This is a genomic window from Paenibacillus guangzhouensis (genome assembly GCF_009363075.1).
In the GTDB taxonomy this organism is placed as follows: Bacteria; Bacillota; Bacilli; order Paenibacillales; family Paenibacillaceae; genus Paenibacillus_K; species Paenibacillus_K guangzhouensis.
Genome location: NZ_CP045293.1, coordinates 4,950,172 through 5,007,842 on the forward strand (window position 1 = coordinate 4,950,172; position 57,671 = coordinate 5,007,842).

Below are 57,671 nucleotides of genomic sequence, written 5' to 3' on the forward strand. Positions count from 1 at the left end.
ACCGAAGTCGTCGGCAACTGCGGACTAGCGCCGGCCCCCTTCTTCCCGGAGACCGCAAGTCTGCTGCAGACCTACGTCGAGCCCATCCTGGGGAAGACGAAATGGAACTGGCCTTGGAAGACGGTCGAGCAATACATGGAGACACTCGCGAAGTCGAGTCCATCTGAAAATATCGCGACCTACGTAGCCCATGGCGCCCTCCGTATTGCTGTGATGGGTTTCGCGAACCGCCCTGCAACGCGTGAAGAGCTGGACCGAATGAAGCAGCTGCTGGAGGAAGGTCTCCGCGCTGGAGCCATCGGATTATCGATCGGATTGCTCTATGCGCCTGGCAGCTATACCTCTCGCGAAGAAATTGCCGAGTTATGCAGCGTCCTGCCTAAATATAATGGACTGTTTTCAACACATATCCGCGGCGAAGGCAATAATCTGCTTCCTTCCATTGAAGAAGTGATCTGGATTGCGGAGAAGACTGGCGTATCACTGCACATTAGCCATTTGAAAGCAGCAGGCCGTGCCAACTGGGGCAAAATTCTCGAAGCGCTTGAACTCATCGAAGCAGCACGCGGCCGCGGCATGGATGTCACCGTCGATGTGTATCCATATAACGCTGGGTCGACCATGCTAACGACCGTATTGCCGCCATGGGTGCTCGAAGGCGGGATCGAACGAACGCTGGAAGCTTTCCGTGACCCGTCGATTCGGCGTCGCGTACGCGAGGAATTAGGCAGCGAGCAGAAGGATTGGGATAACCTCGTCTATTCAACAGGTTGGCATAGCGTCTATCTTTCGGCGGTGCATACTGAAGCGAACCGTCCGCTGGAAGGCAAGCACATCGAGGAAATTAGTGAGCTTCGCGGACAACATCCGGTCGATTGCGTGATGGATTTGCTGCTGGAGGAAGGCGGACAAATCTCGATCGTCTACTTCCATATGTCCGATAGCGATGTGAAAGAAGTTATTCGCTATGATAAATCGCTGATCGCTTCCGACAGTCTGACCTGTGAGACAGGCAAGCCGCATCCGCGATTGTATGGCTCCTTCCCACGGATCTTCGCTAAGTATGTACGCGAAGAGAAGACATTAACGCTCGAGCAGGCGGTCCGCAAAATGACCTCCTTCCCGGTCCAACGCTTCAAACTGGGCAAGCGCGGTCTCATCGTTCCAGGTTATATCGCGGATCTTGTCGTCTTCGACCCGGCGACCATTACCGACACTGCAACCTACCAGGACCCTCGTCAATATCCGACGGGCATCTCGGAGGTTATCGTTCGCGGTGAGCCGACGCTCTCGCATGGACGTCATACAAGAGCTCGTGAAGGTGCGTTTATACCGGCTCAGCACTGCTGCCATCATTAATTCGTTGTTACACCTTTTTCAATATGAACCACATTATTAGGAGGAACTGAACATGTCCAAAATCGAACAACGTCTGCAAGAACTCGGCATTACCTTACCTGAGGTTGGTGAACCGAAATTCGCTTACCTGCCTTGTAATCAAACCGGCAACCTCGTCTATACGTCAGGCCATGACTGCCGCATCAACGGTGTGTTGATGTATGAAGGGAAGCTCGGCAGCGACCTCACGATCGAGCAAGGACAAGAAGCAGCACGTCAAGTGATCATTAACTGCCTCGCTGCATTGCGTGCGCACTTAGGCGACCTCGACCGTGTCGTGAAGGTTGTCAAAATGCTGGCATTCGTCAATAGCGCACCTGGTTTTGCCGATCAGCCCTATGTCATCAACGGCGCATCGAACCTGCTTATTGATGTGTTCGGCGAGAGCGGCCGTCACGCACGTTCCGCGATTGGCACGAGTGATCTGCCTTTCCATACGCCAGTGGAGATTGAGATCATTGTCGAAGTTCGTGATTAATCAAATCATACGATCGAACGCAAAAGACCCTCTGACAGCCGTCAGAGGGTCCCTTCATGATTACGTTAAGCTAACCAACTTGTTTTAATCATCGCAACATCTGCAATCAAGAATACGATAAGACTTACCGTCGTGAATGCAATTGCGAATTTATTCTTCACACGTTCGCTCAATAGACGTACAAGAGCCACTACGAGGATAAGCGTTGCGACAACCATGATGATATCGAACCACTCGAATTTCTTCGCAGCTTCTGCAGCTTCAGCTAACAACATGCCGGGACCCCCTTGAAAATTCTCACAATTTACCTATCTTCATCTATGTTAGCGCCCAGTGCCAACATATGCAAGCAAAAAACACCAACTTTAACAAACTTGTCACCTATTATATCCCATTTTGCAATGAAACTAATCACATTCACCACCATGAATTTATTATTTCATTTATAACAATTCCTTATAGGTGGAATCGATAATCGTTAATTTACGCCAAACTGGAAATATGTTACGATATTCTATATTTCATACTGTTTTAATCGGAATTAGATTCAGGGGGGCTCCAGATGGCATATGAACCGGTGTGGACGGCGGATCCGTCAAAGTTAAATAAGCTCGAATTTGTCAAACTCGAGAAGGATGGTCTTGATGTCATTCGTACGATCATCGAGAAATACGCATTAGAAGGTTATGACTCCATTACACCAGAGGACATGGACCGTTTCAAATGGGCGGGTGTCTACCAGCAGAAACCGAAGAATGGATTCTTCATGATGCGTATTCGAATTAATGGCGGCATCCTTACGACAGGACAAGCTCGCGCGATTGCCGAGATCGGTCAATTGTACGGACGCGGCTTGATTGATGTAACGACACGTCAAGCGATCCAATACCACTGGCTCACGGTTGAATCCTTGCCGGATATTTTCAGACGCCTGGAAGAAGTCGGACTGTACTCCTACGAAGCTTGTGGCGATTGCCCGCGTACAATTGTCGGTAACCCGCTTGCTGGGATTGACCGTGACGAACTCATGGATACGGTAGGTCTCGTCGAAGAGATCAATGATTACTTCTTAATGAACCGCGATTTCTCGAACCTGCCTCGTAAATATAAAATGTCGATTTCAAGCAATACTTATAATAACGCACACGGTGAAATCAACGACTTAGCCTTCGTACCTGCTACAAAAGTGATCGACGGCGAAGAAGTCATCGGATTCCACGTGTTGGTCGGTGGCGGATTATCCGCGAAACCACATCTCGCTCAGAAACTGGATATTTTCGTTCGTCCTGAGGAAGCACTGAAGGTTGCGATCGGCGTAACGACAATTTTCCGGGATTACGGATATCGCGAGAAGCGCCATCATGCACGTCTGAAGTTCCTCGTCGCAGACTGGGGCCCAGAGAAATTCAAGGAGAAGCTCATTGAGCTTGTCGGCGAATTGCCAACCCGTGGCGATGATAAGCTGGTTGGATGGCAAGCTGCTTACTATGACGGCGTTCATCCACAGAAGCAAGCTGGCCTCAACTATATCGGTCTGAACGTCCCTGTAGGGCGCTTGAACTCCGATGAATTGATTCAACTGGCTGACGTGGCAGATCAATTCGGTGAAGGCAAGCTGCGCACGACGATGTCGCAGAACATCTTGATCAGCGGTGTGCCGGACGACAAGGTCGAAGAAGCGCTTCAAGCACAAGTATTGCAACGGCTGACACCGTTCCCTGAACACTTTATGAGCCGTACGGTATCGTGCACAGGCAACGAGTTCTGCAACCTGGCTGTTGTTGAGACAAAAGAGCGTGCGCGTAACGTTGCCAAGTATTTGGATGAGCATGTAGAGCTTGATGAGAAGATCCGCATCCACTTCATCGGATGCCCGAATGCTTGCGGACAGAAACATATTGCAGATATCGGCCTCCAAGGCGCGTTAGTAAAAACGCCTGACGGCATGATCGATGCATTTGATATTGCGGTTGGCGGCACGCTTGATCCCCACGCGCCGAAGTTCAATCAAGTGCTGAAAGGCCGCGTGAAAGGCGATGATGTCGGCTCCGTTCTTCAACGGCTCATCTTGTTCTACAAAGAGAACCGTGAAGCCGAGGAGACTTTCCATCAGTACGTGAACCGCGTTGGTGTTCCAGCATTCCAAGAGAAACTTACCGAAATTTTAGCATCTGAAATTTTAGCATCTTAATCATGATCGAACACGGACCCCTTCCACCTCGGATGGGGTCTTTTTTCGTTGAATCGCATGGAGGCGAAGTTATCAGTTTGATTAAAATCAACAAAAAGAGCCGTGCCCCCATAGGACACGGCTCTTGCCATTTCATATTACACTGATGCTGTCTCCAGCTGCTGCTCTGTACGAACGCGGTCGCGTTCTAGAATCGGCTTCAGGTATTTACCGGTATACGAGATCTCTGTCTGAACCACTTGTTCTGGCGTACCCGTGGCAATGATCGTACCGCCGCCGCTTCCGCCTTCTGGCCCAAGGTCGATCAAGTAATCCGCTGTCTTAATGACATCGAGATTGTGCTCGATGACCAGAACCGTCTCGCCAGAATCGACTAGACGATGAAGGACCTTCAATAAGCGATCGATATCATGGACATGCAGACCTGTCGTCGGCTCATCTAGGATATACATCATTTTGCCCGTGCTACGGCGGTAGAGTTCTGCTGCGAGCTTCACGCGCTGCGCCTCCCCACCAGACAACGTTGTTGCCGGTTGACCTAGATTGACGTAGCCCAAGCCGACATCAAGCAATGTCTGCAGCTTACGGTGAATCTTCGGAATGTTTTTGAAGAATTCCACAGAATCTTCGACCGTCATTTGCAGGACATCTGCAATGCTGCTGCCTTTATATTTCACTTCGAGTGTCTCACGGTTGTAGCGCTTGCCTTTGCAGACTTCACAAGGGACGTAGACATCCGGCAAGAAGTGCATCTCTATCTTGATGATTCCATCGCCGCGGCAAGCCTCGCAGCGTCCGCCCTTCACGTTGAAGCTGAAGCGGCCTTTCTTGTAGCCGCGAATCTTCGCTTCATTCGTCGATGCAAAGACATCGCGAATATCATCGAATACGCCCGTATACGTCGCTGGATTCGAACGCGGCGTCCGACCGATTGGCGATTGGTCAATATCGATGACACGCTCGATCTGCTCGATCCCCTTCATCTCTTTGTACTGCCCTGGGCGCACTTTCGCACGGTTCAGATCGCGAGCCAGTGTCTTGTAGAGAATCTCATTGACGAGCGTCGATTTTCCGGAGCCAGACACCCCGGTTACCGCCGTGAATACCCCGAGAGGAATCTTCACGTTAACGTTCTTCAGGTTGTTCTCCTTCGCCCCTTTGATCTCCAGCCAGCGCCCGTCGTTCTTGCGACGCTCGAGCGGTACCGGAATGAACTTGCGGCCGCTCAAGTATTGACCCGTTAGCGAGTTCTCATCTTCCATAATCTGTGCCGGTGTACCTTCAGACACCACCACACCGCCATGAATACCTGCACCCGGTCCCATATCGATGATATAGTCCGCCGCCAGCATCGTATCCTCGTCATGTTCGACAACGATAAGTGTGTTTCCGAGATCACGCATATGTTCGAGCGCTTTGATCAATCGATCGTTGTCCCGTTGGTGCAAGCCGATACTTGGCTCGTCCAGAATGTAGAGAACCCCCATGAGGCTCGAGCCGATCTGTGTCGCTAGACGAATCCGCTGCGCCTCACCGCCGGACAACGTTCCCGCCGCACGGCTCATGGTGAGGTACTGCAGCCCCACATTCACGAGGAAGCCGAGTCTCGCATTGATCTCTTTCAAGATCAACTGCGCAATCTTCTGTTCTTTCTCCGTCAAGGTAAGTCCGTTGAAGAATTGTTCGGCATCACCAATGGATAGCGCCGTCACGTATGCCATGTTCTTATCGTTGATCGTAACCGCGAGACTCTCTTTCTTCAAGCGGTCCCCTTTACAAGTTCCGCAAGGCTTCGCGCTCATGTACGCTTCAATATACTCACGGATCCCTTCAGATCCAGTGTCACGATAACGGCGCTCAAGATTGTGAACAATCCCTTCGAATGGGACAAAAGCTTCCTTCTTATGCCCAAAGTCATTCTCGTATTTGAATCGAACCTTCTCTTTGCCGGTTCCGTACAATAGCTTCGCAATTTGTTCCTTCTCCAGCGTCGATACCGGAACGTCCGTCTGAATGCCATAGTGCTCACAGACCGACTTCAGGAATTGCGGATAATAGTTCGACGTACTGCCTGCCCATGCCTCAAAAGCTCCGTCTTCAATCGTTAACTCCGGATTAGTGACGAGCAAGTCTGGATCGACGATCATTTTAAGCCCGAGTCCATCACAATCCGGGCAAGCCCCGAACGGACTGTTGAAGGAGAACATCCGCGGTGCCAGCTCATCCATGCTGAATCCACAAACCGGACAAGCTAAATTCGAGCTGAACATTAACTCTTCTTGGTCGATGATATCAACAAGCAACTGCCCATTCGATAACTTCAGTGCGGTCTCAATCGAATCCGCCAACCGCGTCTGAATATCTTCTTTGATTACAATCCGGTCGACGACAACTTCGATATTGTGCTTCTTGTTCTTCTCTAGTTCAATGGTCTCGCTCAAGTCACGAATCTCACCGTTCACGCGAACCCGCACGAACCCTTGCTTCTGCACATCCGCTAATAGCTTCGTATGCTCGCCTTTGCGTCCCGATACGATTGGCGCCAGAATCTGCAGCTTCGTCCGCTCAGGATATTGCATAATCCGGTCTACCATCTGCTCAACGGTCTGTGAAGTAATCTCAATCCCATGCTCTGGACAATGCGGACGTCCGATTCTTGCGAACAATAGACGCAAATAATCATAGATTTCCGTTACGGTACCCACGGTCGACCGCGGGTTCCGACTTGTCGTCTTCTGGTCGATTGAGATCGCGGGCGACAATCCGTCAATCGAATCGACATCCGGCTTCTCCATCTGTCCTAAGAACTGCCGTGCATACGCGGACAAGGATTCGACATAACGCCGTTGTCCTTCCGCATAAATCGTATCGAATGCAAGCGACGATTTCCCGGATCCACTCAGGCCTGTTAAGACAACGAAGCGATCGCGCGGAATGGTCACATCAATGTTCTTCAAGTTATGCGCGCGTGCGCCCTTGATTACTATGTTTTCACTAGCCAACTTCACAACCCCCTGGCCCCTTAATCTCTAAGGGAATTTTCCCCCTGAATCCCCTGAGGGGACATATTACATACTTTCTTAACTACTTTCTTGAACCCCCTAAATCCCCCTTAGAAAGGGGGACCCCAGAGGGCTAGCCCTCTGGACACCCTCAAGTTTGTCTAGCGAGTTACTGAGACGCTCTCTAGGCTGGTCGAGGGGATATCGCTTTCGTCTTAGATTGAGGGTTAGCCCCTGCTAACCCTCAATCTAAGACACGCTTTATGTTAACGTGACTTGGATACAAATAGGTAAATCAAACCTGTATAAACCCAACCACTCGAACCACGTATTACTGTTCTACCCATCTATCTCCATCATGCCCACCTTGACAGGCTCATAGACTTATAGATTCGCTATATTCCGCTCATCTTAGTCCTGCGACTTCAATTCCATCAACGCGTCACGCAGCTCCGCGGCGCGCTCGAACTGCAAGTTCTTCGCCGCTTCCTTCATCTCGGCTTCGAGACGTTCGATCATCGACGAGCGATCTTTCTTCGACATCTTCGCGCCAGCGCCAGTGAGGTAATCGGCCTTTTGCTCCGCAACCTTCGTCGCTTCGATAACCTCGCGTACCTTCTTCTTGATCGTCTGCGGTGTAATGCCATGCTTCTCGTTGTACGCCATCTGGATCGAACGGCGGCGTTCGGTCTCCGAAATCGCCTTTTGCATCGAGTCCGTCATTTTGTCGGCATACATAAGAACGTGACCTTCCGCGTTACGCGCCGCACGGCCGATCGTCTGGATCAACGAACGCTCTGCGCGCAGGAAGCCTTCCTTATCCGCGTCCAGAATCGCGACGAGCGATACTTCCGGCAAGTCAAGACCTTCCCGCAGCAAGTTAATCCCCACCAAGACGTGGAATGTACCAAGACGCAGATCCCGAAGGATCGACATCCGCTCTAGTGTCTTAATATCGGAGTGAAGGTAACGCACCTTGATGCCGATCTCCTTGAAGTAGTCTGTCAGATCCTCTGACATCTTCTTCGTGAGTGTCGTCACGAGTACCCGCTCATCCTTCGCAATCCGGTCACGGATTTCCCCAATAAGATCATCAATCTGTCCTTTCGTTGGACGGATCTCAATCACAGGGTCGAGCAATCCCGTTGGACGAATGATCTGCTGCACCATCTCTGGACAATGCTCCAGCTCATACGGACCCGGTGTTGCCGATACGTACACGCACTGGCCTGCCTTCTGCTCGAACTCCTCGAATTGCAGCGGTCGGTTATCCAGTGCAGACGGCAAGCGGAATCCATGCTCAACCAGCACCGTCTTCCGCGCACGGTCACCATTGTACATCGCCCGAATCTGCGGCAATGTGACGTGGGACTCATCAATGACGATCAAGAAATCATCTGGGAAGTAATCCATTAACGTATAAGGCGTCGCCCCGGGCTCACGGAACGTTAATGGTCCAGAATAGTTCTCAATCCCCGAGCAGAACCCGACTTCCTGCATCATCTCAATATCGTACCGTGTACGTTGTTCAAGCCGCTGCGCTTCGAGCAGCTTCCCATTCGCGCGCAGCACCTCTAACCGTTCTTCCAGTTCACGTTCAATATTAACGAGCGCTCGCTTCATCGTCTCTTCTTGGGTGACGAAGTGAGACGCCGGGAAGATCGACACATGTTCACGTTCACCAATCAACTCACCGGTCAAGACATCGATCTCCGTAATCCGCTCAATCTCATCACCGAATAGCTCAATACGAACGGCGTGCTCCCCCTTCGAAGCCGGGAAGATCTCCACGACATCGCCGCGAACGCGGAATGTACCGCGTACGAAGTTCAGGTCATTGCGTTGATATTGAATGTCTACCAGCTTCGATAGAATCTGATTCCGCGGCTTCTCCATCCCGACGCGAAGCGACAGAACCATGCTCTTATATTCCATCGGCGATCCTAAGCCATAGATACAAGACACACTCGCGATGATGATGACATCTCGGCGCTCGAAGAGCGATGCCGTCGCGGAGTGACGCAGTTTATCAATCTCCTCATTGATACTGGAATCCTTCTCGATATACGTATCGGACGAAGGAATGTACGCCTCCGGTTGGTAATAGTCATAGTAACTGACGAAATAGGATACCGCATTATTCGGGAAAAATTCCTTGAACTCACTGCACAGCTGTGCTGCCAGCGTCTTGTTGTGTGCAATGATTAGGGTTGGCCGGTTCACTTGAGCAATCGTCTGTGCAATCGTAAATGTCTTCCCTGTGCCCGTTGCACCGAGCAGCGTCTGATATTTCTTCCCGTTATGAATCCCTTCGACCAATTCCGCAATCGCTTGCGGTTGATCCCCTTGCGGCGAAAATTCAGATTCAAGCTGGAACTTACTAGAACTTACGACAATATCACTCATTGGACACTCATCACCCACACATGTAAAATATTTACCTGCACGCCTAATGCAGCAGGTGCTAAACTATATATTCGAACTTCCCGATAAATTCATCAGGAAGATGTTGCTCTAATTTAGAGGGATAGGAATATTTGTTCCCGTTCATTATACCTTTTTCTGTTAGTTGTTGCAAATTCTAAATCCAGTTCGGGAGTGTAATGTTTCATGGATATGACCACAATCTTCGGCTTACTAGCCGGCCTAGCCGCCCTGATCAGCGGATTTCTCTTGGAAGGCGGTCAACTGGGCGGTCTGTTCAAGGCAACTGCGGCGCTTATCGTATTTGGCGGCACCTTCGCAGCCGTCGCTGTCAGCTTCCCGATGTCTCGCTTGCGAATGATTCCGAAGGCACTGCAATTCGCTTTTACGAAGCCGCAGCATGATGCATATGAAATGATGGACGAGTTCACCAAATTTGCGTCGATTACTAGGCGTCACGGTATGCTCGCGATTGAGAAACACGTCTCTGCCCATCCGGATGATTTTATGCGTGAAGGACTAATGATGGTCATGGATGGTACGGACCCTGCCCTAATAAGGCAAATTCTTGAGCTTGAGATGGATGTCGCGGAACAGCGGCATGAAGGATATGCCAAGCTATTCGAATCCGCAGGCGGCTATGCGCCGACCATGGGGATTATCGGAACGGTCATGGGGCTGATTCACGTTCTCGGCAACCTAACCGATCCGGGTACTCTCGGACCCTCCATCGCAATTGCTTTTACAGCCACGCTCTATGGGGTCGTCAGTGCGAATCTTATTTATTTACCCATTGCCACGAAGATTAACACACGCAGCGAGGATGAAATTCAACATATGGAGTTTATGATGCACGGGATTCTAGCGATTCAGGCCGGAGAACCGCCGCATGTAATTCGGAAGAAGCTGGACGCACTCCTTCTCACCGATGATCCTTCCGTGACACTGATGCAATTGAAGAAGAAGGCGGTCGAACATGAGATACAGGAATAGACGCCGCAGATCCGCCGCTCCCAAGGGTCAAGAGCGATGGCTTATAACCTATGCAGATTTGATTACGCTGCTGATGATTTTTTTCGTCATCATGTTCTCGGTTAGTAGAATCGATCCTGATAAGTATGACTCCCTGTCGCAAGATCTACATAAGACCTTCCACGATCCAAAAGGAGTTCTAGAACAAGGGAAAGGGATCACGCAACAGCCGGGCACCCGTACGGAAAATCAGCAAGACCAGCATGATGCATCCAAAACTGGTACAGCAGAGCAGATTTCGTCGCCCATGACCGAGAGGGAGCTGCAATTTCGGAAGCAGGAACAAGAACTGCAGGCGTTCAAATCCGTTATCGCATCGTATGTGCAAGACAATCAATTAGGTGATCAAATCTCAATCTCCGATACGGAGCAAGGCATTTCCATTCGATTAAGCGATCAATTCCTATTCGATCTGGGTAAGGCCGATATTAAAGAAGTATCCACGCCCATGCTCCACAAGCTCGCCAGCCTGTTCGACCAGCTCGACACCACCATCAGCATTGAAGGACATACTGATGATTTACAAATTCAACCCGGTGGCGTCTTCAAAGATAATTGGGAGCTGTCTGCCGGTCGCGCGCTTTCTGTTCTACGTTATTTCATCGATCAGGAGCATATGGATGCAGATAAGTTCCAGATTGCCGGCTACGGCGAGACTCGCCCTGTCGCACCGAACGATTCTGACAGCAACCGCCAGAAGAATCGCCGTGTCGAGATGATCGTGCTGCGCAAGATCCAACAACAATAAATAGCCCGGATAATACCAAAAGGCTGCTTCTCCGTCCTAACCTGACGGGTGAGCAGCCTTTTGGTATAATTTCTATGATCCCCGTCTCGAGTCTAGGATGAAATTCAGACGCACGTACGTTTTCACCAAATCTTACCTGCCTTACAATAGAGGTATTATTATACAGGCTGGTGAATTGAAGTGAGCAAGAAGGTCTATATTCTTCTAACGGATACGGGAACGTGGTTCTCGAAACTAATCGGGTTGTATACGAAAGCTAAGCTAAATCATGCTTCGATCGTGCTCGATGAAGAAATGAAAGAAGTGTATAGTTTTGGACGTACAAATTCTTTGAATCCTTTGAGCGGCGGATTCGTAAAAGAGAAGGTATTCGGTCATTTGGTCCGGGCCGTATCTCGTCGGACGGAATGCGAGCTCTATTGCTGTTCAGTGAGCGAAGAAGCTTACGAGCGCATATGCTCGCAGATTCGCCATATGGAGCATCATCAACACAAATATAAATATAACTTCCTCGGCCTCTTCGGCGTGGTCTTTAATATATCGATCGAGCGGAAGAACGCATTCTTCTGTTCGCAATTCGTCGCTTATATGCTGCAGAAACACGGTGTCCCAATCGTTGATAAGTGCATTTCTCAGGTGACGCCAGAAGATCTGCAGAACTGCGAGAGCTTGGAGCTTGTCTACGCCGGAGACCTCCGTCAGAAAGCCAAGAACCTGCACCTGCTGCCGATGACTTCGTAATTGATCTCGAAAGGAGCGCACATGGCAAATTGGATTGACCAAACCTATCATTATTTATCCCAGCTGGATATGAATCAAATTGAAGAACTACTAGACAAATATTCGGCGCTTGGCCCCTTGCCAGGCGTCCTGCTGCCGTTTGTAGAAGCCTTCTTGCCATTTCTCCCACTCTTTATTATCGTGGCCGGCAATGCCTCTGCTTACGGATTGGGACTAGGATTCCTGTATTCTTGGATCGGCTCAGTCCTCGGTGCACTATTCATCTTCTTGCTCGCAAGGCGATTCGGCGGACGCTTCAACGACTATCTGTCCCGCAAATATCCCAAAGCGGAACATTTCTTCAACTGGGTGGAACGAAGAGGGTTTACGCCACTATTCATTCTCTATTGCTTCCCATTCACGCCGTCCTTTTTCATCAATGTCGCCTCCGGCATGAGCCGTGTGCCGCTCGGAATTTTCTTAGCTTCCGTCGCGCTCGGCAAAGCTGTCATGATCTTCATGATATCCTTCGTCGGCCATGACTGGCAGGGCTTCATCGCGCAGCCTTGGCGGATCCTAGCCTTAGTCGTTGGACTGGCAGTTCTCTGGCTCGGCGGCAAACGCATCGAGAAACGGTTCCAAATTCACTAAGAGCCCTCTCCTTCTATTGGAGGGGCTCTTTTTTCTGGCTTAACTATGACTATGGATAAAAATCGCCGCTACGCCTGTCTACGGTACCAAGGAAGCCGGCTAAGCGGCACTTCGATCTCGAGCCTCACTGGACCCATCACGACACTCCCATCATCCCCATGCCAGGTTCCCGTTGGAAATACGACCGTCCGCGATCTCGTCCCTTTGGTGGTCACGGGTGCGGCAAGAATGTCGCTGCCAAGCATAAATTGATCCTGGACCAGCTCCAGCCCTTCTTCTGGATACGCATATGCCATCGCTCTTAGCATTGGCTCCCCACTCCACGCAGACTGCTGAGCGATCTGCCAGATCTCCTCCCCAAGCCTTGTGTGCAGCTCTGCAGCTTCGACGCAGTATGCCAAATGCTCTGCATCCAAAATACGCCAAGGCGCAGCAGAGAACTGCATCATCGGGAATAACGCCGAGCACTGCGCGTAACGTACAACGAGCTCCGCATCCAGACGATCCGACTGCGTCGTGAAGCTCATGTACTCCCCGCCGCCGATCATATCAGGACAGATGAAGGCATACCCCAGCATACCCTGTGTTATGCCGTCCGGAATGAGCGAAGCTAGTCCGCTATAGCCCCAGTCGTGCCCCTTATCCTTCAAACGCTGCACCAGTGGCTGTCCTGCTAGCTTCCAGCACGCGCGATACTCATTCAATGGGTAACGCAGCCCCACCTTCGCCCAAGCTTCGCAATGTCCATTGCGGCTTGTCCGTACAACGCTCTGGTCTGAGCTTTCATAGAATGGCAAATCCCCCGCATCCAACTTGAATCCATCAATGCCATACGTCGTCTGGAGATCATCCAGCTTCGCATGCAGCCATGCAACAGCTTCTTCATTGGTGCAATCAAGCACGGTGCTTACGCCGTTCCACCACCGCCGGAATGCGGTCTGCCCGGATTCATCCTTCAAGAGATACCCCTTCGGCTCGATTTCACGGAACGTCATCGTATCGGCGCTTACGAACGGGCACACCCATAACATCACTTTGAAACCCATATCATGCAGTTCGTCTACCATTGCACGCGGGTTCGGGAATCGACCGCTGTGGAAGGTCCATGATCCGTATGGCTCGTGCCAATTATCATCGATCATGAGAACCCCCGGAGCCATACCGTTCGAGAGCACATCCCTCGCATACTGAAGGACGCCTTCTTGCGTTGGCTCATACAAGAGCTCAATCCATAGATTATATTGCGGCGCCGTGAACAAGAGCGGCTCAGGCGACTCCCCGGACGGAGGAAAATATGTTGCTGATGCATGCCGATATGCCTCACGTACGTCCTGGAATCCTTCGTGAAGCTTCAGATCCCCGAGCTCACTTATGATCTCTAACCGCCCGTCATGGAAATGAAATCGAAACGGCTCCTCCGACCAGATATAGCGTCCTTTACTCGATAGGAGCAGCGGACAAGCTTGATTACCAAGCAGATCCTTTGATAAATCCACTGCTATCTCCGCCGTACCGTAAGGCATCTGCTGCCCATCCGATACCCGGCCTCCCCACCAATATTCCCCCTGCTGCGCTTCAATCACTAGATGATTTATTGCCATTGCCGTCCCTTCCTTCTATGCAGATTCCACATTTGACTTCATCTTATCAGCGATAGATAACAGCGACAATCTGAACATATTGCCCTATACTATAACGAGATTGATCTATTGTTATCCTAAGGAGGTCCTCGAATCGTGAATCCGTTCAATATCGGCTTTCAGACGGCAGAAGACACACCCTTCATGACACTCGATTCCTTAGGGTGCCAGGAGGTTGATTCGCCCAACTATTCCTTTCAAGGCAATGAACGGCCGGACCGCGGCCATATTATTTTTCAATATACGTTATCAGGCGAGGGGCGCGTTGAGATCGACGGGACAACCTACTGGTTGCCGGAAGGCACTGCCTTTCTCGTGCAAGTCCCCAGCTCGCACCGCTACTATTATGATTCAGCTTCCGAGCAGCCGTGGAAGTTCATTTGGCTAAATATCCGCGGCGAAGATGCCCAGCGCATGTGGGATCGCATCATCGCCCAGGAAGGGCCGGTTGTCACGTTAGACGAGCAATCTGAGCCTATACGCGCATACTGGAAGCTCTACCATCGCATCGCAACGGAGCAAATATGCGATCCTTACATACTGTCCGTGCTCGTCTATGAATGGATGCTAACCCTGCTTCGCCCCCGAATCCATGCAACCACGAGCGTACAGGACAGCCCTGTGATTCTCCAAGCAAAGCAGTATATGGACGACCGTTATGCAGAGCCTGTCACGCTGGAAGAGATCGCTGCGAACAGCCAAGTCAGCCGGCATCACCTGTGCCGTATTTTCCAGAAGAACGAGCGTTGCTCCCCCTTCGAATACTTGCGTCGTAGACGATTGGAAGCCGCGGTTGCGCTGCTGCGCCAGTCCGACCTCCCGATCCAAGAGATCGGGGTACGCTGCGGGTTCGAGAGCCCCAGCTATTTCGGCAAAGTCTTCCGCCAGCACTACAACATGACACCAACGGAATATCGCCAATCCTACAGTTAGTGCTGTCGTCTTCATGTATAAACTTCATTCAAAAAGGGCTGCCCTCCGATCACACTACGTGATAGAGAGCAGCCCTTCGGCTTATTGCATTATTTGCTTGTTACATAGAATTCGTAGTAATCCGGATCCCATTGCAAGTGACCGCCAAGCGCTTCAACAATGAATCGCAGTGGCAAGTTCGCCGCATCGTAATCATCAACCAATACCGGTTGCTTCATCGTCTTCGCTTCACCGTTGACATAAGCAGTTGTCGACCCGATCTTAAGCTCAACCGTAATGTCATTCAATGCATCGTAGACAACGATTTGTTTCGTTGCTGCATCCCATTTCACTTCTGCTTCGAATCCGTTCGCAATGTAGCTGAGCGGCACCATGCCTACGCCATCAAGCGACCACCAACCTGGGTAGTAATCATCGCTGCCATAGCTGTCTTCTTCGAAGACCGTGAAGTCGGTCTTCCCTAGGCCAAGATCGTTCTTCAAGATTCCAAAAGCTGTCGAGTTCTTATCGAAATTCGTGAGGAACCCTTTGCCAGATAGTGCATAGCTGTCGAATTTCTCAACGCCTTTCGATGTATCGATGGTATCAAGCTTCACGGCTTTATTGATGTTCCATGTCTGAGCTTGCGCACGCACGACAATCTTCTGAATCGGCATGTCTTCCACATCTGGAAGGGCAACTGTAAGCTCTAGATTCTGTTTACGCACTTGGTTATCGCCATCGATATAGAGATCCAGGCTCAACCCGGTTTCCTTGCTCAGCACTTGCTTCGCATCAGCTTCCTTCAAGAGCGCTTCAGCTTGTGCATCAAAATCCTTCAGAATTTCATCCAGTCCATTTTTCACATATTTGTATAGGACTAAGGAACCAACTTCTTTATCTTTAGCAAGGGAGGTGAAGAAATCCGCTCCGTCACCTTCTTCAGAGTAGATGCCCATTTGACTTTCAAGGATCGGATAGAACGCATCGTACAAGGCGCTCGTAATCTCGCGCAGCCCTGCATCGTCTTTGACCATATTCGTTAGCAACGTCTTCACAAGGCCAATGATTTCATCGCCTTTGATCTCAAGATGAAGCTTCTGCAGATTCAGGCTCTCACCATATACCGTCTCCGTGACGGAAGATACCGTTGCGACATTCGGTACCGGTGCTTGCTTCACGAGGTACGCTCCGATCTTCTGAACAGCCCCGCGGACCACATCTTGCGATTTCTCGATCTCTGCTACCAGCTCGCCTTCCAATTCTCCACCCGCAAGGGAGACAACAGCTGGCTTCTTCATCCCGTCAATCCACACGGTCATATTCATGTCTTCCATACCAAGCTTGAACGGTACGGCTTTACCGCTGTATGTAATATTTCCTGCGATGGACATATGTGTTGGATCTTGCGTAGCTGCACGGGTGATGTCTAACTTAACCCCATTTACAAGATCGATAATCTTCTTGTCTTCTGCTGAGATCGCGCCATCTTTGCGAGGGATTAACTCCACTGACAAGGATTGGCTGGACTCACTAGACTTCACGTTGAGGCTGTTCTCAACGACTTTGGCAATGTTCACACCGCCGATCGATTGACATCCAGCAAGCACGACCATCATCGCGACTAGCGTGACGCCTAACCACTTTTTCCACGTCTTCGCTCTCATTCTTTTTTCCCCTTCCACTATGTAACAAATATACTAATCTCTTTATTATCCCAAAGCTTACCAATACTGTACAGTGAAAAAAAACCTATATTTCTTACATTTTTCGATGAAACATGGCATTTCTATGACAAAATCAATAGAATTAAATCGCATTCCCCTCTTAGCCTGTGAGAACCTATTAATATAGCGCTTACTTCGATGTATACCCTCATTAGCCTCAAAATACATGGATTCCCACCATTTTACAAAAATCGTTGCTGAGGCGTATGATACAGCCAATTGACTATTCGCTGAATTCTCACCAAGAGAGAAGCGGGGGAACCAACCAATGAAGCTGATGCAGCTTCTTGGGGTGAATCGGCCAGTGCCGTAGGGTCATCTCTCAGACCCGAATCCGACAGCTAACCTCGTAAGCGATCCATGAGAGAGGTCTCGCATCGTAAGGCGTGCTCTCTTCGTGCTGCTCATGACCACAGCGAGCAGTATGTAAGAAGCCCACGAACAGAGGATTCCTCTATTTCGTGGGCTTCTTTTTGTCGATCATCCTATCGTGAAGGAGATGCTTCCTATGAACTTGAACACGGTACACACCGTTTCGATGACAACACAACTATCCTCGCCATTAAGAAAAATCGAAATTTTTCAGCTGCATGAGCCCGACCATACCACCACACTGGTACTCAAGTTATCCAATGGCATACGTATCGGCTGGGGAGAATATCGCATGCAGACCTCTCCACCGACTGATTTGGTAAAATGGGCTGCAACGTACCACCATCTAGCAGGAATGAACGCCCTCCAAGCGATCGATTATCTCGTCCGCTTCGGCGAATCCTGGCCTCCTGCGAAAGTTCACCTGATGGAATCGGCACTCTTAGACCTATGCAACACGATCGAACCAACACCATGTACATATCCCATTCATGATCTCACCAATATGGCAATCGCATATTACATCTTCATTCTAGAATGAACGCCGGATAACTTCATCCGCACTATGGTAAAAATCGAAGCCGGCGCTTTGCCTACATAATAGGAGGCATCTTGATCAGGGGCTAGGACGACACCCAGCTGATGGTGTTCCCCTGCAAATATCGCCCGCTGCAGAAATTTGATCTCTCCCGCGAGGTTAAGCACTTCCAGCTTGCAAAATGCAGGATTCGCACGAAGCGCTTGATGGAGCTCCTCCTTCGAGCGTACCGCAAATCCGTTCACCTTATGTACGATCTCACCCGGTTCAATTCCCAGCTCCTGTGCAGGTGTCCCTGGAATTACCGCCAAGACATGCAATCCTCGTTCGTCATGAACATAGATTGGGCTGCGCTTCGCTTCTTCCATCGTGCTGGACCAGTAAATCCATTCATGCATGGCAATGGCGAACAGAGCAACGATGAGCATGATTGGACTCCACAGTCCGGCTGCAAGGGAAAGACCTAACAGGACAACACTGTATATCATTAACCGGGATGAGCTCTGCTTCACCTTCTCTTGCGGCAATCGGGATTGCGTCCATTCGCTGAACCCGATAACAACAGGGAACGCCATGAGCATCCATCCATTCGCCCACGCCTCGCCGCCGAAGAACGGCGTCCAAGGCAGCACCGATCCGACCGTCTGCGCCGGGATCATAAGAAATAACGGAACCGGCCAATAACTCTGCATTTGATATCCGCCAACGAGCTTCCCGCGCTTACCCTCTACGAATAATGGACTTGCGAACTTCGCTCCTTGCAGACGGATTAAAATCGCTTCCGCCAAATGCAGCAGCGCAACCAAAGCGGCTAACGCCGGAATATCGAGCGTTCGCAGCGTCGTCAGTACTGATCCAGCGAATCCCGTCAACTGCCAATCCGGGAACCGGTCGACGATAAACTGCAGAATGCCGAGAACTCCTACGGCATATGCAAGACACAAGAACCGTACACGGACGAGCATGAGCAGGATAGCGACTGACCAAATCAGCAAGATCGCCTCCGCCGTCAATGTCATTCCGGTGAACGCCGACACCAAAGAAATCCCGATCCCTGCGAGTAAACCTCCGAGCAAGGTGCGAATCAATTGATCACCCAGCGCATGCATCTTCACAGAAAATAGCTTACGCTCCAACATCACCTGACGGCGATACTGGAAGACAATCAGAATAATCGCTATATATAGAAACGGCTGCAAAAACATCTGCACAATCGCCTCAACAATGTTCCACAAGATCTCCATCACCATTCCCATTCCTCAACCCCCAATTCGATGCGTTATCAATTCGAACGAACACAAAAAAAGAGAAGGCAACTTACCTATGCCTTCTCTCCCTATTCGACGCGGACTAACGGATTTCCTCCCGAAGCACCTCAACCGCTTTATTCAATTGGGTATCATACTTCGGATCTTGAAGCCGTCGCTTGATCTCTGCTTCCAGCTTCTGGGCTGTCAGATCATCCACTTTCCCCGTCTCCGGCAAGCCTGATTGCACCTGGAATGCTCGCACGGCTTGCTCAGTTGTATGGTCGAAATAGCCGTCCTTACGGCCCGGATGATAAGCAAGACCATCCAGCATAATCTGCAGATTCCTCACATCTTCATTGTTCATATCATATTTCAACTCTTGCTTCTGAGACAGACGAGAGACGAAGTAATAATCCGGTTCCTTCACTTCCACATCCGGTTTAATCCCGCTCTTATGGACCCAACTCCCTTTTGGGGTAAGCCACTTGGCGAACGTCATCTTAAGCAAGCTGCCGTCATCGAATTCTTCCTTGTACGTAACCTGCATCGTACCCTTACCGAAAGAAGGAACACCTACCAGCTTCGCGAGCTGAAGATCCTGAAGTGCTCCCGCCAGAATCTCCGATGCGCTGGCGCTGCCTTCATTAATTAACGTAATGATCGGGTACTTCTTCGTTCCTTTTCCACGGGATAACGCCTTCGTCACCTTCTCATCCCGGCGCTCCTGCTGATAGATGATCTGTCCGGATGGAATGAAGTTCTCAGCAATGTCGGTTACCACTGGGACGAAGCCGCCAGGATTGTTACGAACATCAATGATTAACCCTTTCATGCCGCTTCGCTCAAGCTTCGTAAGCTCTTCTTTGAATCGTTTGCCCGTATTCATGGAGAACTGGCGAATTTCAATTAAGCCGATACCCCGATCTAACATTTCTCCATGTACTGTCTCCAGACTAATATCTTCGCGGACAACCTCGAATTCAAGCAATGCATCCATGCCCGCACGGCGAACTTTAATCTTGGCTTTCGTTCCCTTCGGACCCCGAATGCGTTCAATGGCTTCACTTAACTTCAGCCCGTCCAGCTTCTCGCCATTAATCGAGACGAATACATCCTTCGGCAATATGCCTGCTCGTTCTGCCGGGGTCCCCTTGATCGCCGCCAGGACCGTCACCTTGTTATCTTCCATCGTCACTTCCGCACCGATGCCGGTATACGTGCCTTCCAAGCTCGATGCGAATTGCCCCGCGGATTCTTCGTTCATATATACCGAGTAAGGGTCTTTGAGTGCCTCCATCATGCCATTCACTGCGCCGTCAATTACTTTCTCCCGGTCGACATTACTATAATATTGACCTTCGATCAATTGCAGTGTTGTATTCAATTTCTTAAATTCATTGTTCGTAAACCCAGAGAACTTCGCCGTGGTCGCTTGTCGATCACCACTTGTCATAATCGGGTTCTTCACCACCGTCAACGTGATCAGACACGTTGCGAACATGGTGAGCAGAACAAATGCAATCACTGCCCGACCTGTAAATTTCACAAGAATCACCACCTTATAACCAACTCCCGAAGGAGCGGTTTCCATCTTTTCACAAGATTCTCGTGGTAGTATATGACAAGCATGCACCTTTTATTTGCAAATTTCTGGTGTGTGAACGAAAAGTCAGCCCGCAGTCTATAAATTTAAGTATCCCGTTGGATTCTTCGGTACTTCATTCACCCGTACTTCGAAATGCAAATGGTTCCCTGTCGACTGCCCCGTGCTGCCTACTTCAGCAATTTTCTGACCCTTCTTCACTTCCTGGCCTTTCTCAACCAGGATTCCACCATTGCGGATATGCCCATACAACGTCCACAAGCCGTTACCATGATTAATAATCACGCAGTTCCCGTAACCGCTAACGGTCTGCGCGACGATCACGATCCCTGCTTCCGCAGCATAAATCGACGTACCTTTCGGCGCAGCGAAATCGAGTCCCGTATGCATTTTTCCTTTTTGGCCGGTTACCGGATGCGTTCGCGGTCCGAAGCCGGATGACAGACGGAAAGTCTGAATCGGCATGCCGAGCTTGCCGCCTTTATATTTCGGTTTGAATTTTTTCTTCTTCTCTTGCAGTGCTGCTGTCTTCTTCGCAAGCTCCATGACGAACTTCTCTTGCTCTTCGCTAATTTCTTCGCCCTCTTCAATCTGCTTGCTCAGGCTTGCAATCATCACTTCTTTTTGCTTCTCTTTGCCTGCTAGGTCTTGCTTGGTGAGATCCATCTTGGAATAGAGTGCACGAACCTGCTTTAGGTCCACTTCAACTTGCTTCTTCTTCTCGATAACGAGCAACTTGTCCCGTTTGTTATCTGCCAGAATATCCTTATCCTGACCTACAACGGATTTCAACATATCGATACGGTCGAGGAAATCCGAGAAGCTCGTGGAATCGAGCAATACATCCAAATAGGAGACAAATCCATTCGTATACATCAGGCGAAGACGCGAATCGAGCAGCTGGCTGCGGCTCTGAACGCGTTCCGTCGCTTCTTCCAGCTCCACCGCTGTCTGACGAAGCTTATCTTCCGTCTGATCGATCTGCACCGACGTATCCATCATATCTTTGGTTACGTCATTGATCTGCGCCATAATTACCGTGATCTCAGAAGCTGTGCGTTCCTTCGCAACCTTTGCTTGCTTCACGTTCTTCTCCGCTTCTTGCTGCTTCTTCATTGCAGAACGCTGCTGTTGCTGTAATTTCTTAATTTCTTTATTGATTTTATCGATCTCCGATTCCGCATGCGTCTCTACCGGCGGCACCATCGTGAAGATGAGACCCATCATCATAACGATTAGCATCAGTTTCTTCTTCAAAAGACTTTCCCCTCCATGTTCTTTTCAGGTTCTTCTTCGATTATGAAACTAAGAAAGTATTAAATAGGTGTTCCCTCTAGACTTTTAGGAATTTGCGAATGGAGACAGTAGACCCCCATACCCCAATCAGAACACCTAAGCCGAGCAGCGCACCGCCGACAGACAGCCATATCTCATGCAGCGGCATCAATTTGATGAGCATTAGCCCCAGTTCCACTTGCGTAAGCTTTACCAGACGATCATAGCCTGTAAATAGAATCGCAATCGTGACTGCAGAGCCTAGAAAGCCAATGAGTGCGCCTTCGATAAAGAACGGCCAGCGGATGAAATGATTCGTTGCCCCCACCAGCTTCATAATGCCGATCTCTCTGCGGCGCGCGATGATCGTGACCTTAATCGTATTCGAAATCAAGAACATCGATGTAATTGCAAGTCCCGCCACGACAACAAGCCCGGCATTCCGGATCGTGTTCGTCACGGCGAACATCTTCTCTACCGTGCCTTCGCCGTATTTCACTTTGGAGATGACCTTCTCCGTCGTTGTCTTCTTGAGCTCTTCGATCTTCTTCGCAACAGCTGGGATCGTCGTTGGCTCCAGAACATCAACAACGAGCGTATCCGGCAGCGGATTCGTATCTTCGGTATAACCGGAGAGCAGTTCCTTGCCGTCTTCCCCTAGATTCTCACGGAAGATTTTCATCCCCTCTTCCTTCGTGACAACCTCAACCTTACTCACTTCACTCATATTGCCGATCTCGGTATGTAATTGCTCCCGCTGTTCCTTCGTCGTGTTCGGCTCTAGATACACTTGAATCTGAACCTGACTCTCGACTTGTCCTGCGAGCGCATTAATGTTCAGCGATAAGACTAGAAATACACCTAATATAAATAGAGAGATGACGATCGAGCTGATGGAAGCAAAGGACATCCAGCCATTGCGAATCACATTCTTCGCGCCTTCTCGCAAGTGTCGAAGTATCGTTCTAAATGTCATAGCCGTAATCTCCTCGCACTTGGTCACGCACAATCTGGCCGCCTTCGATCGCGATAACCCTTTTGCGAATCGTGTTGACAATCTCTTTGTTATGCGTTGCCATAATAATCGTCGTTCCGCGGAAATTAATCTCTTCCAGCAGATTCATAATGCCCCATGAAGTCTCAGGATCGAGGTTCCCTGTCGGCTCATCCGCGACGATCACGGATGGGTTGTTCACAATCGCCCTTGCGATCGAAATCCGCTGCTGCTCCCCGCCGGAGAGCTGCGCCGGAAGGCTGTTCGCTTTGCCCTTCAGGCCAACCAGATCCAACACTTCATTCACACGACGCTTGATCAGCTTGCGTGGTGCCTCAATGACTTCCATAGCGAATGCAATATTCTCGAATGCCGTCAAATTCGGCAATAATCTGAAATCTTGGAACACAACACCGATATTGCGGCGTACGTAAGGGATCTTACGTTGCTTCAGCTTACCTACATTGAACCCATTCACTGAGATTTGACCCTTTGTTGGAACTTCTTCTCTATAAATTAGCTTCATAAAAGTTGATTTACCTGCACCCGATGGTCCTACGATATAGACAAATTCATTACGGTCAATACGAACTGAAACTCCCCGAAGGGCATGTGTTCCGTCCGCATACGTCTTCCATATATCCTGCATTTCAATCACAATATCACTCCCGGAACATAGTCAGCCCCTAATATATTCGACACATTACCCAAAATTCCTTTATTCCCATGTGATTTCCAACAAGTTTCGAGCGATTCATAAATCATTCTGAATGAACATCATCTTGAAAAATAAACGCGCATATACATGAAACAAGGGTTGTTTTTTTACGATAAATTCAGAGGAGCGTTCAGGAAATGAAACGGATTCATATCGGGTTTATAGTCGTAGCATTTATTGCATTGGTTGGCGTTGGGACATGGGGATGGCTGCATAGCTATGCCTCGCAATCCACCTTGCCGAAGGGCGTCACTCTCGCCAATTGGGACATCGGTAACATGAAGATGACGGAAGTCGTGGCAGCGTACCATCAGCAAATTGAGCGGCTCAATGCCAAAAAAATATTACTTCACATCAATGCCCCAAAACCTGTCGAAAAGGTGGTCACCATGAAGCAGCTGGGTGTGACGTTCGAAGAATCGGGATTGATACAAGAAATGAAGAAACTAACGGAGGGAAATCTGTGGGACCGCGTGAAATACCGCTACACCATGCCTAAACAATGGAATCTCGTCGTCAAGTGGGATGACACCGCCTTGCTGAAGCAATTCGATGCCGCTTGGGAGAAAAAATATATGGGGGAGTCCGTGAATGCGGTCAGGATTATTAGTCCTCAAGATGAAATCAGCTATATGCCAGACCAGTCCGCCTATCGCATTGATTGGGCACGAACCAAACAAGATATCGAGAAATGGATTCCGCGCGAATTCCTCGGTGAGAAAGATGCGGAGCAGACGGCAAAAGTCGAATTCAGCCTCAAGGAAATGCCTGCCAAAATCACGCTGGATGCCCTTAAAGCAGAAGGTGTCGAACGTAAAATTATGGAGTTCAAAACAAGCTTCGCCACGAGCGCAGAAGGACGCGTATACAATGTGACGGCCGCCGCCAAGACGCTGAACAATACCATCCTCAAGCCGGGCGACGTGTTCGATTACGGCAAGATAATTGCAGCAACCGAGAAGAAATACGGATTCCGTGAAGCGCCGGTCATTTTCCAGGGCAAGCTGATTCCCGGCATCGGGGGCGGAATCTGCCAAGTATCCAGCACCTTGTATAATGCCGTCATCCGTACAGGTCTCCAGATTGTCGAGCGGCGCAACCATTCGCTGCCTGTCAGCTATTTGCCGATTGGGCAGGATGCGACATTCTCTGAAGGCAATATTAACTTCCGATTCAAGAACACAACCGGCAAAACGCTGATTATCCGCGCAGAAGCCGTCAATAAAGAACTGACCGTCAAACTCTTCGGGACGATGGATAAAAATACACGCTACGATATCAGCTCAAGTACGGTGAAAGTGCTTGAGCCGCCGATAAAATATGTCGTCGATACGAACCTGCCGGAGGGCGGTCAGGAAATTCTCTCCGAGGGCAAACAGGGCTATATTGTCGAGACCTACCAGACGCTGACGAAAAACGGGAAGGTCATCGAGAAGAAACGGATCTCCCGTGATACGTATATGCCTCAGCCGATGCTCGTCGCCGTCAATAACGGCGGAGAAGTAGCCAACCCGAAGTCCAATGAGGATACAAAAGAGATTCTGGAGGATGGCATCTCATAATCATCCAATGAGATTTGACTAGTTCTTCACCCTGTGAATCGGGTATAATGAATACCGTGTTTTCGGGCGCCTCTGCCGCATAAGCGGCTCGGTGCCGAACGGACCGGTTAGAAACGACAGCATCGTCCAGCATTGCAGGGACGAGGGTATGAAGGCAGGGTGTGCAACATGCAAGAAATCATCATAAAAGATCGTCCTTTCGGCGTGCGCGCGGAAGCGAATATACCACGCGCGCCGTGGACGGATGGAAGAACAAGCGCGGAAGCTGTCCCGGATACGGCGGCTGACGCGTTTTATTTTCGCGCGCTGGAAGAGCGGGGAATCCGGCTCAATGAATCGCAGATTCAAGCCGTTCGCCACGGGGACGGACCACTGCTAACCCTTGCGGGCGCCGGCTCTGGCAAGACCTCCGTACTCGTCAGCCGGACAGGGTATCTCATTGCCGTACGCAAGGTGGCGCCGCGCAATATTTTGCTCGTCACCTTCACGAGCAAAGCCGCGGCAGAGATGAAGTCGCGGATCGCTCGGCTTCCGCGGCTGACGCCGCGTGCCGCAAGCGAGGTGCAGGCGAGGACCTTTCATGCCTTTTTCTTGATGATCTTGAAGCATCACGGTTATACGCAGCGCTTATTAAGCGAGACAAGGTACCAGCAGATTGTCATGAAACGAATCCTGCGCGAGCTGGGACTACACCAGTCCTATGAGCCGGAGACCGTCCTTGCCCTCCTCTCTTCCTATAAGATGAAATGCGTGGCGCTCGATGAGTTGCCAGAGCAAACGCTTGAGGAACGAGACCTGAAGGCGGCAATGCTAAGCTATGAGGCATGGAAGAAAGAGACGCATCAAATGGATTTCGACGACGTGCTCGTCTTCGCCCACCAGTTGTTACTGTCGAATGCTTCGCTGCTCGCATCGCTGCAGCGCCGATTCCAGTATGTGATGGCCGATGAATTCCAAGATACGAATCATCTGCAATATGTCCTGCTGCGCATGATCGTGGCAGGCAATCGGAATCTGATGGTCGTCGGAGACGATGACCAGACGATCTATACATTCAATGGGGCGCAGCATACGTTCATTCTCAATTTCCATCTGGAGTATCCTGAGACGAAGACGATCACGCTCGATATCAACTATCGATCGAACGCGAATATTGTCGGGCTCGGCAACGCCGTCATCGTCCATAACAAGGAACGGAAAGCAAAAACGTTGAAGGTCAGCGGGGAACAACACAAGGCATCACAGGATGTCGATTTTAGACCGCAGTATTTGCGGCCCGGCGGCACGGATGAGGAAGCGGAGCTCATCGTGCGTCATATTCGGGAGCAGGTCGAATCCGAACAATTCGACTATAAGGAGATTGCGATCCTCCACCGCACGGCGAGCAGCAGCCGCGCCATGTTCGAACAGCTTGTCCTCAGCGAAATGCCGTTCGTGCAATACGGCGCAGGGCCGTTCTTCTATGATCAGTGGCTCGTAAAGCCCGTTATGGACCATCTCAGACTGGCCCTGAATCCGCGGGACATGGACGCGCTCGAACATGCCATTGCGGCACTCTATGTCTCGCGCGAAGCTGGCATGACCTATATCCGACAGCAAGACAAGCAGCACCCGAAAAAATATCCGCTCATCCACCTGCAGGATTGGCCGGAGCTGAAGAGTTATCAACGAGACGCCGTGAAGGAACGTATTCGGCTTATCAAATCGCTCAAGGCGATGAAGCCAATCTTCGCGATTCAGGAAATGAGGCGTCAATTCTATGAGAAATATGTCGAAGTACATGATGTGCATAAATGGACACAGCATAAGGAGACACTGACGGAGACGTTGGACGAATTGGAGTCTGCGGCCAAACGCTTCGAGACGGTGGAAGCCTTCATCGCCTTCGTGGATGACATGGCCGTGAGACATACGGAAATGACCCAATTCATGCACGATAAAGACGCCGATGCGATCACGCTCATGACCATTCACCGCTCGAAAGGACTCGAATTCCCTTGTGTTTACCTCATCGGCGCGTCCGAAGGCATTCTGCCGCACAGCTCGGCATTACAGGAAGCCGAGGAGGCGAAGGGCGACGCGAAGCGCGGTGAACGCGCGATGCGGCGCATGAAGCTGCGAGCGGAACGGCAGAGCAAGAGCCAAGGCGCAGAAACCGGGGTGCTGGCCGCGCGCAGCGAGATCGCAGCTGCAGCCAGCGAAGCGGCAGGCGGCTTGTCTACCGCCGCGGCCGCACTGGAAGAAGAGCGACGTCTCGCGTACGTCGCTGTCACCCGCGCGCAGGAGGAGCTGTACATCAGCTCCCCCGCGCACTACCGCGGCAAAAAAGCGGACGTGTCCCGCTTTTTTGCCGCAGCCTTCGGCGGCGCCGTGCCGGAGCGCCGCCCGGCCGCCCCGCTCGCGCGCACAGCGCCAGCGCGCGAGGGCGGGGCCCGCACCGCCGCGGCGCCCCTCGCGGGCGCGGCGGTGCGGCGCGTCCGTGCATGGCTGTGCACGGACGCGGGCTGCCCTGCGTGGATGCGCATGAATCCGCGCGAGGCAGCAGATCCGTCAGCGGCGAGCAAGGCGTGCCCGCTGTGCAAGAGCCCGATGGCACCTGGAGAACGCCAGGTGCCCGCGAGGGACTGACATGGCCGAGCTCAGGCCATGCCGTCCGGCCTTCTAAGATTAGCCATCCCCCGTCAGGTGGTGCTCGCCTTCTATTTTTAGTAAAATAGAGATAGAACATGACAGGAAAGCGCATGACCCGGAAAGGAGCATCCTCTGATGGAATTATACCCCGTCCGATCAGACAACCAGGCGATGAAGATTCCGAGCAACCTCGAACATCTCATCTGCAAGATCGAACAATGGAACCAGGTTCCGACATTGTACCAGCTCGCGCTCAAGGAGCTTGAGAATAAAATGAAGGTCATCGAAACCGAATGGAAAATGCGCGATGGCTACTGCCCGATTGAACATACGAAGACGAGGATCAAGTCCGTCAACAGTATTATTAAGAAGCTGGAGCGCAAAGGCATCGGTGTGACGATCGAGAACGCCATCACCCAGATTTTCGATGTCGCAGGCATGCGCATCGTCTGTGCCTTCGTGAACGACATCTATATGATTCTCGAACATCTCAAAGAGCGAAATGACCTTCGCATTATCGAGATCAAAGACTATATCGCGAATCCGAAGCCCAATGGCTACCAGAGTCTGCATGTCATTCTGCAAGTACCGCTTGTCTTATTTGAAGACACCTGCTGGATTAACGTAGAAATTCAGCTCCGTACCCTTGCGATGGATTTCTGGGCCAGCATGGAGCATATCATTTTCTATAAATACGATAAGGAAGTGCCTCCTCACGTACTGCAGGAGCTTACGAACGTAGCGCTCGCCGCAGACGATCTCGACAAGAAAATGTTCGCGCTTCGCAAGGAAGTGCAGTCCTACAGCGTGACGCAGATTGAAGCGGAAGAACCATCCAAGCCGATGTCCGTTCGCGACCTATTTTTCGACACAAACGACGCATAGAACATCTCCGGTTCCCCATACTAACCCTATAGAGGTTGTTCAAAAAGTCATCATTTGATCACGAAGTCATTCGAGAAGCATAGAATCTTGCGTTCACCTTCGAAGTCCGGTACTCATTTAGGTTTTGCCTAAACTCCGTTCCTCCTTCTTCAGGTTCTCGCAACCTTCTCGGTGCTGAAATGCCGACTTTTTGAACTTGTAACTATAGAGAGGGGGGAGAACCGCAGATGGCTAAGCAGCAAGGACACGCTCGTCAGAATACAACGACACGCACCAAAGACCGCAAGAGCGGCAAAGGCAAGGGCTAGTGTCACTTCACCAACAAGAAAACAAACAGGCCCGGAACCGCTCCTCTCATGAGAGCGATCCGAGCCTTTTTTCGATACAGTCCAGTTCATCTACCACTTCACGATTCCATAGGGATAAGACGACGCATTCGTAATGTCTCTCGCCCGGCAGGCATGTAGTTTGCCTTGATCGTCGAGCACATGGAGCGACGCCCTCTGCTCTTCCTCTAAGCCAATCAATAACGCGGCCAGCCGAGGCGCGTCTTCCCCGAGCATGGCCGGGTTCCACTCGAATGCCATTTGTTTGATCTTCTTCGCGCTCATACTCCCTATCATGCCGAGCAAAGCGTGATATTCACCGCCCTCAATATCGATCTTCAGGAAATCCACGGTCTTCACATCCGCGAGCAGCGTATCCAGTGGGATCGCTTGAACCTCAATCTTCGTGTGCTGTCCTTTGATTTGCTCATTCTGAGTTCGCTGCTGGATGGATGAATCCCCTTGGAATTTCGCAGAGACATAGAATGGAATGGTGCCGGCCTTCGAAAAAGCCGCATACGGATATACGGTTGCTTGGTCGGTTAACCAATTCATCGCCAGATTATCACGTAACAGCGTATACACCTCCGGATTGGCCTCAAGACCAATCACCTTCCCTTGGGATCCGGCCAGCAGCGATGCCAGAACCGTAAAATACCCAATATTGGCCCCGACATCGACGACTGTCTGTCCTGCCGTTACCGTCTGCATCATATAGTGCGTCAACGGCAGCTCTGTTGCACCTGTCGTCACTAAGGTCGGCATTAAGCTCAAATCCTTCGAAGACATCGTGAGTAGTCCGCCATACGCGGCTTGAACGAGCATTTTCCCGTTGCCAATATAGAGTCCGTGCATGGACAGCCCCCTTTTTCCTAAATGGCCCTTCATCAATATATGGAAGGCTGCACGAATTATGCCTTAGAGCAAAAAACCTCCAGACCGCCGAACGGCAGCACTGAAGGTTCTCCTCGAGAGGGATGATCGGCCTGACTTACCCGGATACCCTTAGAAGACAAGCCCCTGAGATGGGTGGATAGGAAAATTAACCGTATTAATGACTTGCCGTCACATGCTTCATTTCCTCACGATCATGCTTGTATCGGAAGCTGATCGCGAACACAATTGCGAGCACGAGCGTATATGATCCGAAGATAAGCCAAATCGTCTTCCAATCCTTGACGCCGTCCACGGTGAAATAGTCAACGACTTTACCGCTAAGAATCGAGCCGACATAGGCGCCGACGCCGTTGACCATCGTCATGAACAAACCTTGCGCGCTTGCCCGGATACTGGAATCCACTTCCTTCTCCACGAAGATCGCACCGGAGATATTGAAGAAATCAAATGCACAACCGTACACGATCATGGATAAGAGCAACAACGTGAATCCAAAAGGCGACGGGTCGCCAAAAGCAAAGAGTGAAAAGCGCAAAGTCCACGCGATCATACTGATCAGCATCACTTTCTTAATCCCGAATCGACGTAAGAAGAATGGGATCGCAAGGATGAAGAATACTTCTGAGAACTGCGCAATGGACGATAGAATCGCTGGATATTTGACAACGAGGCTGTCTGTAAATTCCGGATTTTTCGCAAAATCATGCAGGAATGGGTTACCGAATGTATTCGTGATCTGGAGCGAAGCGCCGAGCAGCATCGCGAATAAGAAGAAGATCGCCATCTTCTTTTTCTTAAATAGAACAAAAGCATCGAGCCCAAGCATACTCACCCACGATTTGTTCTTTTTCACCTTGGACGTTGGGCAATCCGGAAGCGTAAGCGATTGCAGGGATAGCAGTACGGAAGCTCCCGCCGCAATGTAAAGCTGAATATTACTGAGCTCTAGACCCAATAGGCTGATCAACCATAGCGCAAAAATAAATCCTACCGTACCAAACACGCGAATCGACGGAAAGTCCTTCGCTGTATCCAGCCCGATTTTCTCCAAGCTGAAATAAGAAATCGTATTCGATAACGCCATTGTCGGCATGTAGACCATCGCATTAAATAACATGACCCAGAACATTAGGTTCGGATCCGATACATGTGCCGCTGTGAACAACGCGATCGCGCCTAATAGGTGAAGAATACCGTACAGGCGATTGGCCTTCACCCAACGATCAGCGATAATGCCGACCAAGCTGGGCATAATGACCGCAGCAAGCCCTTTAGAGCTGTATACGATCCCTACTTCTGAACCCGTAAAACCCAATGTATTGATCATATAGGAGCCAAACGTAACGAGCCACGCGCCCCAAATGAAAAACTGCAGAAATACCATGACTTTGAGATTTAACTTAATCCCCATCAATAATCCTCCTCATCTCAGGTGTAAAGACCATTGTAGCTGTAAAATGTTATCTCCCTGTCACTACATTCTGACCATTGTCTCTTTCACCAGCTTGATGAATTTCTCGCGCACCTGTGCCGCGACTTCAATGCAGAGTGATTCAGCGGTTGATCGAGAATGCCGCACGCCATATTGGTAAGACAGTAAATACCGAGCACCTTCATATCGTGAAAGGGCTTTCAATTTCATCAGCAAGCGTCCCGAGCCCAGATCCTAGAATCATGCCGATCATTGGACGGTAATCCGTCTTGCGCATAAGAAAATCTCTTGCCTCGTTAATCTGTTGTACGTTGTGCATGGATAACTCCTCCTAGATGTCTATTGTCCTGTTTCATGGTGTCATGGATAACGGTTTCATTTCGCAATGCTTGTTAACATCTCGTCTAGACATTTGCAGTGTAAATGATTTTTACGACTTTGTAAACAACAAAAAATCAATTTGATTAAAAGATAGTTAAAAACTCTTCAAAAATACACTATTAACATTCGTTATACAGATACTTTATTTATATAAATATTAAAAGCTGGCATTACTTTTCCACATCACGCACGTCCTAAAGTCAACCTAGTTAACAAAAGTTCACAGCATATTTTTATATATTTGCAAAAAGTCATGTATGAAATGAAGTTCCTATGAGATAATACACCTATTCCAGATTCCTTCGTTCGTCAAATCCGTCACTTTTTCTCAATTTGAATTTTATCCTATTTACAAGGTCATTGAAATCCATTAAGATGTGGGTGACAAGACGAATTGAGGGCATCATGGACGCTTGATCAAGGCACACAGGGATTGTTGTTGACAAAGCTTATTGACTTTCATAAGAGGAGGAATGGTGGATGAGTAACATGGCGTTACAACGTATGATCGATCACACCGTATTGAAAGCAGACACACGCAGAGAGGATATTATTACCCTCTGTGAGGAAGCTAGAACATATACCTTCGCTTCCGTATGCGTCAATCCGACATGGGTTGAGCTTGCTGCGAAGGAACTTGCAGGAACCGATGTCAAGGTATGCACCGTCATTGGTTTCCCTCTAGGGGCGAATACACCGGAGACCAAAGCATTCGAGGTACGCGATGCGATTAGTAAGGGTGCAGGAGAAGTCGATATGGTCATTAATATCGGGGCGTTGAAGGATCAGGATAATGAATTGGTCGAGCGCGATATCCGCGCCGTAGTGGAAGCAGCTGCAGGTCAAGCACTCGTGAAGGTTATTATCGAAACGTGTCTACTAACCGAAGAAGAAAAGGTTCGCGCATGCGAGATCTCGGTGAAGGCTGGCGCAGATTTCGTCAAAACCTCGACAGGCTTCTCCACGGGCGGCGCGACGATCGAAGATGTGGCGCTGATGCGTAAGACAGTCGGCGAGCATGTTGGCGTGAAGGCTTCGGGCGGCGTGCGCAGCCTCGAAGACATGAACAACATGGTACAAGCTGGGGCAACACGGATCGGTACGAGCTCCGGCGTCAAGATTCTACGTGGCGAGCAATCGACATCCTACTAGGAGTAACGATACGAAAAGCGGCTGAATGCAATTCAGCCGCTTTTTTTTGTCGTCTATATACTCTTATGGGTTAAGGCAGAATCTCTTCCGTAAAATAATCCAAAATCATGCAGCCCGCACCTTGAGCCACGCTGTTGTAGTCCGTGGTCGCCTTCATAATGTCGATCGAGCTATTCGGGTAATGCGCCAGTCTCTTCAGTGCCGCTTCGGATGCAACTTCGTAGAACAGCGGTTTCGGAACGAGCGTCCCCCCGCAGACGACAACATCCGGATGCAACAGGAAGATCAGATTGGAGAGTCCAATGCCGAAGTAGTACGCCGCTTCCTTGATGACTTCTAGACATAGCGGGTCTTCTTGTTCCAACGCATCGAGGATGTGGTGGAAATCGATATCTTCCACTTCGGTCACCTGCTCTTGAAGGAAAGATGGTTTCCCCCGTTTCATCTGTCGAATGACTTCGTCCCGAATCGCTGGGAGACTGCTGTACGCCTGCAGGCATCCATAGGATCCGCACGAGCAGCGCTGTCCATGGATATCGACGATGATATGACCGAAGGCATCCTCCATACCATTCTTATGACTTACCATACGGCCATTCTGGACGACACCGCAGCGTATGCCCATGTCGCTCGAGACGAACACCAGGCTGTCTTTATCCTTCCAATGATTCTTCCGGTACTCCGCTAAGGCGGCTAAGTTCGTCCCGTTATCGAGCAGCACGAGCGTATGATTCCGCTGCGACAAATATTCCACGATATTCAGATCCCAGCCCTCCGCCTTGAACGGATGATGATGGATCGCGCCCCTCTCTGGATCAATGGGATCCAGGACTCCGACACCGATGCCGAGCAGCTTCTCTCTCTTTATCTCATGCTCCGAGAGCAGGAGTGTAATACACTCGGTCACATAATTTAGCGTATATTCGCCTGTACATTGTTCATTCATCTTGAGCTTCTTCGATCCGAGAATATCGAGATTCAAATTCAGGAGCAGCACCGTCGTATATAAGTTCGTCAGCTCTACCCCAATCAAATATTGGGCATTCGGATTAATCTCGTACATGAGCGGCCTCCGGCCTCCGCTCGATTCTCCAAGTCCGCTGTCCTGCACAAGCCCCGTCTGCGCCAGCTCGTCGAGAAGCCGCGCACAAGTCGTATGCTTATAACCCGTCATTTCGGACAAAATATTAATCCTTACCGCACCTAGTTTGCGGATCAGGCTATATAGCAGTTTTAAGCTTTTCGTCTTTGGCGATGTCACGCCAACGAATTCCGTTAACATAATGCCCTTGCCCTCCAGAACCATTCATTTTATCGGCTATGCCTCTCATTATACAACAAATCAATGCGAAATAAGGGTGAAGAACCAACCCTTTTATCATTTTTTGAGTTTTCTTAGTAAAACACACTTCCCTTTTCCTATATTTCTGCGTAAAGGAAGGGTTACTATAGCGTAAAATCACACGATTCGTCCATATTTTCAGAACTCTTTTAATCAATTTGATTTTTAGTTATTTACTTTCGATAGAAGATCCGATACACTTGAACCATACCAATGAATAAACAACTAGGAGGAATGAATTATGCATCACTTAGAGCAAATTATCGAGGCACGCGACTTTCTCATGAACAAGACGGATTATCGCCCAACGATCGGGATGATTTTAGGATCTGGCTTAGGCACACTTGCCGACGAGATTGAAAACCCTTTCAGAATTCCATATAGCGAAATTCCGCATTTTGCAAAATCCGGTGCCGTAGGCCATGCAAATGAACTGGTCATTGGTCAACTTCAAGGCAAGACCGTTGTCGCGATGAAGGGACGGTTCCATTACTACGAAGGCTTCACGCTTGATGAAGTGACGTTCCCCGTTCGGGTCATGAAGGCGCTGGGCGTGGAGAGCATTCTAATCACGAACGCTTGCGGCGCTATCAATACATCGTTCAAGCCAGGGGATCTGATGCTGATTACGGATCACATCAATCTCGTAGGTACCAACCCGCTAATCGGACCGAACAACGATGCGCTCGGTACACGCTTCCCGGATGTCTCCCAAGTATATAACCGTGAACTCCGTGCGCTTGCGGCTGAAGTAGCAAAGGAGCAGGACATGAGCTTGCAAGAGGGCGTCTATGCCTGGTGGAGCGGTCCTGCGTATGAGACGCCAGCTGAGATTCGGATGATCCGTACGCTCGGCGCAGATGCCGTCGGCATGTCGACCGTTCCTGAAGCAGTCGTTGCGGTGCATGGTGGGATGAAAGTGCTCGGCATTTCCTGCCTTACCAATATGGCGTGCGGCATTCTCGATCAACCGCTCAACCATGAAGAAGTCATCGAAGTCGCTGGCCAAGTAAGAGCGAAGTTCGTCACACTTGTTAAAGGCATTTTGCGCCAAATGAATTAATGAGGTGACGTAGTGAAAGGAATCATTTACGTTATCCTCGGGGCGGTCAGTTACGGTATTCTGTCTACGTTCGTCAAGCTCGCTTATGGGGATGGTTTTATCGTCAACGATGTCGTTGGTGCTCAGATGCTCTTGGGCGCGCTGCTGCTCTGGAGTGCCGTATTGATCAGTCGTGTCTGGAGAAGACGTGCAGGGGCGGCATCGGCCAACACCTACGCCAAACCGACGCGCAAAGAGGTGCTTCTGCTCACCGTTGTCGGATCTTCAACCGGGCTAACCGGGATGTTCTATTACCTGGCCCTTCAATATATATCGGCTTCGCTCGCGATCGTGCTGCTCTTCCAATTCACCTGGATGGGCGTGCTGGTCGAGGCGCTCATCAACCGCAAGCTCCCGGGCAAGGGGAAACTGCTGTCCCTTATCCCTTTATTGCTCGGTACGCTGAGCGCGACGAATATTTTTACAACTGGGCTTAGCAAGGTACATTGGCTAGGATTCTTATTCGGATTTCTGGCCGCTACCTCTTACACCGTCTTCATTCTGCTCAGCGGCAAGATCGCAGTGAATGCCAACCCGATGACCAAGACAGCGCTCATGATTAGCGGCGGCTTCGTGATCTGCGCGATCATCCTGCCTCCGACATTCTTAACGGATTTCACGCTGCTCGTACAGCTCGCAGCCAAATACGGCTTGATCTTAGCCTTCTTCGGCCCATTCTTCTCGACGCTGATGTTCGCCAAGGGCGTACCGTTAACCGGGCCTGGTCTCGCATCGATCTTAGGCGCGATGGAACTGCCAACTGCTGTCGTATTGTCGGCCTTCGTCCTGCAAGAACATGTCGGCGCACCGCAATATCTCGGGATGATCCTGATCTTGCTCGGGATTGTGATCCCACAGCTGATGCAGCGGCGAGCCGAGCGAAGTCCATCATTTGGGAAATAGTTATGATTTGATCCTAATGAGTCGGCCATGGCGCGGACTCTCCTCCAAATAGAAAAGAGCGGCTAATCGCCGCTCTTTTCTATTTGCATATTCTTCTATGCTTTCGTCGTACCTGTATCATCTAGGAATTGCTCAAGCGTTACGCCTGCAGCCGCAATTTCCTTCGCGAGATCTACGCCGACATAACGAACATGCCATGGCTCGTAGATATAGCCTGTCACATCCTCTTTGCCTTCGAGATAACGAATAATGAATCCATACTCTGCTGCATGCTCAGCCAGCCATTTGCCTTCCTCTGTATCTCCGAACGATTGCTCCAGACCAAATCCCGCGCTCTCGCTGGATACATCCATGGCAAGGCCTGTCTGATGCTCGCTCTTGCCTGGCACAGCGCTGACTTTCTCCGCATATTCACGTCCATTGCGCTTCACATTGCTGTTAAATACCGTCACTTGGCGCTTGTACGAACGGTACCCGGATACGGCAAACAAATGAATGCCATCCTGCTTCCCGCCTTCGAACAGCTTCTCGAGCGCTTCTGCCGCTTCTTGGCGCATCAGACGCTTCTCAACCTTCTCGTTGAACGAGAATTTGACGTTAGGCTCTACCAAATCAGGCGGCTCATAGCCGTCAGGCAGCGAACGCTGCTTGTTCACGACGACCGCCATCGACTCTGGGTTCGTTACGACTTCTTTATCCCCTTGCTGGGTAACCGTCTTGCTCAATGCATATTCAGCTGCAAGATTCGATGGATTGTTATTTTCGTCAGGCTTCCCTTGTTGCTCTTCCGTATTTCCCTGCTGCCCCTCTGCCGACGTCTCAGAATCGGCATGTACCGATTGTACGATTTCTGTCGATTTACAAGCAGTCAAGCCGACACAACATGCTAATAGCATCGTCATCAATATACGTTTCTTGACTTTGTTCATCACAGTCTCTCCCTATTCTTCATAATTCCACCTGCATTAAGTATAATCGAGTGGAAAATAGGGGTCAACTTCCGACAAAATTTATCAAAATTGTGGGATAACTTCTATTCGATAGCTTTCCATAATGGTACCTCTAAATCTTAAATTGATATTTGATGAAAACTTGCATTGACAGGTTTAACCAACAGACCTACAATACAGTTTATTATAAAACGGCTAAGGCAGACGAACCCTTCGACATCTACGGCGTTAAGCCTAAGATCTCGAGGGGTTCTTTCCAACACTCGGAAGGCTGGCTCGTCTCCCTCATCCACGAATGAAAGGTGTGATCCGCAGGATGACAAATGCAAAGAGCGCAGCTGCTGCGCAGACGGTGTTCCCGATTATTTTCGCGGTATGCTTCGTCCACTTATTGAATGATACCGTCCAGGCGGTCATTCCCTCGATTTACCCGATCCTGAAATCATCGCTAGATCTCAGCTATACACAGATCGGACTCATCGGTTTTGCGCTGAGCGGTACGGCATCGGTCCTTCAACCGATCATTGGCTTGTACACCGACCGCAAACCTATGCCTTATCTTCTGCCGATCGGCGTCGTCTTTACGCTCGCCGGGGTGATTAGCATCGCATTTGCGTCTCATTTCTTTATGGTCATGCTCGCGGTTATTCTGATCGGCATCGGCTCTGCAATCTTTCACCCGGAATCTTCTCGGGTTGCGTTTCTCGCCGCGGGTCCGCGCAAGGGGATGGCACAATCGATCTTCCAATTCGGCGGCAATGCAGGGCAGGCCCTCGCACCCATCATGACGATTCTGATCTTTGCCAAGGTTGGTCAGTTCGGGGCCATCTGGTTCTCTTTCGCCTCGATCATCGCGATTGTGGTCCAGTTCTTCGTCGGCAGATGGTATGCAGGATACCTACATACGGCTCAGCTTGAGCGCAAACAACAAGCGAAACCCATCAAGACGAACCCACTCAATCGCAACGCAACAGCCTTTGCCATCTTCATTCTCATGCTGCTCCTATTCTCAAAGAACGTCTACACCGCAGCGATTTCGAACTACTATTCGTTCTATTTAATGGAGCATTTCCATGTCAGCCTGCAAATGGCGCAGGTGGTGCTATTCATCTTCTTGATTTCGAATGTCGTCGGGCTGCTGATTGGCGGTGCGCTCACTGATCGATTCGGACGACGCAATATTATCTGGTTCTCGATTCTCGGTACAGCACCATTCTCTCTCGCACTGCCGTATGCGAACTTGACGGTATCGATCATCCTGCTCATTCTTGTCGGATTGATCCTCTCTTCCGCCTTCTCTATCATTGTCGTCTACGCGCATGAGCTGCTGCCGGGCAAGGTTGGTCTTGTGTCAGGTATTTTCTTCGGCATCTCGTTCGGGCTTGGCGGCATTGGCACCGCGTTCCTCGGTAATCTAGCGGATGCAACAGGCATCCCTTACATCATGCAGCTTACTTCCTATCTGCCGCTGCTCGGGCTCTTAACAGTCTTCCTGCCAACAGATCAGAAGCTGCGTCAGGCTTAAATCAGAACTCGTAATTCATGGAATGAACGCTTACAATAGTTGAATAGACTCTATGATGCAGAAAGAAGGTATTCACGGTGCAGAACGATTCCCCCGTCAAGACGGTATCTATGGAAGATATCATTTTGGCCCATCACATGTTGAAAAATGTCATCTCACGCACACCGCTCCAGCACGATGCGAAACTATCGGAAAAATACGATTGTAACGTATATATCAAACGGGAGGACCTGCAAATCGTCCGTTCGTTCAAAATACGCGGTGCTTATAATCTGATTCGAAACTTGTCCGAAATCGAACTTCAGCAGGGCATTGTCTGCGCGAGCGCGGGGAACCATGCACAAGGCGTTGCATTCTCCTGTAATGCGCTGCAAATTCAAGGCAAGATCTTCATGCCAAGCACAACGCCAAGGCAGAAGATTACGCAAGTGAAGCGATTTGGTGGACCTTATGTGGAAGTTATTCTAACGGGGGACACCTACGATGATGCCTATGATGCAGCGATGAAGACTTGCGAAGAGCATGGCATGAAATTCGTGCATCCCTTCGACGATCCGAAGATTATCGCGGGCAACGGCACGGTTGGCATGGAAATCTTCGAGAAATTGGATACGCCAGCCGATTATGTCTTCGTGACGATTGGCGGCGGCGGTCTCGCTGCCGGGGTCGGCACGTATGTCAAAGCCGTCAGCCCATCGACCAAAATGATCGGCGTCGAACCGCTTGGCGCTGCCTCCATGCAAGAATCAATGAATTCAGGCGAGGTCGTCCCGCTCGACAATATCGATAAGTTCGTCGATGGTGCTGCTGTCAAACGTGTCGGCAACCTCACCTTCGATATCTGTCGAGATCTGATCGACGACATTATCCTCGTCCCTGAGGGCAAGGCTTGTACGACGATTCTCGATCTCTACAACGAAAATGCCATCGTCGTCGAGCCGGCTGGATCCCTGCCAATCGCAGCGCTCGACTTTTACCGTGATGAAATCCGCGGGAAGACCGTTGTCTGTGTGATTAGTGGCGGCAACAACGATATCGATCGGATGCAGGAGATCAAAGAACGCTCGCTGATCTTCGAAGGCTTGAAGCATTACTTCGTCGTGAATTTCCCGCAGCGGGCAGGCGCATTACGCGAATTCCTGGATGATGTATTAGGTCCGAATGATGATATTACGCGATTCGAATATACGAAGAAAAATGACAAGAACAACGGTCCGGCGCTTGTCGGCATTGAGCTGAAGCATCGCGAGGACTATGATTCGTTAATTGCCCGGATGAAGAAGAAAGGGATCGCTTATAACGAAATTAATAACGATCCTGTTCTATTCAACCTATTGATTTAAACATCTAAGCTGCTGTTGGTGGCACGTCTGTGTCGCAATGGATACGCATAGAAGAAAATAAGTCCAATCAGCAGCGCCAGAATCGGGATCCCGCTTAACATCCAGCGGATCCCGGCGGCAACGCTGTCCGGCTGCACCGTACTCGCGGCATTATAGCCGCTTCGTTCCAAGACGAACCCCATCACAACCGCCTGCAGGGACACACCCCACCGTACAATAAACCCATTCATGCCGTAATACATTCCTTCCCGACGTTCACCCGTACGGCGCTCATCTTCATCAATGACTTCCGCCAGCATCACATCGAGCAAGACCATGACGCCTGCCAGTACCGCACCAAATGCGCCTGCCGTTGCAATCACACCCACAATGCTGCCAACCCACATGAACGGAAGAAGGGCCGCAATGAGCAATACTGTCGTCGTAATGGCGATGAATCGCGTTCCGAAGCGCGCAATACCACGACTCCAAGGATAGATGAGAAGCATCGCGACAACGAATATGGATCCGAGCATCACCGTATTCATCGTATCTGCTTCATGCAGTACATATTTGGTGAAGAACGGAATCGCGGCTGGCAGCAGGGCAAAACAGAACTGAACGCAAAAGCTTCCAAGGACATAGCGGACAAACGCTTTATTTGTTGCCGTATGGCGAATCGCTTGACCGACGGAGAAGGTGACGACCTTGACATCTGGCTTCTCCTTCGAGCCAAGCCAGGAAATGAAGAAGAATACGGCGACAATGACACCGAAGAGCATCCCCATGCTCCCCCAACCCATCTTCGTGTAGAGCAGAGGTGGAATCGCCACGCCGACGATCATCCCAATAATCCCGAACAATTGACGCCACGAAGACGCCGTCGCGCGATCTCGCAGGGAGATGAACATCTCCGGGAACAAGGCCGTCCAGTTCAAGACGAGCATGACAGAGACCATATCGTACAGCATGACCGTAATGAGGAAGTACCAGAACAACGCTTCCCCTTCGACGAACGGTGTCCAGATCAGTGTAAATAAAAGTGCGACCGGCACGATCCCGGCAAGGATATAAGGCTTCCTGCGGCCCCACCGCGAGGAAGTACGGTCAGAGAGATGGCCGAAAATCGGATTCATGACGGCACATACAATGCCATGGAAGACCATGGCGATACTAATAAGCGCAGGGCGTACACCAAGATGATCCACATAATAGAAAACCGCATATGTCGCGAACATCTGCGCGACGAGATTAACAGGAAAATTGCCGCTGCAATAGGCAAGAATATGCCGAATGGACAACCGATGGGTCTGCATATGCATCTCTCCTTTATGAACTGCGCTGCGAATCCATCAGATCGCGCCACGAGATAATTCGAATGCCCGCTTCCTGAATGGTCTGCCGAATCAATGGGTCTTGGAATAATTCCGCCTCCATCCCGCGCTTCGCGGCATGCGGGCTAATTGCTTCAAGTTCGTCCGTCACAAAGGCGGGATGGATGATGAGCTCCGTTAAGCCCGGCCGAATGTTCCAAAGCAGATCGGCCATTTGCTGTCTAACGTTCGTATACGTATCGCCTTCCTCTAATGGATACGGCAGCGACACGAGATCGTCGATCATCCGTACGCCCCGCTCCTCGGCAAGCTGAATGCGAGCCGTCGCCATAGGCAGGAGCGCTTCCGGGAACGATGGATCTTCGATCATGCGGCATGGGAGTCGCAGCGGCAATCCGTAATGGACGCACGCTTCCGTGACCGTCTCCAGGAAATCGCGCCCTGTCGCGAGGCCATACAAGCTGCCCATGTGAATGTCCAGATGTGTCGGCTGGATGCCTAAGCTAATCGCATACTCAATCTGGGCGTATATCTCGCGGTGTACCTCTTCCGCATCCGCTTGCTTCTCGAACGACTGGCAATCTCTTGGGAAGTACTTTTCTTCGTCGAGCAGCGATGATGCGGTGTCCCGGCCGGATACCGGCCCCCAGCGATACCCTTCCCACTCGCTCGTAAAGGTAAGATGCACGCCAATATCGAGCTGCGGGTTGTTTTTGCAGAACACTGCTGCTTGCTTCGCCCACGGGCAGGGCATCATCACCGTAGCGGAAGAAATGTCACCTGCAAGCAGAAGCTTCTCGACCGCCGCATTCGCTGAGCGGCACATCCCAAAATCGTCCGCATTCACGATCAAGAGCTTTTCTTCTGCGCTATATCCTAATTTTTCTGATTGCAAAGCCATAGCTGTCCCTCCTTTATATTCCTACATATCCTTAATATACAATTTATGTGGAAACGCGTACAGAATATGTTCTACATGGGAGCTGTTTACAAGGATAGGAGCTCGATCCTAGGGATCGAGTTCATACCAGTTAATGTGCTAGGCGTGAGGCGAAATGAGGGAATTAACTGCAAAAAGGCAGTTATTTGGGCTCAGAGTAAGCCGGAATGGGTGGATTAACTGCAAAAAAGCAGTTATTTCGCTCAAAGTGAGGCGGAATGAGGGAATTAACTGCAAAAAGGCAGTTATTTTGCTCAGAGTGAGGCGGAATGAGGGAATTAACTGCAAAAAGGCAGTTATTTGAGCTCAGAGTGAGGTGGAATAGGTGAATGAACTGCAAAAAAGCAGTTAGTTGAGCTCAAAGTGAGGCGGAATGGGTGAATGAACTGCAAAAAAGCAGTTATTTCGCTCGGAGCGAGGTTGGATGGGTGAATGAACTGCAAAAAAGCAGTTATTTTGCTCAGAGTGAGCCGGAATGAGGAAATTAACTGCAAAAAGGCAGTTATTTGAGCTCGGAGCGAGGTGGAATGAGGGAATTAACTGCAAAAAAGCAGTTATTTCGCTCGGAGTGAGGTGGAATAGGTGAATTAACTGCAAAAAGGCAGTTATTTTACTTGGAGCGAGGTGGAATGGGTGAATGAACTGCAAAAAAGCAGTTATTTTGCTCAGAGTGAGCCGGAATGAGGAAATTAACTGCAAAAAAGCAGTTATTTGGGCTCAGAGTGAGCCGGAATGAGGAAATTAACTGCAAAAAAGCAGTTATTTGGGCTCAGAGTGAGCCGGAATGAGGAAATTAACTGCAAAAAAGCAGTTATTTGGGCTCAGAGTGAGCCGGAACGGACGAATTAACTGCAAAAAAGCAGTTATTTGGGCTCAGAGTGAGCCGGAACGGACGAATTAACTGCAAAAAGACACCCCCATGATCCATGGAGGTGTCTCCTATTCAGCTCATCGGCGGTGACGTCGTAGACAGGAATCCCGCAACGATGAATATGATGATCGCTAGACATAATTCCGCGCGAATACTGAACATCCAAAGGTTCAACACCCATCCCTCAGCCATACCATGCTCACGCTGGAGATACGGCAGAATAACGAATCGTTGAACACCTGCAAGCAGTAGTATCACGATAAACAGGATGATCTTCCACATCAGGGTCTGCCCATAATCCGAATGGAAAAATGCATCCCAAGTGGTGATCCGTATGAGCGATAAGAGGAGGCCCGTAATCGCTACCGTCGCAATCAGCGGCAGCGCGACTTGTGAGAACCGGCGTACCGTCTGATGGATCTTCTCCAAATCATCACGCTGCTTCGGAAGGCGCCATACCATGACACCAAGTCCTGCGAGTCCCCCGAACCAGACGACAGCCATGACAAGATGGAGAAGGTCGAAGGGAACCGTCACGATGCGAATCGAATCATTCGCCCAAGAATGGCCCGTCATCGGGAACGTTACGGCAATCGCCGTGAGCAGAACTCCCTGCGCCACCATCCGCAGAACAGCATGCTTGGCCAGCGCGAACGAGCTCACGACGAGCACTGCGAGCAATATCGGACGAACCCAGACCACTGTACCGATCAACGTCGAACGAAGCAGCACGCCTGTGTTGCTCCACGCCTCCGCATCTAGAGTGCCGCTTGTATTCAGTTGGACCGCAAGCTGCAGCAGATGAGCGATCCCCGTACATAGGAACACAAGGATAGCCGCGAAAAATACCATCCGTTCTGTCCTGTCAGTGAAGATACGATGCGCAAGGTTGTCAGCAGGCACACGATCTTTGACCAACAAAAACGAGCGAACATACCAGATCCCGCCAATGGCAGACATCGCGAACAATTCGATGACGCGCAGCAGCTTGTTCCAATCGAACGTGATGCCGCTGTCATCCATACCTTCCATATCCCCCATGTCCATCCCATCCATATCATGATGCGAATGATCCATGCCGGACATTTCTTCAGAATCGTTAGAGCTTCCTTGTGAGGAGGGCGTACTGTCAACAGACGCACTTTTATTCGCTCCAACAGCCTCCCCGTCACCGTTCGCTGGCGTCCCATCCTTCGATGGTTCATCACCCTGATCTGCACTGGCAGAAGAAGCGCCACCCGTCGCTACTTCCGTCAGACCCGCCGAGGGTGATCCCACCGCTGCAGATTCTGACGATTCCGTATCAGCCGCCAGAGTCTCTTGACCCGGAATTATCACTTTCCCTTTGTCTCTCACATGTTCAGGAGCGATGGCCTGAATACGTTTCTCCGACGTCACTTGCCCCTTAGACTTCGAAGTCGCTGTATCCTCAGCTTTACCGGAAACGTCCGGCTTCGGTGAAGTAGGCTGCTGCGGCTTCTTGTCTGGCGATTTCGATACGTCCGTGGAAGGATTCACCGCAGTAGTACCCGCGTCCGAATTCAACTGCCCCGAATCGGTGGGCGTATCCCCATCGAGTGAGATCGTGTCATGCGGACGTACCTTATCCAATTTCACGCCAACAGCGAACCGGAAGGACCCTTCAGTCACATGCGTATCCACGGAGAGCACCTGCCATTTGACCTTGTAGACACCATCCGCCAAATCCGATGAAGGCGTTAAGATCAAGACATTATCATTCTCCGTCGACAGCTTCACCGGCACAGCAACGCCGGATCCCGACGACAGCGTCGCCGTGCTCAAATCACTGTTAATATTCTCCGTATAGGTGATTCTGATCTCACGCGGCGCACGAGATAACTCGGATTCCGCGGCCGGGCTCGAACGCTGAATCTGTGCATGGGCATCCACGCCTTGTGGGAACAAGACGAATAGGACCAGCACACCTACGAGCCACCCGATATGGAATTTCTTCATGTTCTCTATCCACCCCCAAAACGGCAAAGAGCCGCCATACATTATGCGGCCCCTCCCTATCTATTACTTCGTAAAGATCAATACGGCGGAACGCAATTCGCCCACAGCATTCAATACTTCGACCTTCGCGCCAGCCGCTTCTGTCGCTGTACGAAGTCCAACTGAGCCCGTCCCTTTATAGTCTACCTGAACATGCTCACGAACAAACGCCGCATCGACCATCGTCACACCATTTTTCACCGTAAGGCCTTGCGCCTCAACAACCTTGCCGTTCACATAGACCGTAGGCACACCGCTCGCTTTGCCTGGCACGACAGCTGAGCCATTCTGCACAATGAATGTCATCGTCGCTTCATAGCTGACACTATTGTATTGGCCTTCTACCTTCTCATCCGTCGAAGGCTTCGCACGCACTAAATAGTAATCGGCAGCACCTGTCTTGAACGTAATGATGCCGTTGCTGTCCGTCTTCAGCTTCTGCGAATCGGACGTTGTCCGCTGGATAATCGATACATCGGTATTGGCTAGAGGTTTATCTTTCAAGAGTAATTGAATCTGCACCTCTTGATCCGGCTTCACCGATGCCGGGTTGAACTTCGGAACAAGCTCGGCACGATCCGGCGTGACATGGGCCTGGAATCCTGTTAAGCTCTGCACGCGTTGAGCAAGAGGAATATCTGCCACGGCTACGAACGACTTCGCGCTGCGTAACGTCCGGCTGGACACCTCGCCGTTTTTGAAAATGCTGTCACCTTCCGCTGAGATAATGTATGCCCCCGGAGCAGATGCCGAGAACTTCGTAATAAAGTCGTTGTTGATGCCGGCATTCGCGTCTTCTTTTTCCTCACCAGTATAAAAGATCGTGGATGTAATGTCTGCTTTTTTACCTGCTGGTGTCGTCACGTACACTTTCGTCGTATCCGTGCTCCATTTACCTGCAATTCGGTAACTGGCATGCTCATTCGTATGGTTGCCGAGCATAAGATCCACATAGCTGACTTCGCCGGATGCAACAATAGGTGCGTTCGTCTGCGACCAGCCGTCATGCGCCGAGACTGGAAACGCTGCTGCTGTGAGTAATAAGGTAGACATCGCGAGTACTGCTAATTTCTTTTTCATCATAGACCTCCCAGATCCATCTATCGAATATGTAACGCTCCATTCATGTCGATTTCAAGCATATAGCAATTCAGAAATGATGAATATCACCCGATCGGGCTATTATTGTTACCGAGTTGTGACATCAGCCTAGGAATATGAACGAAAAGAACGCCCTCATGCGATAGAAGGACGCTCCAACATTTGATATGAACAGGGTTATTTCATATAATAACAATTATCTCTAGCATCAAGGAGCTGAACACATCATGGGTTTTACCGGCATCACCGATTTCATCAACGAACTTAAAGAAGCGATTAACAGTATTAAAGACACCACAACGAATTCCATTAACGGGATTAATCAACAGATCGAGACGATCAGCAATCATATCCATACTATGAACATTCTTCTTATGATTCTCATCGGGGTAAGCGTGCTGCGATTAGGGTTTAGCATTTACAGTTTCGCAAAAAGGAATAAATAGGACCGCTGATCATACGTGTGACTCGAATCCCTTCTCCATCGAAGGTGCGGCTGCTGCGGCCTTCCCACGGAACATCATGTAGCAGATACAACCACCGAGGACGATGAACAATCCTCCGCAGACCACGAGCAGGCGAATCGGCAGCACCGCGTAGATCCAACCGGTCGAGACGAGTGCGATGGTCATAAGACCGATCAGCGTTGTCTGGAACGTCATACTCACACGCCCTTGGTAAGCGTAGTCGACTTTGGTCTGCATTAAGGTCGCCATCCCGATATTCAGCGCAATTTGCCCGAGACTGAATACGACCAGCCCGGCTGCTGTCGCTAACAAATGCGGATAGAGCACCATTGACCCTAGCCCGATCCCCATCACGATCATGCCATAGGAGACGAATTTGTCGAACGACAACTTCATGCGCTGCACGAGCAGGGTACAAACGAGCATGCTGATGCCTTGCACGGACACGAGCACCGCCATCATCGTCTCCGGCAGCCCCAGGAAGTCCGTCACGATGAAAATTTCGAGCACATCAATCATCCCCGCCCCGAATCCAACGAATGCTGCACCGAACAAGATCGGACGAACCGTCGGATGATGGAACGCATAGCGCATACCGTTGGTCAAATCCTCCCACACCGAACGCAACCCCGTCTTCTCTTCTTCCCCCTGCTCCTCCGTTGCCGTCACGCGGATGCTCGAAGTGATACCTGCACTAATCATGAACAAGACAAATACGAGCAGAAACGTCCATCCTGGGCCTAAGAACATATAGAGCGAAGTCCCAACCGCCGGTCCGAGCATAAGCATGGCGCTGAGCGATAATTGGCGAAGGCTTGCCGCGGTCTTCCGATCCTCTTCCGGGACGAACTGCATCGTGAACGAACTCCCTGGTGCTCGGAAGAACAGCGTGCAGATCGATGAGAGAAACGCCGCCAGATACAACAACCAGACAGCATGCACCATATAAGCCAGCGTGAATACCCCCATCATTAAGGCACGGCACATATTCGCACCGACGATTGTCTTCTTCCGATTCCAGCGATCCGCCATCACCCCAACGATCGGACCCAGTACGAAAATCGGTACATATTCTGCGAACAATACCCCCGACATCGCAATCGGAGAATGATTGGACAGATTCAACACAAGATACATCACTGCCATATTACGAATCCAGTCTCCAAGCTCTGAGAACCACGTTCCGAACCAGTATCTACGGAATAGCTTGTTACGCCCCAAAAATTGAATCATCGCAGCACCGCCTTTTTAAGGTGATTGAATATACGCCGATAATAACATCCGAGAAATACGGGTATCGGGTCCTTCCGGGTCTTCCAGTTGAGCCCACTTCTCCATCAATTGTCTCATTTCTTCAACCATTTGCTTATGCTTCTCTTCCGTGAGACTCAATAGGCTACCACTCATGAACGTCCCGTGCCCGCGTTCGGTCTTCTTGCTCTTCTTCTGTTCATCCTTCCGCTCGACCTCTTGCAAGAACCCTTCCTGATAATCGCGAAAATACGATTTCGTAATCAGATATTCACCGGACTTCTCACCCTCTTGCGGCGCCTCGTCTTCCTTCAGCCGAATGTGAATCTGCTTCGCAACAGGCAAATAATACTTCTCAATAACGCCGCCCTTCTCTCTCGTCTCTGTTAAGACGAGCAGCCCTACCTTCGCAAGCTCACGAACATGATAATGCACCTTAGACGCAGGAAGCCCCATCTGATCGGCGATCTGCTTCGAAGTTTTCGGCACCTGATCGTCGAAGAGGGAGAATATTTTAATCCGCAGCTTATTGGAGAAAACTTTGGCCTGCACATAAGAAGTAATTTCATAGACATCTTTATTCGTTGGTTGATTCATCAGTATTCCACCTCGTTGCGTGATTTCTGGTATAGTTTAATTTTTCTGCTCGATCAAACTTTTTTGATCGGTTTAGAAAGATTGTACGACCAACCCCAAATATTGTCAATTCATTTTAAATAAAAATGAAAAAAATGGGCTAATAACCAAATAAAAAACGCCTCTCCGCCGCTCGCAGAAAGACGCTTCTCAAATCAAAATATAGACAAAGAAGTAAATCGCCGTAATTAGTTGGATTGATATGTTTGTTGTTGTGCAGAATCGTTCGGTGAGCTTACCAAGATACGGACTGATATAACGATAGAATAGGAAGAATAAACCAAATTGGGCGATGTAGAATAATATCTCGTAAGGGATCAAATGCTGCAGTGGCTCATTGAGCTTGATCAGGATGAATGAAATGGCAACGAATTCCAGAATAGGCATTTCGTTTGTCCTTCATCTCACCCTCCGCGCCCCAGCATTTGAACACAGTTGGTCGTGATGATGATGAACATGACGATCATGAACGTATTGAACTTCACTTCGCCATACATCAACCCTTGCATGCCAATGGCGATCGCTCCTCCAAGTGAGAGAAGGATCATCATCTTCGCAATTCGGCGCTGTGGGTGCTGCTCGTGTCTTGTTAGCCAGAACAAAAGCCCCACCGCAAGCAAGGCGAATCCTACTACAAGTGCTACCGCTATGATTAATCCTGCCACCAACGCGCCTCCTTGTTTACTTATTTTCCCATATATATTAAATTTACAATTTATTCATATCCAATGCAATTCGTTGTTTATCGCCTTCAGGCCTATCCCTGCCTCAGCACATGCAAAAATATAGCGAGACAGAAGGCCATGTATTTGTAATATAACTGAAACATACCTTTCATGTAGCCTTAATGTTCATCGTTTACTATAGCTACATGACCCCCTTTTAATAAATATATGCTTCGGCCCTACAGCGACGCTGTGGGGCTCCTTTTTTTCTTTCGACTTTCTTTCCCACGATCTATGTTGGATTCGATCCATGAATGAAGGCGAATTTTACCCTCTTCAAGCCTTTATACTGGATTTTTGCATGTTATTTAGGTTGATCCGCTCGTAAACAAAGCTTTTATGCCCTCTATCCTGCAGCAATCCATGATAACCGTATAGACGCGCAAAAAATGCTTCTCTATGTTGCAAAAATACAACATAGAGAAGCATTAGGCGAGCTGCGTATTAAAAAGGTTTATGCGATCACATTCAGCAGCATGATGTGATGTAATCAATCCTTATCTTATCCTGATCCAAAAAATACGCCTACGGCCCTTCTTCAAGGACGCCGCAGGCGTATATCTTCTATACCGTAATGACCAATTGACCGCCTTCATCACGATCCACAACTTGAATATGAAGCACCCGCTTCACATCATCCCATGCCCAGCCTTCATGCCCTGCCTCAATCGACTCCAGCGACATCTTCGTTAGACCCGCAACATCCTGCGGCACGAAGCCCGGCTGTTGCAGCGTGAAGCCCAGCTGTTCGCGATTTACGCGGAACCCTGCTGTATCGCTGTAAGACCAGCGAATCGCGACCGAATCACTGCCACCTGTTACTTGTACAGCAAGCTCGGAGTGTGCGCCCGCTTGGTAAGCGAAGCTGACCCCGTCATCCTCGTACAGCTGATATGTCGCCGTGAATCCCTCTGAGGCCTGTGCCCCATACACATGGAGCGTCACTTTCTCTTCTGCCGCATCATCCGCGCTCTGCTTCAGCACGCCTTCCGCGAGCATCGTCCCTGCCTTCACGTACATCGGCATGATCGCAAGCGGCGCATTCGCCAGAATATGTCGTCCGCCTTCGTGCGCTTCCCCTGTCCAGTAGTCGATCCACGTACCTTCCGGCAAGTAGACCGCACGATGCGTCGTATCCGGACGATACACCGGCGCAATCAATAGATTGTTACCGATCAAGAACTGGTCGCACAGGTTCACGACATTCGGATCGTTCGGGTATTCGAGCAGCAGCGGGCGCAATACAGGAAGCCCGTCTACCGCTGCCTCATGGAACAGATTGTACAGATGCGGCATAAAGCGGTAGCGCAGCCCAATGTATTCGCGTAGGATCCCTTCCGCTTTCTCACCGAAAGACCACGGCTCTTGCCGAACCGTACCGATCGCCGAGTGGTTCCGGCAGTACGGGAAGAACGCACCCATCTGCGTCCAGCGAATGAGCAGCTCGCTCGACGTATCGTGCGCGAACCCGCCAATGTCCGGGCCAGCGAACGGAATGCCGGAGAGGCCCATATTCATCACCATCGGCATCGCGAGCGCCATGTGCTCCCAGAAGCTGCGATTATCTCCCGTCCATACAGCGGCGTAACGCTGAATGCCCGCATAGCCCGCACGAGTAAGCACGAACGGACGCTGCCCGTTCAATTGCTCACGTAAGCCTTCATACGTTGCCTTCGACATCAGCATGCCATAGATATTGTGCAGCTCCTCATGCGTGAGCGGCTTGCCGTTGTTGCCGTGCATCGCATCAAGATCCATCGTCTTGCTCTCATTGAACAGCGCCGGCTCGTTCATGTCATTCCAGATCCCCTGAATCCCTAGGTCCGTATAGAACTTATGCTTCTCGCCCCACCATTCAGCCGTCCGATCTTCCGTGAAATCCGGGAACGCACTCGTTCCAGGCCACACCTCGCCGAAGAAAATATCCCCTTCGAGCTTCTTCACAAAATGATTCTCGCGTACGCCTTCCTGATATGCTGCGTACTTTGCATCCTTCTTCACACCCGGATCCACGATCGGCACGATGCGAATGCCCATGCCGCGCAGCTCCTCGATCATGCCTTCCGGATCAGGGAACCGCACTGGATCGAACGTAAACACGCGGTACTCGTCCATATAGTGAATGTCTAGATAGATCACGTCACAAGGAATCTGCTTCGCACGGAAAGTTCGAGCCAGCTCCAGCACTTCCTGCTGATTCATATAGCTATAGCGCGATTGGTGATACCCGATCGCCCATTTCGGCGGTAAATCCATCCGTCCCGTCAATCCGGTGTAACGCTTCACGACATCCTTGAGCTCTGGCCCATGGATGAAATACAAATCGTAAGCTCCGGTTGAACATCCGATCTTGAACAGCGTCTCCTGCGAACGCATGTCGAAATCCGAGCGGCCCGGATTATCGAGGAACAAGCCATAACTGCGGCCATCCACCATATGAATCAGGAGCGGAATCGACTCGTAGAGCGCCTCGATCTCTGGTACGTGCGGCGCATAGACATCCGTATTCCAATTCGTATATTTCTCCCCGCGCTTATCGAGGAAGCTTGTCTTCTCGCCAAGACCGTAGAAATGCGAGTCTTCCGGCATCGCGTAGAGCGCATGCATCTCACCGCGCGCATTCCAAGCCACAGGCTGCTGTTGCATGATCAATCGTCCATTCAGATCTTCGACAGCTAAGCTCAAGTCACGCTTATCCATCGCCACTTGGATCGACATCGTACGGAACACAACCCGCTCTGCTTCCTCCGACACACTTACGTTAACGCTTCCTGATTGCGGAAGCACCGCGACCGTCGTGGTGAGATCCACCTGCTCGCCGTGGAATATTTTCGCCCGGAACACATTATCGCTTAGGAATACGATCGCCGCACTCCCTTTCGTTCCACGGCAGATGTAGGCATTCCCCTCCTGCTCCAACGCTGTAAACTCTCCGAGATGCTGCCATAATGCAGGCTCATGCACCTGTCCATACTTATCCGGCTTAATCGCCGCGCTTCCATCCAATGCCATTACGTTCCCTCCCAAGTTATACCCCACCAAGTGAGGCTTTGCTTTGATGTTCATCCAGGCACTTTGCGTGGACCCCGAATTTTATGCTTCTTAAAGAAAAAGGGCCCTGTTCACCAGAGCCCTCCCCTTTCCTAAGTGTCTAACCGCGTAGATTCTTGCTGCATAGCCTTATTTCTTCGATAGACCTTCCCAAGCTTTTTGAAGTCCGTCGAACAAGCCGGTTTTATCCGATTTCCCTGCAATGTACGCCTGCATCGCGTTACCGAATTCGTTCATGCCGCCATCCGGGAATTTGTTGAAGTTCCAGCTTAGCACTTTGCCTTCTTTGCTGTATTTCACCACTTCAGCGCCTAATTGACCAAGATCTTCGCTTGTTGCGTCAATGTTCGTGAACGCTGGAATGAACTTGAATTCTTTCGTAATATAACGTTTACCTACATCGGAGCTTACGAGCCAGTTCAAGAATTCTTTCGCTTCTGGTTTAACCTTCGAGTTCTTGTTCACAACCCAGTTGTTTGGTACACCGACGTAGATGTTGTCGTTCTCAGCAGCATTATCGCTAACTGGCATTGGGAGGATACCAATGTTCGCCTTTGGATTAATGCCGTTAATTTGTACCTGCGTCCAGTTGCCTTGCTGCGTCATTGCCGCTTCACCGCTTGCGAACATCGTCATTTCCGTGTTGTAGTCGGTTGTCAGCGGATTTTTGTTGCCGTATTTAATCGTCAAATCCAAGAGTTTCGCCCAGTTCTCGAAAACAGGGTTGCCAGGAATTTTAGCCGATCCATCATTCAAACCGTTGATGAACGCATCCGGATCCTTCTGATGAGCAAAGGCTACGTTCAGGTTATGAAGTCCAAGGATCCAAGTCTCTTGATAGCCGTTCGCGAATGGCGTAACACCGATTGCTTGCAATTTTTTCGCTGCGTCTTCTAACTGAGTCAATGTTTTAGGCGTCTCGGTAATGCCCGCTTTTGCGAACAAATCCTTGTTATAGAGGAAGCCGTAGCCTTCGAGGTTCATCGGCATGCCGTAGATTTTGCCATCCTTCGTCATCGGCTGCTTCGCTACTTCCACCGTATCTTTGACCCAAGGTTGATCGGACATATCTTCCAAGCTGTTGATCCATGTATCCAGTTCGCGATAACCGCCGTTATTGAAAATATCCGGTTCGTCGCCCGAAGCGAACTTCGCCTTCAGCGCCGCGCCATAGTCGGAACCTCCGCCTACCGTCTGAATGTCCAGCTTAATGCCGGGATGCGTGCTCTCATATTCCGCTTTCAGCTTGTTCAATGCTTCCGCAATTTCAACTTTGAATTGGAAAATCTTAATTGTCTTCGTCTCTGTACCGCCGTTATCAGTGGCACCGCTTGCACCTTTTTCCTCGGATTTTCCGCCGCATGCTGCGAGCGCCATCGACAATGTCAGGAGTAGAACGAGGGACAGTTTCGTTTTCTTTTGCATAAATAATGACCTCCCTTAAGGATCTATCAATTAAGTTCGTAAAATCATCTTACACCCTCATTGTAGAGGGGATTGCATCTTAGTTAACCGTAGAATATTGATCAATGAGGTAGACGGAAGTGACATTCGCTTACCCCTTCACCGCGCCTTGCGTAATCCCTTCGATAATGTACTTCTGCATCATGAGGAAGAAGATAATGATTGGCAGAACGCCCATGACGAGTGCCGGAAGCGCAAGATCCCACTGCTTCGTATATTGTCCGAAGAACGCGAACGTCGCGATCGGAATCGTGCGAAGTTCAGGTGATTGCAGCATCAGGGACGGCAACAGATAGTCGTTCCAGATCCAGAGCGCATTCAGGATAAAGACGGTGACGAGCATCGGCTTCATCAGCGGTAATACGATGCGGAAGAATACGCCGTATGTGTTCGTACCATCGACTGTTGCCGCCTCCTCGATCTCAAGCGGAATCGACTTCACGAAGCCATGGAGCAGGAACACCGACATCGGAATGCCGAAGCCCAAATAACATACGACCAGTCCGGGAATACTGTTCATCAATCCGACAGTGCTCGTTACCTTCACGAGCGGAATCATGATGGATTGGAATGGCACGACCATCGCCGCGACGAAGATCACGAACAAAATCCGGTTAAATGCCGTGTTCTGCCGAACCATCCGATACGCCGCCATCGCGCTGACCAGAACCAGCAACACATTGCTGACAACGGTAATAACGAAGGAGTTGATAAAGGCCGTCGGGAACTTCGTAATCTCGAAAGCTCTCGCATAGTTGCCCCATTCGATCGACTTCGGCAGACTCGCGGCATTAGTGAGCAGGTCACCGAAGCTCTTGACCGAATTGACGAACAAGAAGTAGAACGGAACCAGGAACAACAGCGCCACGAGCAGCATGATGATCTCGGTGATGGCTAGGCCGGTACGACTGTTTTTAGTGATATCCATTAGGCTTCAACCTCCTTGCTCTTCGTCAATTTCACTTGCAATGTCGTGATGACAGCTACAATGATAAAGAATATAATCGCTTTGGCCGTTCCGAGACCATATCGGTTCTTCGAGAAGGCTTCGTTATAGATGTTCATCGCGACCGATTCGGTAGAACCGAACGGACCGCCTTTAGTGAGCGATAAGTTCAGGTCGAACATTTTGAACGACCACGAGATCGCGAGGAACAGACAGACCGTCGCAGCAGGCATGATCAGCGGAATGATGATCGAACGAAGCACCTGGCCTCTGCTCGCGCCATCAATCTCGGCTGCCTCTAGAATATCCTTCGGCACGTTGTTGAGCGATGAGATGTAGATGACCATCAGGTAACCCGCCGTCTGCCAGACGAAGACGATGACGATCGCCCAGAATGCCGTATTCTCGGTTCCGAGCCATGGTAGATTGAAGAATGGAATCCCCGTGACGTCGCCGATCGCAGCGAACCCTTTTACGAAGATGAACTGCCAGATGAAGCCGAGCAATAGTCCGCCGATCACGTTCGGCATGAAGAATACCGTCCGCAAGAAATTGCGGCTTTTCAGTTTTTTCGTCAAAAAGTAGGCGAGCGTAAATCCGAGCACATTCGTTAAAATTACACCGAGAACGGTAAATTTCGTCGTGAACCAGAACGAATCGCGAAATACGGTATCATTCGTTAAAATTTGTTTATAATTGTCGAGGCCAACCCAAGCAACCTCGCCGGAAACACCGTTCCAATCGGTGAAGGAATAATAAAGTCCCAGTATGAACGGAACTACGATGATGAGAGCGAAGAATATTAGCGCAGGACCGACGAACACAAGCTGCTGCGTCCATTGCGAAGTTCTTTTGTGATGCATCCCGATCTCCCCTTTGCACATTTCATTTTTTGCTTATAATTAGTATGCGAGAATCGAAGCTGCAAAAGAACGTACGATATTAAACCATTAGGGAGACAATATTGACCTCTCGGCACAACGTTGACCACATCAGAAAGCACAATCTTTTCTGATTGGCGAATAAATCCACCTTATTACGCGGTCGCACAACTGTGAAGTTACTGCGATAAAGGATTTATTCATCGCGAAGTATATCGGGGAAGTATACTCGACATCGAATCTTGCATTCAGCCTTCTCGACGCTGAAAAGCCGACAAACCGATAATGAAATGTAGGTGGTATCCATTGAAATTAAAATCTCACAGCATCCGCACCCGCCTGATCCAATTCATGCTGGTCGTGACGACGATTCCGCTCGTGCTCTCGCTCATTATTACACTGATCCATACGCGCGAGTCGATCAAAGAGCAGTCCATCAGCGAGAATAAGAAGCTGATTTTCCAAGGGAAAACCAATCTCGCGAACTATCTGAACAACATTAACCGCGCATCGATCATCGTCTATTCGGATCCGCATTTCATTAGTAATTTATCCAAAAGTCTGGACGACTACCAAGCCATTGCCGAAATCTATAGCACGATGCAGAATTTGCAAGGCTCCCTGCCGGATATTCAGCAGGTCTATCTGCATTCCCGGCTCTCGAATCAATCGACGCTCATTACGAGCAGCGTGCCTCGAAGAGAGGTCCGCGAAGCGCCTTATGCTGGTATCGACAAATATCTGAACCCTGAAGTACAGACGACGAATACGGAACCGCCGCACCCCGTACATACGTATGGCTTCCCACCCTCGCCGCTGGAGAAGACCGACCTTAAAGTCTTTACGTTCTATCGTTCTATCAATCGTATTCCATCGACGAAGCAGCTCGCGGTGTTGGCGATGGATGTGAAGCTGGACGGCCTTGCAGCAATCTGCAATCAGCTCTATGAAGCTGGTGAGGAGCAGCTATATCTCGTCAATGACCAAGGCGATATTATCTATAGCGGGAACAAGGACGAAATTGGGAAGTCACTGAAATCGCTCGGGCTTGAAGATAAGCTCGCGGTCCCGCATGCGAATCAATCCGGCTATGTTGACAAGAATAATGCCATGCAGATCTACGAGCGCCTTGAAGTGCCTTTTGCCAATTGGACGTTAATTAAGCAGATTCCGCACGCCGCGCTCTACCAGCGGTCGACGGAATTGACCACGATCAATGCGGTCATTGCAGCACTAGCGCTTCTAGCCGTCATTCTAGGCACCCTCTTCATCTCGATCCGTATTACCCGGCCTATTAAGCAGCTGGCGAGTTATATGAATGAAATTCAGACCGGACGACTCGATATTAATATTGAGGTCAACAGCCAGGACGAAATCGGCACCCTCTCTCGGCGATTCCGCCAGATGATGGATACGATCAACAACCTGATCCTGCGCAAATATAAGCTGGAACTCGCGAATCAGACGAATCAGATTCGTGCGCTGCAAGCGCAGATTGATCCGCATTTTCTCTATAATGCCCTGCAATCGATCGGAACATTGGCACTTCAGCATAATGTCCCACGTATATACACGTTGTTGACTTCGCTTGCCGAGATGATGCGCTATAAGATGCGCAGCAACGAAGCAAAGGTCACCTTACAGGATGAGATCAATCATTTGAAAATGTACTTAGATTTGCAGAAAGAGCGCTTCGATGAACAATTCGACACGACGTGGGACCTCGCGCCGAGCAGCCTGTCCGCTGCCATACCAAAGATGACGCTGCAGCCGCTCGTGGAGAATTATTTCAAGCACGGAATGGATCCGAGGCTTGGCGCTGGGCGATTGTCTATTTGCAGCTGGATCGATGAAGCCAATCCCAAGCGGCTATTCATCGAGATCGAGAATAACGGGACATCGATC

Annotated in this window: 46 protein-coding genes, 1 pseudogene and 1 riboswitch (2 of these 48 only partly in view); of the genes and pseudogenes, 19 read left to right on the plus strand and 28 right to left on the minus strand. The window is 50.2% G+C overall.

What is annotated here, in order from left to right; genetic code table 11:
* Together GCU39_RS22265 and GCU39_RS22270 are read left to right on the plus strand one after the other, a co-directional pair.
* Window positions 1-1,359, plus strand: the 3' portion of a protein-coding gene (locus tag GCU39_RS22265) for an N-acyl-D-amino-acid deacylase family protein (RefSeq protein WP_152395482.1). The gene continues 246 nt to the left of window position 1, outside the view; 1,359 of the gene's 1,605 nt are visible here — the last part of the coding sequence; the start codon falls outside the window, past its left edge; it ends in the stop codon at window positions 1,357-1,359.
* Window positions 1,360-1,411: 52 nt separating this feature from the next.
* On the plus strand, window positions 1,412-1,876 hold the full coding sequence (locus GCU39_RS22270; protein WP_152395483.1) for a RidA family protein: 465 nt from the start codon (window positions 1,412-1,414) through the stop codon (window positions 1,874-1,876).
* A gap of 65 nt (window positions 1,877-1,941) precedes the next feature.
* Here the strand turns inward: GCU39_RS22270 and GCU39_RS22275 are convergent, their stop codons facing one another.
* The gene (locus GCU39_RS22275; RefSeq protein WP_152395484.1) at window positions 1,942-2,151 is read right to left on the minus strand and encodes a hypothetical protein; all 210 of its coding nucleotides are present in this window, start codon (window positions 2,149-2,151) and stop codon (window positions 1,942-1,944) included.
* Between the two features lie 287 nt (window positions 2,152-2,438).
* On the opposite strand from GCU39_RS22275, the gene GCU39_RS22280 reads away from it, so the two are divergent.
* Window positions 2,439-4,067: a nitrite/sulfite reductase gene (locus tag GCU39_RS22280; RefSeq protein ID WP_152395485.1), complete on the plus strand. Its 1,629-nt coding sequence runs from the start codon at window positions 2,439-2,441 to the stop codon at window positions 4,065-4,067.
* Between the two features lie 137 nt (window positions 4,068-4,204).
* On the opposite strand, the gene uvrA is transcribed toward GCU39_RS22280, so the two are convergent.
* Both uvrA and uvrB read right to left on the minus strand, forming a co-directional pair.
* On the minus strand, window positions 4,205-7,069 hold the full coding sequence (uvrA, locus tag GCU39_RS22285; RefSeq protein ID WP_152395486.1) for an excinuclease ABC subunit UvrA: 2,865 nt from the start codon (window positions 7,067-7,069) through the stop codon (window positions 4,205-4,207).
* A gap of 411 nt (window positions 7,070-7,480) precedes the next feature.
* Window positions 7,481-9,475, minus strand: coding sequence for an excinuclease ABC subunit UvrB (gene uvrB / locus GCU39_RS22290; RefSeq protein WP_152395487.1), 1,995 nt, complete (start codon window positions 9,473-9,475; stop codon window positions 7,481-7,483).
* 204 nt (window positions 9,476-9,679) lie between these two features.
* Here uvrB and GCU39_RS22295 point away from each other — a divergent pair, with 204 nt between their 5' ends.
* The 4 genes from GCU39_RS22295 to GCU39_RS22310 all read left to right on the plus strand — a co-directional run bounded on the left by GCU39_RS22295 (window position 9,680) and on the right by GCU39_RS22310 (window position 12,644).
* Complete coding sequence (locus GCU39_RS22295; RefSeq protein ID WP_152395488.1) at window positions 9,680-10,486, plus strand: flagellar motor protein; 807 nt, start codon at window positions 9,680-9,682, stop codon at window positions 10,484-10,486.
* Window positions 10,470-11,273, plus strand: coding sequence for an OmpA/MotB family protein (locus GCU39_RS22300; RefSeq protein ID WP_152395489.1), 804 nt, complete (start codon window positions 10,470-10,472; stop codon window positions 11,271-11,273). The genes GCU39_RS22295 and GCU39_RS22300 overlap by 17 nt, the downstream gene beginning before the upstream one ends.
* A gap of 180 nt (window positions 11,274-11,453) precedes the next feature.
* Entirely contained in the window at window positions 11,454-12,014 is a 561-nt protein-coding gene (locus GCU39_RS22305) for a C40 family peptidase (RefSeq protein WP_152395490.1), read from the plus strand.
* A 21-nt stretch (window positions 12,015-12,035) separates the two neighbouring features.
* Window positions 12,036-12,644, plus strand: a complete 609-nt coding sequence (locus tag GCU39_RS22310; RefSeq protein ID WP_152395491.1) for a TVP38/TMEM64 family protein — start codon at window positions 12,036-12,038, stop codon at window positions 12,642-12,644.
* Between the two features lie 68 nt (window positions 12,645-12,712).
* On the opposite strand, the gene GCU39_RS22315 is transcribed toward GCU39_RS22310, so the two are convergent.
* Window positions 12,713-14,245, minus strand: coding sequence for a glycoside hydrolase family 31 protein (locus tag GCU39_RS22315; RefSeq protein ID WP_152395492.1), 1,533 nt, complete (start codon window positions 14,243-14,245; stop codon window positions 12,713-12,715).
* 135 nt (window positions 14,246-14,380) lie between these two features.
* Here GCU39_RS22315 and GCU39_RS22320 point away from each other — a divergent pair, with 135 nt between their 5' ends.
* Window positions 14,381-15,217 carry an AraC family transcriptional regulator gene (locus GCU39_RS22320; RefSeq protein WP_193726582.1) on the plus strand — a complete coding sequence of 279 codons (837 nt, stop codon included), beginning with the start codon at window positions 14,381-14,383 and terminating at the stop codon, window positions 15,215-15,217.
* 89 nt (window positions 15,218-15,306) lie between these two features.
* Here GCU39_RS22320 and GCU39_RS22325 read toward each other — a convergent pair whose 3' ends face one another.
* The gene (locus tag GCU39_RS22325; protein ID WP_152395494.1) at window positions 15,307-16,863 is read right to left on the minus strand and encodes a copper amine oxidase N-terminal domain-containing protein; all 1,557 of its coding nucleotides are present in this window, start codon (window positions 16,861-16,863) and stop codon (window positions 15,307-15,309) included.
* 278 nt (window positions 16,864-17,141) lie between these two features.
* A riboswitch (cyclic di-AMP (ydaO/yuaA leader) is annotated at window positions 17,142-17,295 on the plus strand.
* 136 nt (window positions 17,296-17,431) lie between these two features.
* Between GCU39_RS22325 and GCU39_RS22330 the strand changes: the two genes are divergently transcribed.
* Window positions 17,432-17,836 (plus strand): hypothetical protein, encoded by a 405-nt coding sequence (locus tag GCU39_RS22330; protein ID WP_152395495.1) that lies wholly within the window; start codon window positions 17,432-17,434, stop codon window positions 17,834-17,836.
* Here GCU39_RS22330 and GCU39_RS22335 read toward each other — a convergent pair.
* The 5 genes from GCU39_RS22335 to ftsE all read right to left on the minus strand — a co-directional run bounded on the left by GCU39_RS22335 (window position 17,815) and on the right by ftsE (window position 23,613).
* On the minus strand, window positions 17,815-19,089 hold the full coding sequence (locus GCU39_RS22335) for a PDZ domain-containing protein (protein ID WP_152395496.1): 1,275 nt from the start codon (window positions 19,087-19,089) through the stop codon (window positions 17,815-17,817). The genes GCU39_RS22330 and GCU39_RS22335 overlap by 22 nt on opposite strands.
* 94 nt (window positions 19,090-19,183) lie before the next feature.
* Window positions 19,184-20,629 (minus strand): S41 family peptidase, encoded by a 1,446-nt coding sequence (locus GCU39_RS22340; RefSeq protein WP_321575599.1) that lies wholly within the window; start codon window positions 20,627-20,629, stop codon window positions 19,184-19,186.
* 135 nt (window positions 20,630-20,764) lie between these two features.
* Complete coding sequence (locus GCU39_RS22345) at window positions 20,765-21,943, minus strand: murein hydrolase activator EnvC family protein (RefSeq protein WP_152395498.1); 1,179 nt, start codon at window positions 21,941-21,943, stop codon at window positions 20,765-20,767.
* A gap of 76 nt (window positions 21,944-22,019) precedes the next feature.
* The gene (gene ftsX / locus GCU39_RS22350) at window positions 22,020-22,937 is read right to left on the minus strand and encodes a permease-like cell division protein FtsX (protein WP_152395499.1); all 918 of its coding nucleotides are present in this window, start codon (window positions 22,935-22,937) and stop codon (window positions 22,020-22,022) included.
* A complete protein-coding gene (ftsE, locus tag GCU39_RS22355) occupies window positions 22,927-23,613 on the minus strand; it encodes a cell division ATP-binding protein FtsE (protein WP_152395500.1) in 687 nt (228 codons plus the stop codon). The genes ftsX and ftsE overlap by 11 nt, the downstream gene beginning before the upstream one ends.
* A 197-nt stretch (window positions 23,614-23,810) precedes the next feature.
* Between ftsE and GCU39_RS22360 the strand changes: the two genes are divergently transcribed.
* From GCU39_RS22360 to GCU39_RS22370, 3 genes are all read left to right on the plus strand, one after another.
* Complete coding sequence (locus GCU39_RS22360; RefSeq protein WP_152395501.1) at window positions 23,811-25,235, plus strand: VanW family protein; 1,425 nt, start codon at window positions 23,811-23,813, stop codon at window positions 25,233-25,235.
* A gap of 168 nt (window positions 25,236-25,403) precedes the next feature.
* On the plus strand, window positions 25,404-27,863 hold the full coding sequence (locus GCU39_RS22365) for a UvrD-helicase domain-containing protein (RefSeq protein ID WP_152395502.1): 2,460 nt from the start codon (window positions 25,404-25,406) through the stop codon (window positions 27,861-27,863).
* A gap of 174 nt (window positions 27,864-28,037) precedes the next feature.
* Window positions 28,038-28,751: a GTP pyrophosphokinase gene (locus GCU39_RS22370; protein ID WP_227793659.1), complete on the plus strand. Its 714-nt coding sequence runs from the start codon at window positions 28,038-28,040 to the stop codon at window positions 28,749-28,751.
* Window positions 28,752-29,149: 398 nt separating this feature from the next.
* Here GCU39_RS22370 and GCU39_RS22375 read toward each other — a convergent pair whose 3' ends face one another.
* From GCU39_RS22375 to GCU39_RS22390, 4 genes and pseudogenes are all read right to left on the minus strand, one after another.
* Entirely contained in the window at window positions 29,150-29,932 is a 783-nt protein-coding gene (locus tag GCU39_RS22375; RefSeq protein ID WP_193726583.1) for an FkbM family methyltransferase, read from the minus strand.
* A 196-nt stretch (window positions 29,933-30,128) separates the two neighbouring features.
* Window positions 30,129-31,385: a nucleoside permease gene (locus tag GCU39_RS22380; protein ID WP_152395505.1), complete on the minus strand. Its 1,257-nt coding sequence runs from the start codon at window positions 31,383-31,385 to the stop codon at window positions 30,129-30,131.
* 63 nt (window positions 31,386-31,448) lie between these two features.
* A pseudogene (locus GCU39_RS32555) lies at window positions 31,449-31,594 on the minus strand (purine-nucleoside phosphorylase); the annotation flags it as partial.
* A complete protein-coding gene (locus GCU39_RS22390) occupies window positions 31,588-31,725 on the minus strand; it encodes a hypothetical protein (RefSeq protein WP_407671579.1) in 138 nt (45 codons plus the stop codon). The gene GCU39_RS22390 and the pseudogene GCU39_RS32555, both read right to left, overlap by 7 nt.
* A gap of 551 nt (window positions 31,726-32,276) precedes the next feature.
* Between GCU39_RS22390 and deoC the strand changes: the two genes are divergently transcribed.
* Entirely contained in the window at window positions 32,277-32,939 is a 663-nt protein-coding gene (gene deoC / locus GCU39_RS22395; RefSeq protein ID WP_152397381.1) for a deoxyribose-phosphate aldolase, read from the plus strand.
* A gap of 70 nt (window positions 32,940-33,009) precedes the next feature.
* Here the strand turns inward: deoC and GCU39_RS22400 are convergent, their stop codons facing one another.
* On the minus strand, window positions 33,010-34,221 hold the full coding sequence (locus tag GCU39_RS22400) for an ROK family protein (RefSeq protein ID WP_152395506.1): 1,212 nt from the start codon (window positions 34,219-34,221) through the stop codon (window positions 33,010-33,012).
* A gap of 301 nt (window positions 34,222-34,522) precedes the next feature.
* Between GCU39_RS22400 and GCU39_RS22405 the strand changes: the two genes are divergently transcribed.
* Window positions 34,523-35,344: a purine-nucleoside phosphorylase gene (locus tag GCU39_RS22405; RefSeq protein WP_152395507.1), complete on the plus strand. Its 822-nt coding sequence runs from the start codon at window positions 34,523-34,525 to the stop codon at window positions 35,342-35,344.
* Between the two features lie 12 nt (window positions 35,345-35,356).
* Window positions 35,357-36,286, plus strand: coding sequence for an EamA family transporter (locus GCU39_RS22410; protein ID WP_152395508.1), 930 nt, complete (start codon window positions 35,357-35,359; stop codon window positions 36,284-36,286).
* 95 nt (window positions 36,287-36,381) lie between these two features.
* Here GCU39_RS22410 and GCU39_RS22415 read toward each other — a convergent pair whose 3' ends face one another.
* On the minus strand, window positions 36,382-37,215 hold the full coding sequence (locus GCU39_RS22415; RefSeq protein WP_152395509.1) for a M15 family metallopeptidase: 834 nt from the start codon (window positions 37,213-37,215) through the stop codon (window positions 36,382-36,384).
* 337 nt (window positions 37,216-37,552) lie between these two features.
* On the opposite strand from GCU39_RS22415, the gene GCU39_RS22420 reads away from it, so the two are divergent.
* On the plus strand, window positions 37,553-38,761 hold the full coding sequence (locus GCU39_RS22420; RefSeq protein ID WP_152395510.1) for an MFS transporter: 1,209 nt from the start codon (window positions 37,553-37,555) through the stop codon (window positions 38,759-38,761).
* A 110-nt stretch (window positions 38,762-38,871) separates the two neighbouring features.
* Window positions 38,872-40,104, plus strand: a complete 1,233-nt coding sequence (ilvA, locus tag GCU39_RS22425) for a threonine ammonia-lyase IlvA (RefSeq protein ID WP_152397382.1) — start codon at window positions 38,872-38,874, stop codon at window positions 40,102-40,104.
* Here ilvA and GCU39_RS22430 read toward each other — a convergent pair.
* The 4 genes from GCU39_RS22430 to GCU39_RS22445 all read right to left on the minus strand — a co-directional run bounded on the left by GCU39_RS22430 (window position 40,101) and on the right by GCU39_RS22445 (window position 46,327).
* The gene (locus GCU39_RS22430; RefSeq protein ID WP_152395511.1) at window positions 40,101-41,399 is read right to left on the minus strand and encodes an MFS transporter; all 1,299 of its coding nucleotides are present in this window, start codon (window positions 41,397-41,399) and stop codon (window positions 40,101-40,103) included. The two genes, ilvA and GCU39_RS22430, sit on opposite strands and share 4 nt — an antisense overlap.
* A gap of 13 nt (window positions 41,400-41,412) precedes the next feature.
* Window positions 41,413-42,318, minus strand: coding sequence for a polysaccharide deacetylase family protein (locus tag GCU39_RS22435; protein ID WP_152395512.1), 906 nt, complete (start codon window positions 42,316-42,318; stop codon window positions 41,413-41,415).
* 982 nt (window positions 42,319-43,300) lie between these two features.
* Window positions 43,301-45,205, minus strand: a complete 1,905-nt coding sequence (locus GCU39_RS22440) for a copper resistance CopC/CopD family protein (RefSeq protein WP_193726584.1) — start codon at window positions 45,203-45,205, stop codon at window positions 43,301-43,303.
* A 63-nt stretch (window positions 45,206-45,268) separates the two neighbouring features.
* Window positions 45,269-46,327: a DUF4198 domain-containing protein gene (locus GCU39_RS22445; RefSeq protein WP_227793299.1), complete on the minus strand. Its 1,059-nt coding sequence runs from the start codon at window positions 46,325-46,327 to the stop codon at window positions 45,269-45,271.
* Window positions 46,328-46,572: 245 nt separating this feature from the next.
* Between GCU39_RS22445 and GCU39_RS22450 the strand changes: the two genes are divergently transcribed.
* Complete coding sequence (locus GCU39_RS22450) at window positions 46,573-46,791, plus strand: hypothetical protein (protein WP_152395515.1); 219 nt, start codon at window positions 46,573-46,575, stop codon at window positions 46,789-46,791.
* A gap of 9 nt (window positions 46,792-46,800) precedes the next feature.
* On the opposite strand, the gene GCU39_RS22455 is transcribed toward GCU39_RS22450, so the two are convergent.
* From GCU39_RS22455 to GCU39_RS22490, 8 genes are all read right to left on the minus strand, one after another.
* The gene (locus GCU39_RS22455) at window positions 46,801-48,045 is read right to left on the minus strand and encodes an MFS transporter (protein ID WP_152395516.1); all 1,245 of its coding nucleotides are present in this window, start codon (window positions 48,043-48,045) and stop codon (window positions 46,801-46,803) included.
* A 15-nt stretch (window positions 48,046-48,060) separates the two neighbouring features.
* A complete protein-coding gene (locus GCU39_RS22460) occupies window positions 48,061-48,660 on the minus strand; it encodes an ArsR/SmtB family transcription factor (RefSeq protein ID WP_152395517.1) in 600 nt (199 codons plus the stop codon).
* A gap of 189 nt (window positions 48,661-48,849) precedes the next feature.
* Window positions 48,850-49,086 carry a hypothetical protein gene (locus GCU39_RS22465; protein ID WP_152395518.1) on the minus strand — a complete coding sequence of 79 codons (237 nt, stop codon included), beginning with the start codon at window positions 49,084-49,086 and terminating at the stop codon, window positions 48,850-48,852.
* Window positions 49,087-49,103: 17 nt separating this feature from the next.
* Window positions 49,104-49,364, minus strand: a complete 261-nt coding sequence (locus tag GCU39_RS22470; protein ID WP_152395519.1) for a hypothetical protein — start codon at window positions 49,362-49,364, stop codon at window positions 49,104-49,106.
* A 624-nt stretch (window positions 49,365-49,988) separates the two neighbouring features.
* Complete coding sequence (locus GCU39_RS22475; RefSeq protein WP_152395520.1) at window positions 49,989-52,436, minus strand: glycoside hydrolase family 31 protein; 2,448 nt, start codon at window positions 52,434-52,436, stop codon at window positions 49,989-49,991.
* Between the two features lie 168 nt (window positions 52,437-52,604).
* Complete coding sequence (locus tag GCU39_RS22480) at window positions 52,605-53,900, minus strand: ABC transporter substrate-binding protein (RefSeq protein WP_152395521.1); 1,296 nt, start codon at window positions 53,898-53,900, stop codon at window positions 52,605-52,607.
* A 130-nt stretch (window positions 53,901-54,030) separates the two neighbouring features.
* Complete coding sequence (locus tag GCU39_RS22485) at window positions 54,031-54,867, minus strand: carbohydrate ABC transporter permease (protein ID WP_152395522.1); 837 nt, start codon at window positions 54,865-54,867, stop codon at window positions 54,031-54,033.
* Window positions 54,867-55,748, minus strand: a complete 882-nt coding sequence (locus tag GCU39_RS22490) for a carbohydrate ABC transporter permease (RefSeq protein WP_152395523.1) — start codon at window positions 55,746-55,748, stop codon at window positions 54,867-54,869. Before GCU39_RS22490 ends, GCU39_RS22485 begins: the two co-directional genes overlap by 1 nt.
* A gap of 324 nt (window positions 55,749-56,072) precedes the next feature.
* Here GCU39_RS22490 and GCU39_RS22495 point away from each other — a divergent pair, with 324 nt between their 5' ends.
* On the plus strand, window positions 56,073-57,671 hold the 5' portion of the coding sequence (locus GCU39_RS22495) for a cache domain-containing sensor histidine kinase (protein ID WP_227793300.1). It continues 213 nt past the right edge of the window; only the first 1,599 of its 1,812 coding nucleotides appear in the window; the start codon lies at window positions 56,073-56,075; the stop codon falls past the right edge of the window.

What these genes read in the sequence shown, in the direction of transcription:
- GCU39_RS22270 (WP_152395483.1), top strand. Translation starts at nt 1,412, where the DNA reads ATGTCCAAAATCGAACAACGTCTGCAAGAACTCGGCATTACCTTACCT.
- GCU39_RS22275 (WP_152395484.1), bottom strand. Translation starts at nt 2,151, where the DNA reads ATGTTGTTAGCTGAAGCTGCAGAAGCTGCGAAGAAATTCGAGTGGTTC.
- GCU39_RS22280 (WP_152395485.1), top strand. Translation starts at nt 2,439, where the DNA reads ATGGCATATGAACCGGTGTGGACGGCGGATCCGTCAAAGTTAAATAAG.
- uvrB (WP_152395487.1), bottom strand. Translation starts at nt 9,475, where the DNA reads ATGAGTGATATTGTCGTAAGTTCTAGTAAGTTCCAGCTTGAATCTGAA.
- GCU39_RS22295 (WP_152395488.1), top strand. Translation starts at nt 9,680, where the DNA reads ATGGATATGACCACAATCTTCGGCTTACTAGCCGGCCTAGCCGCCCTG.
- GCU39_RS22300 (WP_152395489.1), top strand. Translation starts at nt 10,470, where the DNA reads ATGAGATACAGGAATAGACGCCGCAGATCCGCCGCTCCCAAGGGTCAA.
- GCU39_RS22310 (WP_152395491.1), top strand. Translation starts at nt 12,036, where the DNA reads ATGGCAAATTGGATTGACCAAACCTATCATTATTTATCCCAGCTGGAT.
- GCU39_RS22315 (WP_152395492.1), bottom strand. Translation starts at nt 14,245, where the DNA reads ATGGCAATAAATCATCTAGTGATTGAAGCGCAGCAGGGGGAATATTGG.
- GCU39_RS22325 (WP_152395494.1), bottom strand. Translation starts at nt 16,863, where the DNA reads ATGAGAGCGAAGACGTGGAAAAAGTGGTTAGGCGTCACGCTAGTCGCG.
- GCU39_RS22330 (WP_152395495.1), top strand. Translation starts at nt 17,432, where the DNA reads ATGAACTTGAACACGGTACACACCGTTTCGATGACAACACAACTATCC.
- GCU39_RS22335 (WP_152395496.1), bottom strand. Translation starts at nt 19,089, where the DNA reads ATGGGAATGGTGATGGAGATCTTGTGGAACATTGTTGAGGCGATTGTG.
- ftsX (WP_152395499.1), bottom strand. Translation starts at nt 22,937, where the DNA reads ATGACATTTAGAACGATACTTCGACACTTGCGAGAAGGCGCGAAGAAT.
- GCU39_RS22360 (WP_152395501.1), top strand. Translation starts at nt 23,811, where the DNA reads ATGAAACGGATTCATATCGGGTTTATAGTCGTAGCATTTATTGCATTG.
- GCU39_RS22365 (WP_152395502.1), top strand. Translation starts at nt 25,404, where the DNA reads ATGCAAGAAATCATCATAAAAGATCGTCCTTTCGGCGTGCGCGCGGAA.
- GCU39_RS22370 (WP_227793659.1), top strand. Translation starts at nt 28,038, where the DNA reads ATGAAGATTCCGAGCAACCTCGAACATCTCATCTGCAAGATCGAACAA.
- GCU39_RS22375 (WP_193726583.1), bottom strand. Translation starts at nt 29,932, where the DNA reads ATGCACGGACTCTATATTGGCAACGGGAAAATGCTCGTTCAAGCCGCG.
- GCU39_RS22380 (WP_152395505.1), bottom strand. Translation starts at nt 31,385, where the DNA reads ATGGGGATTAAGTTAAATCTCAAAGTCATGGTATTTCTGCAGTTTTTC.
- GCU39_RS22390 (WP_407671579.1), bottom strand. Translation starts at nt 31,725, where the DNA reads ATGCACAACGTACAACAGATTAACGAGGCAAGAGATTTTCTTATGCGC.
- deoC (WP_152397381.1), top strand. Translation starts at nt 32,277, where the DNA reads ATGGCGTTACAACGTATGATCGATCACACCGTATTGAAAGCAGACACA.
- GCU39_RS22400 (WP_152395506.1), bottom strand. Translation starts at nt 34,221, where the DNA reads ATGTTAACGGAATTCGTTGGCGTGACATCGCCAAAGACGAAAAGCTTA.
- GCU39_RS22405 (WP_152395507.1), top strand. Translation starts at nt 34,523, where the DNA reads ATGCATCACTTAGAGCAAATTATCGAGGCACGCGACTTTCTCATGAAC.
- GCU39_RS22415 (WP_152395509.1), bottom strand. Translation starts at nt 37,215, where the DNA reads ATGAACAAAGTCAAGAAACGTATATTGATGACGATGCTATTAGCATGT.
- GCU39_RS22420 (WP_152395510.1), top strand. Translation starts at nt 37,553, where the DNA reads ATGACAAATGCAAAGAGCGCAGCTGCTGCGCAGACGGTGTTCCCGATT.
- ilvA (WP_152397382.1), top strand. Translation starts at nt 38,872, where the DNA reads ATGGAAGATATCATTTTGGCCCATCACATGTTGAAAAATGTCATCTCA.
- GCU39_RS22430 (WP_152395511.1), bottom strand. Translation starts at nt 41,399, where the DNA reads ATGCAGACCCATCGGTTGTCCATTCGGCATATTCTTGCCTATTGCAGC.
- GCU39_RS22435 (WP_152395512.1), bottom strand. Translation starts at nt 42,318, where the DNA reads ATGGCTTTGCAATCAGAAAAATTAGGATATAGCGCAGAAGAAAAGCTC.
- GCU39_RS22440 (WP_193726584.1), bottom strand. Translation starts at nt 45,205, where the DNA reads ATGAAGAAATTCCATATCGGGTGGCTCGTAGGTGTGCTGGTCCTATTC.
- GCU39_RS22445 (WP_227793299.1), bottom strand. Translation starts at nt 46,327, where the DNA reads ATGATGAAAAAGAAATTAGCAGTACTCGCGATGTCTACCTTATTACTC.
- GCU39_RS22450 (WP_152395515.1), top strand. Translation starts at nt 46,573, where the DNA reads ATGGGTTTTACCGGCATCACCGATTTCATCAACGAACTTAAAGAAGCG.
- GCU39_RS22455 (WP_152395516.1), bottom strand. Translation starts at nt 48,045, where the DNA reads ATGATTCAATTTTTGGGGCGTAACAAGCTATTCCGTAGATACTGGTTC.
- GCU39_RS22460 (WP_152395517.1), bottom strand. Translation starts at nt 48,660, where the DNA reads ATGAATCAACCAACGAATAAAGATGTCTATGAAATTACTTCTTATGTG.
- GCU39_RS22465 (WP_152395518.1), bottom strand. Translation starts at nt 49,086, where the DNA reads ATGCCTATTCTGGAATTCGTTGCCATTTCATTCATCCTGATCAAGCTC.
- GCU39_RS22475 (WP_152395520.1), bottom strand. Translation starts at nt 52,436, where the DNA reads ATGGCATTGGATGGAAGCGCGGCGATTAAGCCGGATAAGTATGGACAG.
- GCU39_RS22480 (WP_152395521.1), bottom strand. Translation starts at nt 53,900, where the DNA reads ATGCAAAAGAAAACGAAACTGTCCCTCGTTCTACTCCTGACATTGTCG.
- GCU39_RS22485 (WP_152395522.1), bottom strand. Translation starts at nt 54,867, where the DNA reads ATGGATATCACTAAAAACAGTCGTACCGGCCTAGCCATCACCGAGATC.
- GCU39_RS22490 (WP_152395523.1), bottom strand. Translation starts at nt 55,748, where the DNA reads ATGCATCACAAAAGAACTTCGCAATGGACGCAGCAGCTTGTGTTCGTC.